This is a genomic window from Acinetobacter sp. NIOH-H-8 (assembly GCF_046635365.1).
In the GTDB taxonomy this organism is placed as follows: domain Bacteria; phylum Pseudomonadota; class Gammaproteobacteria; order Pseudomonadales; family Moraxellaceae; genus Acinetobacter.
Map to the genome: position 1 here is coordinate 1 of NZ_JBHDVN010000017.1, position 57,671 is coordinate 57,671.

Sequence of the window (57,671 nt, forward strand, 5' to 3'; positions counted from 1 at the left end):
TAGCAAGAGTGAACCACCTGATCCCTTCCCGAACTCAGAAGTGAAACCTCTTAGCGCTGATGGTAGTGTGGGGTCTCCCATGTGAGAGTAAGTCATCGCCAGCTCATTATTCCAAAAGCCCTCTGCTAGCGCAGAGGGCTTTTTTTATGCGTGAGATTTCTAGGAAAAGAAGTAAATATACTCCTAATTGTGCCTAAATAATAAAAATATAAATAACGTGAAAAGTATAATTAATCAACTTCGTCTTATTTTCTTATTGGTCTGTATAAAAAATATTCGATCTACGACTTTAGCCTAAATTTTATTAAAAAAATCTAACTTGGTAAGTTTTGCAGTAGACAAGGTTTAAAGAATCATCCATTTTATATACAAAAGTGAATGAACGTTCATTTTTTCATAGAATAAAAAAGCTCACAATTGGAGGTGAGGAAAAATGACAGCAACAACAGTGAATGTGAATGCTGTAGTGGATGAAGCAAAGTTTAAACCTTTTCATTTGAAGATCGTACTTTGGTGCGTATTTGTCGTTATTTTTGACGGTTATGATCTGGCAATCAACGGTGTTGCTTTACCCCTACTGATGCAAGAATGGAATATGACGGCAGTTCAGGCCGGAATGCTTGCAAGTACTGCTCTGGCGGGCATGATGTTTGGTGCCATGCTCTTCGGTATGCTGGCAGATAAAATTGGACGAAAAAATGTCATCTTGATTTGTGTGACCTTATTCAGTGGATTTACGTTCTGGGGCGGGTTTGCCTCTGGTCCAACTGAATTTGGCATCCTGCGTTTTATTGCGGGCTTAGGTATTGGCGGTGTATTGCCGAATCTGGTTGCGCTCACTTCTGAATATGCGCCACAAAAAATGCGCAGTACTTTAGTGACTACCATGTTTAGTGGCTATGCAGTCGGTGGGATTATGGCGGCGTTATTAGGTGCCTGGTTTACCCCAAGTTTTGGTTGGGAAATCATGTTCTATATCGCAGGTATTCCATTATTGATGCTGCCTATCCTGTATTTGTATTTACCGGAATCTTTAACTTTCCTGGTAAAGAAACAGCAAAATGAAAAGGCCAGCAAAATTGTTCAACAGATCAGTCCTGAGCAAAATGTCACTGCAAGTACCCAGTTTGTACTGAATGAAGTGCATGCGCCAGATGCTTCAATTGCTGCTTTATTTAAGCAGGGCCGTAGTATGAGTACCTTATTATTCTGGTGCTGCTTCTTTATGTGTCTGCTTATGGTCTACGCATTGGGTAGCTGGTTACCAAAACTGATGATGGCAGCGGGTTATTCTCTGGGTAACAGCTTGATGTTCCTGATGGCCATGAATATTGGTGCAGTGGTTGGAACCATTGGTGGCGGTATTCTGGCGGATCGTTTCCATCTGAAACCGGTCATTATTGGCATGTTCCTGCTAGGTGCTGTATCCCTAGTGGGATTAGGCTTTAACTCTCCACAGGCTGTAATTTATCTGTTAGTCGCTGCTGCGGGTGCTTCGGCAATTGGTAGTAGTATTCTGCTCTATAGTTTCGTGGCTCAGTACTATCCATTGGCAATCCGCTCTACTGGTATTGGTTGCGCGTCTGCAGTTGGTCGGGTGGGGGCAATCGTTGGTCCAATTATTATTGGATTCCTGTTGGGTATGGAGCTGCCACATAAAATGAACTTCCTGGCAGTTGCGATTCCAGCCATTATTGGCGCGATTTCAGTGGCTATGATTGTACGTAAAGATCTGAATGCAGAACGAAATGCTGAGACCTTACTGGCGAAACAGAAGCTGAATTCTATTAAAACCTAGTCACTTTTTGCCAATCAACTTGCTATAAATCTGAATTGAGTCAAAAGATCCCTTTCATAAGAAAGGGATTTTTTGTTTCAAGTGTAAAAATCATTCATAAAAAATCGAATAAATCAAAAAATCATTGGTCTATAGACTATTTATATAGGCATTTTAATGAGAATAATAAATGTCTAAATATTCAATTATTTAGCTTTATAAAAATGTGATAAATCACACAAATAGCCGCTATTTTATAGCTGAAATAGCTCCATCATTTGGTCTTATTGTGCGCTAAATCTCACTTACGTATATTGCTAAAACTTGAATATTCCCTCGGATATTCATAAGGATTTTATGGACAAGTACTCATGGGAGATGAGAACGATGACAACGGAAACAGTAGATATAAATTCTGTAGTCGATAATGCGAAATTTACGCCTTTTCACTTCAATGTAGTTGCTTGGTGTTTACTCATTATCTTGTTTGACGGCTACGATCTAGCAATCAATGGTGTTGTTTTACCTTTATTAATGCAGGACTGGGGCTTAAGTGCCGTTCAAGCGGGAATGCTTGCCAGTACTGCGCTTGCCGGCATGATGTTTGGCGCGATGATCTTTGGTTCTCTGGCAGATAAAATTGGCCGTAAAAAAGTCATCATGATCTGTATCGTATTATTCAGTGGCCTGACCTTTGCTGGCGGTTTTGCTTCAAACCCGACTGAGTTTGGTATTTTACGCTTCCTTGCCGGCCTGGGCATTGGTGGTGTAATGCCAAACCTGGTGGCACTGACCTCTGAATATGCACCACAAAAAATGCGTAGTACTCTAGTGACGACCATGTTTAGTGGTTATGCGGTAGGTGGTGTAATGGCTGCCTTATTAGGTTCATGGTTTACCCCAAGTTTTGGTTGGCAAATCATGTTCTTTATCGCAGGTATTCCATTATTCTTATTACCAGTGATCTGGAAATTCCTGCCTGAATCTTTAGCCTTTATCGTCAAAGACAACAAACAGGAAAAAGCACGTCAAATTGTACGTCGTTTGGCTCCTAATCTAAGTGTTACAGAAACTACCACCTTTAAACTGCCACAGGAAAATGTACCTGAAGCAGCAAACGTGGTGAGCCTGTTCCGTCGTGGCCGTGCGGTAAATACGTTATTGTTCTGGGTAGCTTTCTTTACTTGCCTACTAACCATGTATGCACTGAGCAGCTGGTTACCGAAGCTGATGATGGCAGCAGGTTACTCAATGGATAACAGCCTGATGTTCATGATGGCGATGAACGTGGGTGCAGTGGTTGGTATTGTGGGCGGTGGTATTTTAGCTGACCGTTTCCACCTGAAACCGGTATTGATGTTCCTCGGTATGATGGGGGCGATTGTGATGAGCTCAATGGGCTTTGCATCTAACCAGTTCCTGCTTTACATCCTGGTGTTCCTGGCAGGTGCAGCATCAATTGGTTCGCAAATGTTGCTATACAGTTATGTTGCACAATTCTACCCGTTGGCAGTACGTTCAACAGGTATTGGCTGGTCATCTGCGATTGGTCGTATGGGCGCGATTGTTGGCCCGATCCTGATTGGTGGCTTACTGGGTATGAACCTGCCTGCACACTTTAACTTTATGGCAGTGGGTTTACCGGTACTGATTACAGCGATTGCAGTTGCTCTGATCATGCATGATGATGAATCTGAAAAGATTGGTTCAGCAGATACCGTTCCTGCAAAAGCTTAAAACCTAGCTTGAAATAAAAAAGCCCCCGAAAGGGGACTTTTTTATTGTTAAATTAGTAATATCAAATTATTAAATTTATAAAGATGACTAATTTTTTAAGAGAGAGAGAAAATTGACAAATCATATTTCAGAACTTCAAAAATTATTACCTAATTTCCCGACTGATATTTTAGAACAGTGGTTTTTACCTTATGTAGAAAGTGATGGTATGCCTTGGGATAAGGAAGGAAATGCTATTGGACGTTGGAAATACCTACTACAAAATAAGCCATTACATTACTGGAAAAATATTCTATGGGATCAAATAGAAGCTTATATTCCAATAGATGAATATTGTGATGAATGGAAATCAGTCTTACTTAATATGGTAGAAGGCGCTGTTTTAGGGAAAACTAATGTTTATTCAATATCAATTAATAATTTAAAAGAAAGGTTTGATTCGGTTTTAGAATATTTAGAAGCAAAGAAAGTATTTCCTAAGCCTCCAATTTTACTTCTAGAAAAGGATAAAGGTATAACGGTTTTAGATGGTAATCACCGAATTTCGGCATTTTTATATTCTTTATCACAAAATTATAGGGATAAAAAAGATGGAAAAATTGATACTCTACCTATGTTAAAACAAAGATATTGGATAGGTATTAATAGAGAGAATAAATAATTATTTATAAGTTACCAATTTTATTTAGATAATTAATTTTTAAAAAGATATATTCACAATTTATATGAAGAGAGTGTTTTTGATAACATCTATCATATTTTTATATAAAAGAACTAAGGAGTTTAATTTTGAAACTCAACTCATTCTCCCCAATCCCTGAAGATGATGAAGAACTTCATCTTCCTGAACTGGTGTACTGGGCCTCAATCGGTGATGTTGAACAGGTTGAGAACGGCCTACAAGAAGGTCTGGACGTCAACTCTGCCGATGAAGAAGGCTATAGTGCTTTACAGGCGGCTGCTGAAAATGATCATCTCGAAGTAGTCAAACTCTTGGTCAGCAAAGGCGCAGATGTCGATCATCGCAGTACCTATACCGCTTTGGAACTGGCAGAAATGGCCGGTAATAAAGATGTAGTGGCTTATCTAAAAAGCCTGAAAGGCGGCATTTAAATAAAATAAGATCAAGAAAATAAAAAAGCCTCCAGATGGAGGCTTTTTATGGTTTGAACTTAGGCAGCATCGCCCTCCAGTTCTTTTAAGATAGCGTCATTGAAAGCAGGAATGTCATCCGGATTACGTGAAGTAATCAGTACCCAGTCGCCAGTATTGCAGCGGTGAACCTGTTCATCGACCCATTTACCACCGGCATTTTCCAGATCCAGTTTGAGGCTCTTGTACGAAGTCAGGTTTTTATCCTTAATTCGCTGTGCATCAATCAGAACCCATGGCGCATGACAGATTGCGGCAATTGGTTTTTGCTGATCAGCAAAATGCTGCACGATTTTCTGGGCAGATTCATTGATTCTTAGCGTATCTGCATTCACAGTGCCACCAGGAACAACCAAGAGATCATAATCATCCAGCGTGACGTGATCAAAACTGGTATCAGGCGTATATGAGGTAGCAGCTTTGGTATCGCCTTTTACAGTCGCCACCTCTTCATTTTTTTCTGCCGCATGAATCACTTCAAATCCTTTGGATTTTAGAAAATTTAAAGGCTCGACCAGTTCATCATGTTCAACGCCTTGGTTTGAAGTAATAAAGAGGACCTTTTTTACCATGATTGCTGTTCCCAAAAAATGTGAGGATTTTCAGATTAACAACAAAGCGATTCTTACAATGTTGGATTTTTAGCTCGGAACTGTTAAACAATGCTAAGAATTTATAGATAAAAAAAGCCTCAACATCCTGTTGGGGCTTTTTTCGTATCTCGTGTTTAGGTATAACTCCTGTCGTACCTCACGTCCTGGTGCACTGCTTTATTCTTCTTGTTTTTAGGTATTTGAGCTTCCTGCTCTGTATGTTTGTAGAATAGTCTAAACCTGAAAGCTGGCATAGACGTCGATGACATCTATCATTGTACGTCTGGGCTTACAGGGTAAGGACCGATTTCCATAACTCATTATATTACTTAAAAGTGTATATCTAAGCCGACATAAGGACCTTTAAATTCCAGTTCCAAGTCTGGCGCATTATTTTGTTCGGCATCGATATTCATGATGCGATAGCCGACTTTAGCCCCTACATCAACCAGCAGGTTATCAATAAAGTCATATTGCAGTTCAGCCTGAACATCAGTCTTTTTGATATCGCTACCGTGACTGTAAACCGCTTCAGCTTTAGCACTCATGCCAGTAAATGGCAGTTTTACCCCAGCTGTAGCATAGAGTAATGGACTGTATTCATCTAGATCGTACTGAGTCAGGGCACCTGCATTCAGATTTCTGACTGTACCATCCAGATTAGTCAGACCAGCACCGATATCAGCATGCACAATGGTATCCAGCAGTTCATAATACAGAATATAGTCGATATTATTAAGTTCGATATCGGCAGCATTCAGCGGGGTGCTTTGTTCGCTATTGCTGTCCAGATTCACATATTTGATTTTGGCATTTGGCAGTAGTGGTACTGGATGTTCAAATGCGACAGAGAGTTGTGCCGTGCCTTGGCGATCCAGGTCCTGTTTGCTGGCATTTGCAGACTGGCTATAACCGTCAAAATTCCAGTAGCTGGCATCTGTTTTAAGACCAATCACATCGGCATGGCCTATGCTGCTCAGTCCTAATCCTAGTAATAATGCAGTGAATAATTGTGTACGCATTTCTAATTTTCCTTACGCTTTCTTTAAATTGAGCGATTTTGTTACCTAAATACATCTTCTTAAACGTAATCAGTAAGTGCATGATATAGGTAATTTCTAAAATGTATATGTTAATGTGAAGGGCAGAATAATGGGATCGACAGCAGCACAACATTATCAAGACTATCCATTATATGTGGCAGGACAGCCGGTACAAACGGGTGAATGGCTGGAGGTCAAACATAAATATAGTCAGGAGCTTTATGCACGTGTCGCGCTGGCAGATGCTGAAACTTTAGAAAAGGCAATTCAGTCTGCGACTCAGGCAGAAGCAGAAATGGCAGCATTGGAACCTTTCCAGAAACAGAAAATTCTGTTGCATTGTGTGAAGCGGTTTAATGAAATCCGTGAAGAACTGACTGAAATCCTGATTGCCGAAGGTGGCAAACCACGTAAAGCAGCTGGCGCAGAAGTAGAACGTCTGATCAATACTTTCCAGATTGCAGCAGATGCGGTCACCCAAATGGATCAGGGGCGTATTTTACCTCTGGCAGTCACCGCCGCAGCTTCCGGTTATCAGGGCATGGTGAAACAGGTACCGATTGGCGCTGTTTCCCTGATTAGTCCGTTTAACTTTCCATTAAATCTGACTGCACATAAAATTGCGCCGGCAATTGCTGCAGGTTGTCCATTCGTGTTGAAACCGGCGAGTCTGACTCCAGTTTCAGCCTTAAAAATTGCCGAGATTCTGGCAGAAACTGATTTACCGAAGAATGCGTTTTCGATTCTGCCGTGTCCACGTGATCTGGCAGATGTACTGGTCACAGATGACCGTTTTAAACTATTGAGCTTTACTGGTTCTGATGTCGTAGGTTGGGATATGAAAGCCCGTGCCGGCCGCAAAAAAGTTACTCTGGAACTCGGTGGGAATGCCGCAGTAATGATTGAGCCAGATACTGAACTCAGCGAACAGCTGATTGACCGTCTGATTGGTGGCGCTTATGGTCATGCAGGGCAGGTGTGTATCAGTGTGCAACGTATTCTGGTGCATCAGGATATTTTTGAAGAACTGAAAGACAAGCTGGTTCAGAAACTGCAACATCTGAAAGCCGGTGATCCGGATCTGGAAACGACTTTGCTGGGGCCAATGATCAAGGAAGCTGAAGCTAAACGTTTGCATCGCTGGATGGAAGATGCCGTAGCGCAAGGTGCCCATGTACTGACCGGTGGTGAAGTGAAAGGTGTGATGTTTGAACCGATCCTGTTGGAAAAGGTAGATCATCAACTGGAAATTTACCGTAATGAAGTGTTTGGTCCGGTCGCCATTATTGAAGCGTATAGTGATTTTGAATCAGGAATTGCCTGTATTAATAGCAGTCGCTTTGGTCTGCAAGCCGGTATCTATACCCAGAATCTGCAGAAGATGATGTATGCCTGGGATCATCTGCATGTCGGTGGTGTGATTATCAATGATATTCCGTCATTCCGTGTTGATAATATGCCTTATGGCGGTGTCAAGGATTCCGGTCTGGGTCGTGAAGGTATTCAGTCTGCGATTCGTGATATGCAGGAAGAGCGTATGCTTGTCATCAAATGTTAAGCTGACCGAATCAATCAGTACAGTTCCACAATCGGCATAATTAAGGCCGGTTGTGGAATTTTGCTTTTTATTGCTTAAAAAGGTAGCAGGATAGGCAAAAATATAGACTGAATGAATTAAGACATAGCTCTGTTTTTATTCAGAAGAAAATGAAGAAGATTAAAAAAATACTTTTTCAATTTCTATTTAATACTTGATGAGTTAAGAGCGAAAAATTGCTTGAAAACTGTAGTAAAACTTAAAAACAATATATTCCAAAAAGTTTGTATACATATAACCAATAAAATCAAGAGCTCAGCGTAGAATTATTGAGCATTTGATAAGAATAGATTATAAAAAAAGAATGTTTTAAGCAGAAATTACAGAAAAAATTTGCAAAAGTCAGTATTGTTGAACCATCTACAAGGTCGGCTTTCTGCTCAGACTTTAAGCAAGCTGTCCGGCTAGCTGACCTGTTTGTATATTAGAATTCGATGCCCAAAAGGTATAACTCTAATTCAAACACCCGAAATAATTGAAATGCTTCTTCAGTGCTCGCGACATAACCATAACAAGCAGTATTGAATGAAGTTTAAAGTTTAGGTGTTCTATGACAGATACTCGAGAGAATTGGTCGGCACGATCAGGATTTATTATTGCAGCCATTGGCTCTGCCGTTGGCTTGGGGAATATTTGGCGCTTTCCATACGTTGCCTATGAAAACGGCGGCGGGGCATTCCTGATTCCTTATCTGATTGCGATTTTTGCAGCAGGTTTACCTCTATTATTTTTAGATTATGCAGTCGGACATAAGTTCCGCAAAGCACCACCGATGGCCTATAAAAAACTCATGAATGCAGAATCTCTGGGTTGGTGGCAGGTCATGGTGACCCTGATTATCGGGATTTATTATGCCAGCGTCCTGTCTTGGGCCGGCAGCTATATGATTTATTCCTTTGGACAGCAATGGGGCACAGATACACAAGCCTTTTTCTTCAATAGCTACCTGCAAAATGGTGAGGGCTTAACTTTCGGTTTCGTCCCTGTGCTGTTCTTTGGTCTGGTGATCGTTTGGGCAGCTGTGATGCTGATTCTTTACGGTGGGGTACGCCGTGGGGTGGAACTGGCGAATAAAATCTTCATGCCATTACTGGTAATTTTATTCACGATTCTGGTGATTCAGGCGGTACGTTTACCAGGTGCAGTCGATGGCTTAAATGCCTTCTTTACCCCAAACTGGGAAGCCATGACCAATTATAAAGTCTGGCTGGCTGCATTTGGTCACATCTTCTTCTCACTTTCAGTGGGTTTCGGGATTATGTTGACCTATGCCTCTTACCTGAAACGTAAAACTAACCTGACCGGTTCAGGTGTCGTGGTGGCATTGGCTAACTCGTCTTTTGAAATCCTGGCAGGTATTGGGGTTTTTGCAGCGCTTGGTTTTATGGCGTTCAGTTCAGGTGCGAAAGTTGAAGATGTGGTATCTGGTGGTATCGGTCTGGCCTTTATTGCCTTCCCGAAAATCATTTCCAGCTTAGGTGCAGGCGGTGACCTGTTCGGCTTCCTGTTCTTCGGTTCATTAACAGTGGCAGGTATTACCTCCATGGTCAGTATTCTGCAGGTGCCAATTGCGGCATTCCAGGACAAACTTGGCTGGTCGAAGAACAAGTCAGTGACGATTATTGCGGGTGGTTCAGCAGTTGTATCTACCTTGATGTTCTCGACTCATAGTGCCATTACCTTTGTCGATATCATTGACTACTTCGCTAACAACATTGGTATTGTGGGTGGTGGTCTGTTCTCGATCATTTTATTGTCCTGGTTCCGTCGTCCATTGATGAAACAGCTAGAAACACATGTGAACGAGTTTGCCAGTCTGAAACTGGGTGGCAGCTGGAAATTCATGCTGACTGTAATCACGCCGTTATCTTTACTATCGGCATTGGGTTTAACCCTAAAATCAATCATGGCAGAAGGTTATGGTGATTATCCTGCAAGTACGCTATGGATGATTGGTGGGGGCACGATTGCATTCTTTATTCTGGGTGCCATTCTGTTCAGTCTAGTGAAAGATCGTCATAGTTAGGAGAACGAATATGAATACATCTGCATTGATTATGATGATTTTCTCCATGGTTTTATTATGGGGTGGTCTGGCACTGGCTGTCATGCATCTGGCAAAAAATCCAGAAGAACCAGAAGACTAAAAATCTTCACATAAACACATTGTTGCTGTAAATGAAAGTCATTATCATCTTTGGTGATAATGACTTTTTTAATGGGCAGACTTATGGGAATTGCTCCCGTTACCGATGCACAAGTCTATACCGCTTTTGCAGTGACATTTTTGGCAGGTCTGGCTACCCTCGTGGGTGGGGGATTGGTGCTGTTCTTGAAAAAACCGAATTACCGGGTTTTAGCCTTCGGACTGGCCTTTGCTGCGGGAGCAATGATCTATGTCTCGCTCACAGAAATTTTAAATAAATCTATTAGTTCTTTTAGCCTGGCTTTTGATGAAAAATCCGGTTTTGCTTATGGTACTTTTGCCTTTTTATTGGGTGTGGTACTGGTCTTATTGCTGGATCGATTCGTTCCTAATCCGCATGAAACCATTGAGGCACAATCGAAACAGGATCTGAGTCAGCCGCAATTACTAAGAACAGGACTACTGACGTTATTTGCGATTAGTGCACATAACCTGCCAGAAGGATTGGCGACTTTTTTTGCGACGCTGGAAAGTCCTGCACTGGGTGCACCATTGGCGGTTGCCATTGCGATTCATAATGTGCCTGAAGGTGTTGCGATTGCATTACCGGTCTATGGTGCAACAGGCCGTAAAGACTATGCACTTGTGGCCAGTCTGCTTTCAGGCTTTGCTGAACCTCTGGGCGCTGCATTGGGCTATTTCATTCTGGCGCCGTATATGAGTCATACCATTTATGGCATGGTGTTTGGGATTATCGGTGGGGTGATGGTTTATCTGGCACTAGATGAACTCTTACCGACTGCAAAACGTTTTTCTAAAGGTCATGAAACCGTTTATGGTCTGGTCAGCGGTATGGCGGCACTGGCGACCAGTCTAGTGATTTTTAAATTTGTACAATAATAATCTCAAATCAAAACAATAAAAAAGGCAGCCAAAGCTACCTTTTCTTTTAGCAATATCATTTAAGCAGTTTTTTCAATCCGGCAATAGAAGAAGCCATCGCCTTGACCGGTTTTAGGTAGCAGCTGACGGCCATGGATCTGTTCAATGCCCCAATCTGCTTCGATCTTGATTTCCTTAGCATCTGCATGTTTGCTAAAGAATTCGACCATCTGCTGTTCATTTTCCGCTTTGAGAATTGAACAGGTGATATAGAGCAGGGTACCACCGACTTTCAGTTGCTGCCACATATTTTCCAGAATCTGCTTTTGCAGCTCTACCGTCTGGGTAATATCGGTTGAATGACGTAACAGACGAATATCTGGATGGCGACGCATTACACCGATGGCTGAACATGGCGCATCCAGCACGATACAGTCCGGCTGTTCCGGTGCCTGCCAAGTGATGGCATCTGCGGCTTTAATTTCAACGTGTTCGCCTTCCAGTAACAGGCGTTCAAGATTCTCAGTGACACGAGTTAAACGCTTGGCATCCTGATCAAGAGCGATCAGTTTACGCGGCTGATATTTTTCTAGAATATGCGCCGTTTTACCACCCGGTGCTGCACAGGCATCAATAACATACTTGTCATCCAGATCTGGCAACAAGGTAGCGCAAAGCTGGGCATGTTCATCCTGTACCGAAAAACCACCGACATCAAAACCAGGTAAATCAGGTACCTGTACATTGGCATCGAGAATAATCCCGACCTTGGAAACAGTACAGGCATGGGCAGGAATTTCGTGCTCGTCCAGAATTTCCAGATAGTCTGCGCGGCTAACCTGACGTTCATTTACGCGCAGGGTCAGTGGAGCAATCTGCTTTAACTCATGACTCAGCTCAGTAAGCTGCTCTGGCCAGTCTTTTTTCAGGCGTTTAAATAGCCAGCTTGGCAGGCCATGAGCCTGATCCAGTGCTGCCTGAAATTCCGATGTTTCACGTGAAACACGGCGCAGGATGGCATTCACTACGCCACTTAAAGCCTGATAACCAAGTTGCTTTACTGCAGTCACGGTTTCAGAAATGGCAGCGTGTGGCGCGATTCGGGTTTCCAGTAACTGGTATAGGCCGACATAGAGACAGGTTTCGACCGTGTCATTATTTAAAGGCTTCACCAGCAGAGGCAAGGTAATACTTTTAAGTGCATACCATTGACGTAAAGTACCCAATACCAGTTCATGGAACAGAGCACGGTCACGGTCTGCCACTTTCTTTAAATGCAGCGGCAAGATGCTGGCCAGAGACTGTCCTTGCTGTACAGCAAGTAAGGTACGAATCACTTGGGCACGCAAGTTAAGGTGAGATGTGCCTGATTCAGAATGACTCATGCCAATAATTGTCCTACATGTAATTTTTGGGTCTGGTTAATTTGTACCGGATTGAGCGGTTTACCGCCCGGCCATTGCAGTGAAGTGAGACACACTGCTTTTTCATCACCACAGGCTACATGCACACCCTGTTTATCAATCGCCAGAATCGTGCCGGCGGCATGACAGTGTGCATTTTTTTCTGAGAGTACCGAACCCCAAACCCGCAGGTTGTTATTTTCATCCAGAGGGATAAAAGCCACCGGCCAAGGATTAAAGGCACGGATATTACGGTCAATATTAGAGGCAGTACAGCTCCAGTCAATTCGGGCTTCTGCCTTAGACAGCTTATGAGCATAGACGGTAAGTTCTTCGTCCTGCACTTCCCGGGCAGCCAAATACTGTTGTAATTTTTCTTCAGATTCCAGTACCGCTACAATCGCTTCTGCACCTTGGGCAGCCAGTTTATCGTGCAGGCTGGCTGAGGTATCTTCTGCAGTGATAGGACATAAGGTTTTATACATCATGTCACCGGTATCCAGCCCGGCAGCCATTTTCATAATGGTTACGCCAGTTTCGTGATCACCCGTCGCAATTGCACGTTGGATCGGCGCAGCACCGCGCCAGCGTGGCAGCAGTGAACCATGAATATTCAGGCAACCATATTTAGGCGTATCCAGAACCACTTGCGGCAAAATCAGACCATAGGCAGCTACAACCATCACATCAGCATCCAAGGCTTTTAACTCAGCCTGAGCTGCCAGACCTTCTTCTGTTGAAGACTTGAAATGAAGTGGCTGATATACCGGAATATCATGTTCAAGCGCCAGCTGTTTCACAGCAGAAGCGGTAAGTTTCTGACCACGGCCTGCTTTACGGTCCGGCTGGGTATAGACCGCCACAATTTCATGATCGGTTTTGAGAAGCGCAGCCAATGCAGTTGCTGCAAATTCTGGTGTGCCTGCAAATATGATTTTCACACATGAAATTCCAAATAAACTTGGCAGCTATTATAAGCTAAAAGCCAAATGGCCGCCTAATCTACAATGCACTTAACTGTTACAGCGATTATAGATTCCTACTTTTAATTAAATTTTATATAAAAAAAACTCATGCAAATTCTAAAAATTATTCATGAAAGTTTTGTATTGTCCGATCCATGATGGCGGTATAGTAGCTTTATTAAGAGATTTTTATTGTCAGCTCACCGAGACCTCTCTATAGACATTTTTGTCTGCATCTACAACGAATAGGTCATCTTGTAAAACAATGGCTTGTAGTATGATAGGTCTAACATTCGACTGATTTAAGCTCATTGTCAGTATGATCTAGCCAGAGTGAACCTTTTTCGGTTCATTTCAAGCTCAAACTTTGTTGGAAATATAAAATGCCTGACTATCGTTCAAAAACATCGACACACGGAAGAAACATGGCGGGTGCGCGTGGCTTATGGCGCGCAACTGGGATGAAGGATGAAGACTTCGGTAAACCGATTATTGCAGTGGTGAACTCATTCACCCAGTTTGTACCGGGTCATGTTCACCTTAAAGATCTAGGCCAGCTCGTGGCACGTCAGATTGAACAGGCAGGCGGTGTAGCAAAAGAATTCAATACCATTGCTGTTGATGACGGCATTGCGATGGGTCATGACGGTATGTTGTATTCACTGCCTTCACGCGACCTGATTGCTGACTCGGTAGAATATATGGTCAGCGCACACTGTGCCGATGCCATGGTGTGTATCTCGAACTGTGACAAGATTACTCCGGGGATGTTAATGGCAGCAATGCGTCTGAACATTCCAGTGGTATTCGTGTCTGGCGGTCCGATGGAAGCGGGTAAAGTGAAAATCCGTGGTAATGACAAAGCCATCGACCTGATCGATGCGATGATCGTCGCTGCAGATGATAACTATACTGACGAAGAAGTGGCTGAATACGAACGTTCAGCATGCCCGACCTGTGGTTCATGTTCAGGCATGTTTACTGCGAACTCAATGAACTGTTTGACTGAAGCATTGGGTCTATCACTTCCAGGTAACGGTTCAACTCTGGCAACGCATGCGAACCGTAAAAAACTGTTCGAACGTGCAGGTTCTCTCATTGTTGAACTGGCAAAACGCCATTATGAACAGGATGACTACAGCGTATTGCCACGTTCAATGGTGACCAAAGCATCGTATGAAAATGCCATGACTTTGGATATTGCAATGGGTGGTTCAACCAATACCGTTCTGCATTTATTGGCTGCTGCAAACGAAGCAGGTGTAGACTTTACGATGGATGATATCGACCGTCTGTCTCGTAAAGTACCAGTGCTTTGTAAGGTCGCTCCTGCGAAGAATGACGTACATATGGAAGACGTGCACCGTGCCGGCGGTATCATGTCGATCCTCGGTGAACTGGATCGTGCAGGCCTGTTAGATACCTCTGTAGGTACGGTTCACGAAGCAACCCTCAAAGATGCTTTGGATAAATGGGACATCATCCGTACTGAAGATGAAGAAGTATATAAATTCTTTAAATCAGCACCAGGCGGTGTACCGACTCAAACTGCATTCTCACAAGACCGTTACTACTCACGTCTGGACGGCGACCGTGAAAATGGTGTGATTCGTAATGCAGAACATGCTTTCTCTAAAGACGGTGGTCTGGCTGTACTTTATGGCAACATCGCACTTGATGGCTGTATCGTCAAAACTGCCGGTGTAGATGAATCAATCCTGAAATTTAACGGGACTGCACGTGTATTTGAAAGCCAGGATTCTGCTGTAGATGCGATTCTGGGTGGCAAAATCACAGCAGGTGATGTGGTTGTGATTCGTTACGAAGGCCCACGTGGTGGCCCTGGTATGCAGGAAATGCTGTACCCAACCAGCTACCTGAAATCTAAAGGTCTTGGTAAAGAGTGCGCACTTCTGACTGACGGCCGTTTCTCTGGTGGTTCTTCAGGTCTGTCGATTGGTCACGTATCTCCAGAAGCGGCTGAAGGTGGTGCAATTGGTCTGGTTGAAGATGGCGACCGCATCGAAATCGATATTCCAAACCGTACTATTCATCTGGCTGTGGATGATGCGACCATGGCGGCTCGTCGTGCAGCGCAGGATGAAAAAGGTTGGCATCCAGTTGAAGAACGTCCACGTAAGATTTCTAAAGCTTTGAAAGCGTATGCGATGCACACTACAAGTGCTGCAAAAGGTGCGGTACGTGAAATCTAAGCTGTAAATTTTATAGCGCAAAAAAGCACTCCAGAGGGGTGCTTTTTTATTTTTGGTAATCGCACTACCTCAAATAACTGAATCAGATACACAGAGTCTTACTTTTATCTAAAGATCGCTTTCTATACAATCGAATAAAACCTAGACAGCTTTTAAGCTTCACAAGAATTACATCCAGGACGAATAAAATGAGTAAAGACAATATCCGAGAACATTCTGCTCCCGTTTATGAAGGCATCGAAAATGCACCGGCCCGTTCCATGATGCGTGCCACCGGTTTTCAGGATGAAGACTTTACTCGTCCGTTTATCGGGATCGCATCGACCTGGGCCAATGTCACTCCCTGTAATATGCATATTGATGGCCTGGCACGTACAGTCGAGCAGGGTGTGAATGCTGCCGGTGGTAAGGGCATTATCTTCAATACCATCACTATTTCCGACGGGATCTCGAACGGTACTGAAGGCATGAAATATTCCTTATTGTCCCGGGAAATTATTGCTGATTCGATTGAAGCGGTGGTCGGCTGTCAGGCCTATGATGGCGTGATTGCCATTGGCGGTTGTGACAAAAACATGCCGGGCTGCATCATGGGCTTGGCACGCTTAAACCGTCCAGGTCTGTTTATTTATGGTGGCACCATCAAGCCGGGTGAAGGGCATACCGACATGATTTCGGTATTTGAAGCGGTGGGTCAGCATGCCAAAGGCGAAATTAGTGCGATTCAGGTGAAACATATTGAAGAAGTGTCTTTGCCAGGGCCGGGTTCTTGTGGCGGGATGTACACCGCCAATTCTATGGCCTCTGCGATTGAAGCTCTCGGCATGAGCCTGCCAGGCTCATCCGCACAGGAAGCGGTGTCTGAAGACAAACAGATCGATTGTGCCCGTGCCGGTGAAGCTGTGATGAATCTACTGCGTCTGGATATCAAGCCACGTGACATCATGACCAAAGCGGCTTTTGAAAATTCAATTAAAGTATTGATTGCATTGGGTGGATCAACCAATGGAGTGCTGCATCTGTTAGCCATGGCGCATACAGCGGGTGTTGAGCTGAGCCTAGATGACTTTGTACGAATTGGTAAAGAAATTCCTGTCGTGGCCGATGTCCGTCCATCCGGTAAATATCTAATGTCGGAACTGATTGCCATTGGTGGGATCCAGCCATTGATGAAACGCATGCTGGATGCTGGCATGCTAGATGGTTCCTGCCTGACTGTGACCGGAAAAACACTGGCAGAAAACCTGGCAGATGTAGAAGATTATCCTGAAGGTCAGCAGATTATTTTGCCATTCGACAAGCCGGTGAAAAAAGATTCGCATCTGATCATTATGAAAGGTAACCTGTCACCAAATGGCGCAGTCGCCAAAATTACCGGTAAGGAAGGCTTATATTTCAAAGGACCGGCACGAGTGTTTGAAGGCGAACAGGGCGCGATGCGCGGGATTCTGGATGGCGAAGTTCAGCCAGGTGAAGTAGTTGTCATTCGCGGTGTAGGTCCTAAAGGTGGGCCGGGTATGCCGGAAATGCTGAAACCGACTTCTGCCATTATTGGTAAAGGTCTGGGGGATTCAGTCGCACTGATTACTGATGGCCGTTTCTCAGGCGGAAGTCATGGTTTTGTGATTGGTCATGTCACACCGGAAGCCTATGAGGGTGGCCCGATCGGCCTAGTGCAAAATGGCGATGAAATTTCTATCAATGCAGAAACCCGTGAAATGACCTGGCATATTTCGGATGAAGAGCTTACTGCACGTCAGGCCGCCTGGATAAAACCAAAACCGAATTATACCCACGGGGCACTGGCGAAATTTGCCAAACTGACTTCTGGGGCGGAGACCGGGGCTGTGACTGACCTAAATCTTGAAATCTAAAGTCTTAGAAAACATTGAACATTTGTTGCTGACTTGATATAAGTTTTGCACAAGACTTATATCAGGTCATAAACATCCTCATAATAGGATGTTGAATAAAACGATCCTGCTGGCAAGGGCTGGCATGACAAAATCTTTTCGAGGCACCTCTCATGTCCCTGCTACGCCGTTGGTTTGATCCAATCCGATCGAGTTGGTTTTACCAGAAACCAGTTCGTCAAACGGTGTTATCTATTGAAGATGGCTTGAGCATCCATTTAAGACTGGATGATGTTTATAGTTATCTGGCGGTACAACAGTTACCGCAACTGGAAGAAATTCTCAGTCCGGAACTGAAGCCACTCAAAGTCATCATTTCAGATCAGCGGGCTGAGCCGCCTAATCAGATGTCTTTTGATGAATGGCAGCACTATTGCCTGAATGATGCCAAAATTTTATCTAAACAGCATCGTTTCAGCTTTCATGAGACCCCAGAATTACCGACAGCTGAAGCCTTAAAGCAGGCAGAAACTATCCTGAGAAATACACCGTTACGCGGACAGGATTTTCTGTATTTATTGGAAGATGTCTTTCATATGCTCTGGCAAAAACAGAACGGAAAATTACGCACCTTATATGCGATGGCTAGCCGTCATCATGCGCCGCAGAATTTTCCGGAACGGATTTTTGAGCATAGTCCGATTCTGGCCAGCTATTTCCAGTTTGGCGGACGCCAGTATCAGGCGGTAGATGACTTGTTACGTCTGACCCGTCGCCTGAAACAGCAGAGATTACTGACCGGCAACCCGATTTTCCTGATCAATCATATTGAATGGCGCGAGCATCTGATCAGTGATGCCGAAGAACTGAATGAAATCCAGTCTATGGATCCTGAATTGGATTTGTATATCGCTCTGGAAGATCCGATTTCCTGGTTGTTACTGGCTTATATCAAGGAAGAGCTGGCTGATTTTTATAATATCCAGTTGAATGTCTATCCGTTGTCTTATCAGGGACGGGACTGGTTTGACTGGAGTCTGGCGACGCGCTTATCCAAGCGGACTGAAGTTAAATTTACCCCATTCTGCCGGCCAACCGAGCAGGCCGTGATGCCGATGGCGCAATTGTTTTATAGCTGTCCGGAAGAGCAGCGGATTGAAGCCATGTACCAGATTCTGGAAGCGGTCTGGACTCGTGGTTATGATCTGTCTTATGCAGCGCATTTCAAGCGTATGCAGCAGGAACTGAATATTACTGAACTGACCCAGGAAGACGTTCTGGCCAAGTTGCAGGAAAATGACACCTTATGTGAAATGAAGTCCCAGCCGAATCTACCGGTCCTAGAACTGCGTATTGATGGGCAAAGTTATACATTTAATAGCTTATATCGTGTCTGGATGATTGAAAGTATTTTCAGTAATGTGTTAGAAGAAAAGTATAAGAGTGATAACTAAACTGAAAGTGACTGAATAAACATGGAAAAAATCAAAGCTGAATCATTACAACATGCACGTCAACAGATCGATGCCATTGATACAGCTTTAGTCGAGCTGATCGCTGCGCGTCAATTTTATGTTGATCAAACCACCCGTTTTAAAAAAACTGAAACTGATCTGCAATCACCGGAGCGTATGGAGCAGATCGTCGAAAATGTCAAAGTCTTGGCACAACAGCAGGGTGTGGATCAGGCGTTTATTGAACATTTGTACCGGGAAATGTTCCAGTATTTCATTCAGCGTGAACTGAAAGAATTCCGTCCTTAAATAATTTTCAAATCCGATTTTTGTTGATTAATCTGATGAGTTTCAGCACATCCATCTGAAGCCTCAACATTTGCTTGAGGCTTCCTTCTTAAAACCCTGATTTTACTCTATTCGTGATTTCTATAGCATGGGCTTAAATCAATTTAGGGTCATCAGATGACTGCTTTTGTTATTGCTATTTTTGCTCTGGCTGGTCTGATTAAAGGCACCATTGGATTAGGTTTGCCGGCTGTGTCCATGGGTTTGCTGACCATATTTATGAGCCCATTCCAGGCAGCAACTTTACTGATTGTGCCTTCGATGCTGACCAATTTCTGGCAACTCTTTGCCGAAGGTCATGTGCTGAAACTGATTCGCCGTTTCTGGCTATTGCTGGCAGGCATTATCGTGGGTTCAGTCTGGAGTATTTTCCCGACCTTAGGTCATTCTGAATTTCATAGTGAAGCCTTACTGGGGGGGATGCTTGCCCTGTATGGCCTATATGGTTTACTGGCGAAACGGATGCCAGATTTAAGCCAGCATGAAAATTGGCTTTCTCCGATTATGGGATATCTCGGCGGGGCCTTGACCGTGGCAACTGGGGTAGTCGTGATTCCCGTGGTGCCTTATTTGCAAACCCTGCATTTAAAACGTGATGATCTGGTTCAGGCCTTAGGGTTGGTATTTACCACCTCAACGGTGTGTTTGGCAATTTTCCTGCACCAAAACCCGGTGGAAGATATGCCGATTGATTATGCCATGTCGGCGATTGCACTGACTCCGGCCTTGATCGGGATGTGGTGCGGCAAGAAAATCCGTTCCCGTATCCCTGAACAGAAATTCCGGACAGTATTTTTTATCGGCCTGATCGCCTTAGGCAGCTATATGATGCTGCATCAATTCGGCTGGATTTAATTCAGGATTTTTTGTACATCCGCAGAAATGAGGAACTGGCTAAAGTGCTGATAGGCGGTGCTCAGTTCATCAAAGTTCTTCGCAGCTAACAATAACTTGCGGTTGGCCCAATCTCCTGTCAGCTGGATTTGCTGAAATGCATAGAGCTTCGACAAACGTTGTGCAGCACGTTTTGGCATGATCGCGATACCTACACCATTGGCCACAACTTGGGCAATGGCGGCAAAATTTGGTAAGCGTAAGCGGTATTGAATTTCACAGTTCAGCAAGCGAGCCTGGGTTTCAATCGACTGCTGCAAAGAGTGATATTGCATCAGACCAACAAAGGGATAACTCAGACAGTCTGCTAATGTTAATGCCTGATTAGCTGCCAGATCATGCTGTTCAGGGCAGATCAGCACCAAAGGATCATCTGAAAATTCCAAAGTCTGTAATTGTGGTGCAGGAAAAAAGCTGGAAATAAGTCCTAGCTTGGCAGTACCACTCGCCAAAGCCGCAATGATGTCATTGCTCTCTGCTTCTTTGAGGTCGATCTGGATATTTGGGTTATTCACCAGATACTGGGGCAATAATAGGGGAAGGTACTCACTTTGTGCTGAAGAGTTACACCATAAGCTGATATTGGAATTGAGTCCTTCACTAAAGCCGGCCATGGCTTGAGACAACTGTTGTCCCTGTTGCAACAGGGCTTGGGCATGTTCAGCAAAGACCTGTCCCGCAAAAGTCATTTTTACCCCAGCAGAATGGCGGCTGAACAGACTGACCTGATATTGCTGTTCCAGCTTTTTAATCCGCTCACTGGCTGCCTGTAAGGAAATGGCAGAGCGTTCAGCACCTTTGGTCAGACTACCTGTGTCGACTATATTGAGAAAAAGACGTAAATCAAAAAAATCCAGACGCATCGGCAGGATGCTCATATAAAAGATCAGGCCTATTTAAACAATTCTTGCGATATAAAAAAAGCAGCCTGGAGGCTGCTTGAAAATTTAAGTCTTCACATTATTTTTTATCGACCAGGCTAAAGAACCAGTTCAGGAATAGCGCAGCAAAGGTCGCTGTACCAATTCCGCCTAGGTTAAAGTTACCGAAGGTCAGGGCAAAGTCACCTGTACCCAGAATAATGGTCACAGCTGCTACCATCAGGTTTTTATTCTGTGAAAAATCGACTTTATTTTCGATCCAGATTTTCGCACCGGCAATAGTAATAAGACCAAAGACCACAATTGAGGCGCCGGTTAAAATCGCCGTTGGAATGGTATGAATAATCGCACCAAACTTCGGTGATAAACCGAGGAATACTGCAAACACACCGGCAACAGCAAAGATAATCGTTGAGTAAACCCGAGTAACTGCCATCACACCGATGTTCTCACCATAGGTGGTCATACCCGGTGCGCCCACACCACCTGCCAAGGTAGTTGCAATACCGTCCGCTACAAAGGCTTTACCGATATGCGGATCCAGATTTTCCCCGGTCATGGCACCCACCGCTTTAATATGTCCCAGGTTTTCTGCAATCAGAATCAAGGCAATTGGCGCAATGATCAGCATGGCATTGGTATCAAATACAGGTGCATGGAAGCTCGGAACACCAAACCAGCCAGCTTGCTGAATTGGCGCAAAATCAATCGCAGTACCATAGCCCATCACATTACTTAAAATGTAGTAAATGAAGTAAGCCAGCAATAAACCGATCAAGAGCAATAGACGCTGTACCAGACCTTTGGTAAACACCGCAATAGAACCCATACACAGTACGGTCACCAGTGACATCCACATATTAAAGGTATTGCCCATGACGTTTTTCACAGTCACAGGGGCCAGGTTCAGACCGATAATCATTACCACCGCACCGGTCACCACCGGCGGCATCAGTTTTTCAATCCAGCGGGTTCCTGTTGCCATCACCAGAATACCCATCAAGGCATAAAGCACACCACAGGCAATAATCCCGCCAGCGGCGACACCAATATTTGGATTCAGTCCGCCAGCACCTGCATAACCGGTTGCCGCAATTACCACCCCAATGAACGCAAAGCTTGAACCCAGATAACTTGGTACACGACCACCCGTGATCAGGAAGAACAGGATGGTACAAATCCCCGACATTAAAATGGCCAGATTGGGATCAAAACCCATTAGAAATGGCGCCAGTACCGTCGCACCGAACATGGCAAAGGCATGTTGTACTCCCAAGATCAGGGTCTGGGCAGGCGGTAAATACTCTGCGGTACCTACTGGTCGTGCATCGATACTACCCTCATAAGGGCGCCACTTGGGAAACCAATTGGACATAAAATGAGCACTCAAAAGATAAATTGTGCACATCATACTCTTGTTTTTTAGAAGATTTAATCACTGAAACAAAATTTTTGTTCAAATTAATTCTATGACTTTATTTGATATTTTACCGTGCGGTAAAAGTTTTTTAAATCAAAACTAAAGTTAAATCAGTGGATTAATTCCCGGACAATTCATATTCAACTTCTATAAGTAATTTTAGTTTGATATATAAATAAAGCTTTTTTTGGCTATTGACTGATCAATAAAAAAGCACATCGTGTAGATGTGCTTTAAATGGAAGGGAAAAAATCAACCGGTATTTCGTAAACCGGCGGCAATGCCGGCAATACTCACCATCAGGGCATGATCGACCGGAGTGTGTTCAGCCTGCTGCTGTTCCAAATATAACCGACGACGTTTCATCAGTTCGGCTTGTAGTAAATGGAGCGGCAACAGATAAGGTTTACGCACCGTCATGGACTGGTCCAAGACGCCATTACTGCTGAGCAGTTTTGACTCACCTTTTAAAGTGAGTAGGGTCTGGATTGCATCCTGTAAACGTTGACGCAATTCCGTACCAAGCTCTTTCAGGTCTTCATCCTGAGTCAGATGCGATTCGTAATAGAGCGCGACATTGCTGTCTGCTTTGGACAGCACCATTTCCAACATATCAATCAGGGTCTGGAAATACGGCCATTCGGTTAGCATCTCATCCAGAATCGTACGTTGCCCTTGATCCAGTACCTCATTTAATGCGGCACCGGTACCCAGCCAGGCCGGTAACATCAAACGAATTTGAGTCCAGGCAAAAACCCAGGGAATGGCACGCAAGGATTCAATCCCGCCGCTGACCTTACGTTTGGCAGGACGTGAACCAAGCGGCAACATTTGCAGTTCCAGTTCTGGGGTCACGGTACGCAGGTATTTCACAAAATGCGGATTTTCACGTACTGTCTGACGATAGACCTGTACTGACAGATCGGTCATTTTATGCATCAGATCACGCCATTCCGGTTTCGGTTCGGGGGGCGGTAATAAAGTCGCTTCCAGCGTCGCCGCTGTATAAATTTCCAGATTTTGTAGCGCGATTTCTTCCAGACTAAATTTAAAGCGAATCATTTCACCTTGTTCAGTCACCCGAATGGCCCCTGAAATAGAGCCTGGTGGTTGCGAGAACAAGGCTTGCTGGGTGGGTGCACCACCACGGCTGATCGAGCCGCCACGACCATGGAACAGGGTCAGCTGGATATCATGCTGTTTAGCAACTGCGGTCAGTTCTTCCTGCGCACGGTACTGTGCCCAGTTGGCTGACATAAAGCCGGCATCTTTGGCTGAATCCGAATAACCAATCATGACCTCATGCTTACCCTGAATATGCTGCTTGTACCAATGCATATTAAAGAGTGTCGACATGGTGTCAGCAGCGCCGTCGAGATCTTTTAAGGTTTCAAATAAAGGTACTACCCGTAAAGGCTGTTTAATCCCGGCTTCTTTTTGCAGCAGCAAGACAGCCAGCACATCACTTGGGTATTCGGCCATGGAAATAATATAGGCACCCAGAGATTCACTTGGCTGTTCAGCCAATGTGCGCATGGTGGTAAACACTTCCTGCACATCCGGATGTTCAATCAGGCTAGCCGCTGGTTCATTCAGGTGTTTAGGTAGTAGAGGCCGTTTACTTTGCAGTTCCTGCAACAGGAAGTTTTGACGGGCCTGTTCAGTCCAAGTTTCGAAATTACCCAGACCCAGATATTCAGTAATGGCTGAAATGGCCTGACGATGACGACCGGATTCCTGACGGATATCCAGTTTGAGGAGTTCAATTCCGAAACAGTTGACCCGGTAAATCAGGTCCAGCAGACTGCTATTGGCAAGTTCTGCCAGATTGCACGCCATCAATGAGCGATAACAGGTCAGTAACGGTTTTAATAACTCATCTTTACTTTTAATCACCCGACTATCATCCGCATCTTTGCCATGCAGTTTTTCAGCCAGCCAGGCACGGGTAATTTTTAGACGTTCACGTATATCGCGTAAATATTCACGGTACGGTTCAGGATGTTGGTGGCCTAACGCCTGTGTAATTTCATCACTGCATTGCTGAGTAGAAAGTTCCCAGCGCAGGTTTTCAATATCACGCAAATACAGGTCGGCTGCTTGCCAGCGCGACAACCACAATACTTCCTGGGTCACATTATGCGTCACATTCGGATTGCCATCCCGGTCGCCACCCATCCAGGAAGCGAAACGTACCGGAGCAACATCTAGCGGCAAAGTCTGGCCACATTGTTCCTCAACCATGCCGTTCAGTTCACGGATGAATTTGGGTACAGCATTCCAGAGGGTTTGTTCAATTGTCGTAAAGCCCCATTTGGCTTCATCCACCGGGGTTGGACGATGTTGACGGATTTCATCAGTTTGCCAGGCAGAACTGATGAGCTGTTTTAAGTCAGCCAAAACTGCCTGACGTTCACGCGGGGTTAGCTTCTGCTGGTCAAATTTGGACAGGGCATTATTGATGCCATCATATTTTTGGATCAGGGTGCGTCGGCTGACTTCTGTTGGATGTGCGGTCAGCACCAGTTCAATCTTTAATTCACAGATTTGCTGATATAAGGTTTCTGCAGAAATTTCTTGCTGTTTGAATTTTTCAAATAAAGGAACCAGAGGATTTGGAGATTCTGTGCTTTCCTCAAATTCGCTTTGACGGCGACGACGTACCACATGGTACTGTTCGGCAATATTGGCAAAGTTTAAGAAATGGGTGAAGGCACGGGTCAATGGCAGGATTTCATGATCTTCTAAAGTCAGGAATAATTGTTCCAGCTGTTTTTCTGCTTCCACCTGTCCATCGCGAGCGCCTTTCGATAAGGCCCGAATTTGCTCGACCTGATTAAACAAATCTTGCCCCGCATGTAACTTCAGGGTTTCTCCCAGCAAATTACCCAGTAAACGTACGTCTTCGCGTAGAGGTGCATCAATCTGTTGAACCATTTTTTATATCCCTCCGATTCTTCCTTTGACTATACCCCGACTGCATGACAATCCAAGTCTTTTGCAGACAAAAGTTGAATATCATTTGTTGATAATTGGATGAATTTTAGTCCTTACGCTGTTGCAAGGATCAGGCCAGATAGAAGAAATTTAACGGGAAATTGCATATTTCAGCATAAAGATCTCGATGGCCTGCTGAATGATCTGATGGCGTTGCTGCATGTCAGGTAACGGGCTTAAATCCAGTAAGACTTTGTGATGTCGCATACCTAAAAGTAAGGACACCATCAGTTCGGTCTGATGCTGCGGATCATCAGTCTGGATAAATTGATGTTGCTGCGCCTGCTCAAAGAAATCATGCCAGGCCTGATTCAGCTTGATATGTGAGGCTGTATAAAAACGTTCCGCCAACGGATTTTTTTCATAGGCCAGTTGCATGATGAGCAGGTCCAGTTTGAGAGCTTCCGGCAGATTGGCAATATTGAATGAGCGCAGACAGATCTGATACAGCTCCTGCTTGAAATCACTATCAGGCTGCAGAACTTTAGGAGATTCCTGCAGAATTGCCTCACAGGTTTCTTCAACCGCACAGCTAAACAGCGTGGCCTTATCCTGAAAATGATTATAGACAGTGAGTTTGGTCACACCGGCTTCCAGCGCAATCTGGTTCATGCTGGAACCATGATAACCATGCTGTAAAAACAGCTGTTTCGCTGCGTTCAGAATACGCTGGCGTTTTTCCAGATCCTTGGGCCGTCCAACCGGTATTTGCACAATTTCATCCAAAAAAAATCAATATGGTCATTGTTTTAACTGCAGAATCCTAATTAGTGTACCGGGTGGTATATTAATTAAAAAATAAGCAATTTATATATCTACCTATTTTGCCCTAAAAATGATGATTAGATAAGAGCGAACAATAATGAGCACGATACAGAGCGCACTGGCTGGCATGATCGTCCTATGCAGTATTGCCTTCTCAGGATGTAGCAAGGACAGCGCTGCAGCAGAACAGGAAGTTCCATTTGTCATGGTGACCACACCGAAAACTTCACATCAGGAATTGAAAAGCTATGCCGGTGATGTCCAGGCACGTCAGCAAACGGCACTGGCGTTCCGGGTAGGCGGACAAGTCACCCAGCGTTTTGTCGATGTCGGTGATCAGGTAAAAGTCGGGCAGGTCTTGGCGACCCTAGATGTGAAAGATGCTCAACTTCAATTAAATGCAGCACGTGCCCAGCTGGAAAGTGCTCAATCGGCCAGTAAAATTGCTCAGGATGAATTACAGCGCTTCAAGCAGCTGTTACCGACCAATGCTGTGAGCCGCTCGCAATATGATGCGATTGAAAATCAATATAAGGCAGCTGCGTCAAATCTGAAACAGGCTCAGTCCAATTATGATACGGCCAAAAACCAGACCGCTTATAACCAGCTCATTGCCAATAAAAATGGGGTGATTACTGCACGCAATATCGAAATTGGTCAGGTCGTTGCAGCAGGGCAGGCCGCCTTTGAACTGGCAATTGCCGGTGAGCGTGAAGTCGTGATTGGGGTTCCTGAACAGGCAATTTCCGAAATTAAAACCGGTCAGCCAGCCTGGGTGACTTTATGGTCCAAACCGAATGAAAAATTTGCTGCCTTTGTTCGTGAGATTTCACCTGCAGCAGATCAATCGCGTACCTTCCGGGTGAAAGTGGCTTTACGCGAAGGTAATAGCCAGATTCAGCTCGGTCAGAGTGCCCGGGTGTTCTTTCAGAATAGTCAGGACAATATCCTTAGCGTTCCTTTATCCAGCGTTTCAGCGACCGATCAGCAGGCTTATGTGATGATAGTCAAGCCGGATCATACCATTCGTAAAGTGCCGGTTCAGCTCGGCGCTTATGGCCGTGATTCTGTGCCAGTCCTCAGTGGGTTAAAGGCTAATGACTATGTGGTGATTGGTGGGGTGCATCTTCTGCGTGATCAGCAAAAAATCAATCCGATTGACCGTGAAAACCGTAGTGTGAAAATTCAGGCAGGGAGTTAAACATGAACTTTAACCTGTCTGAATGGGCCTTAAAGAATAAAGGTCTGGTACTGTATTTCATGATCCTGCTCGGTTTGGTAGGTATCGTGTCCTATTCCAAACTGTCACAAAGTGAGGATCCGCCGTTTACCTTTAAGGTGATGGTAATCCAGACCTACTGGCCGGGTGCCAGTGCTAAAGAAATGTCCTTACAGGTCACCGACCGGATTGAAAAAGAGTTGATGACTACCGGACAGTATGACCGGATCATGGCCTATTCCCGTCCGGGGGAATCCATGGTGACTTTTATTGCCAAGGATTCTTTGGCTTCCAAGGATGTCGCAGATGTCTGGTATAACGTTCGTAAGAAAATCAATGATATTCGCCATGAATTACCGCAAGGCGTACAAGGTCCATTCTTCAATGATGAGTTTGGCGATACCTTTGGCAACATCTATGTCATCAAGGGTAATGACTTCGATTATGCCACGCTTAAAGAATATGCCGACCGTTTGCAATTGCAGCTACAGCGGGTCAAGGATGTCGCCAAAGTTGAACTGATTGGACTCCAAGACCAGAAAATCTGGATCGAAATCTCCAACACCAAAGCTACCCAGCTCGGTATTCCGATCACTGCCATTCAGCAGGCACTGCAGCAGCAAAATGCCATGACTCAGGCGGGCTTTTTTGAAACCGGTTCTGACCGGATTCAGGTGCGGGTCAGTGGTGCGCTGAATAATGTCGAAGAACTGCAGCAGCTACCTTTACTGGTGAATGGCAAGACCATCCAGCTTGGCGATGTGGCGGAGGTTTATCGTGGCTTTACTGATCCAGCACAACCGCGTATGCGCTTTATGGGCGAAAATGGCATCGGTATTGCCGTATCGATGCGTAAAGGCGGCGACATCATTGCCTTGGGTAAAAATCTGGAACAGGAATTTGCCCGGTTGCAGAAAACTTTGCCTCTGGGGATGGATCTGCAAAAAGTTTCAGATCAGCCGGTAGCGGTGAAACGCAGTATTAATGAATTTATGAAAGTTCTGGCCGAGGCCGTGATTATTGTTCTCTTGGTGAGTTTTTTCTCACTCGGTTTTCGTACCGGTCTGGTGGTGGCGTTCTCGATTCCACTGGTACTGGCGATGACCTTTGCCGGGATGCAACTGTTTGATGTTGGCCTGCATAAAATTTCTCTGGGCGCCCTGATTCTGGCACTTGGCCTTCTGGTGGATGACGCGATTATTGCCATTGAAATGATGGCAATCAAAATGGAGCAGGGCTTTAGCCGCTTACAGGCGGCCGGTCATGCCTGGCGGACGACTGCTTTTCCAATGCTGACCGGAACCCTGATTACTGCTGCCGGTTTCCTGCCGATTGCGACAGCAGCATCCAGTACCGGGGAATATACCCGCTCGATTTTCCAGGTGGTGACGCTGGCGTTATTAGTATCTTGGATCGCAGCCGTCCTATTTGTGCCTTATCTGGGTGACAAGCTCCTGCCAGATTTCAATAAAGATCTGGTGCAGAGAGCACCATGGTATCAACGTCTCTGGGCGCGTTTAGGCAAACGCCCTGAACCGGAGCCGCTGGTGCATCATGCCGGTGAACATCATGATCCTTATCAAACCAAGTTCTATCAGGGCTTTCGCCGTTGGGTGAATATCTGTGTTACCTACCGTAAAACGGTCATCGCGGCGACTGTCGGGATTTTTGTGCTATCCATTTTGATGTTTAATCTGGTGCCAAAACAATTCTTCCCGCCATCGAACCGTGCCGAAATTCTGGTAGATCTGAAACTGGAAGAGGGCGCTTCATTAAAAGCGACTGAAGCGGCAGTGAAAAAAGTTGAAAACTTCCTGTCCAAACAGGAGGGGATTGATAACTATGTGGTCTATGTTGGTACCGGTTCACCGCGTTTCTATTTGCCATTAGACCAGCAATTGCCGCAAGCCAGCTTTGCCCAGTTTGTGGTATTGGCTTCATCACTTGAAGACCGCAATGAAATCCGTAAATCCTTAAGCGACCAGATTCGGGTGCTGTTACCAGAAGCCCGTACCCGGGTGTCTCTGCTGGAAAATGGCCCACCCGTGGGCTATCCATTACAGTTCCGTGTATCGGGTGAAGACCTGGGATTAGTCCGTCAATGGGCACAGAAAGTTGCAGCAACGGTCGGAGACAATCCGAATACCACCAATGTGCATCTGGACTGGGGCGAGCCAAGTAAAGTGATTAAACTGGATATCGATCAGGACCGCGCCCGTCAGCTTGGCGTGAGCAGTAGCGATTTGGCCAATTTCCTGAATAGCTCGATTTCTGGAACAGCGATTGATCAGTACCGTGAGAAACGTGAGCTGATTGAAATCCGCTTACGGGGTGATCAGGCTGAACGTGTCGATGTCGGTTCACTGAGTAGTCTGGCAGTACCGACTACGAATGGGAGTTCAGTTCCTCTGGCCCAGATTGCCAAGATCGAATACAGCTTTGAAGAAGGCCTGATCTGGCATCGGAACCGCTTGCCGACCATTACGGTACGGGCTGATATCCGGACGCAACTGCAACCGGCAACCGTGGTGAATGAGTTGAAAGATCAACTTGAGCGGCTCAGATCAGAAATGCCAAGTGGCTATCTGATTGAAGTAGGCGGGACAGTCGAAGAATCTGCGCGAGGGCAGAATTCAGTGAATGCGGGTATGCCATTGTTCCTGGCAGTGGTGATGACTTTGCTGATGATTCAGCTCCGAAGTATCTCACGTGCCTTCATTGTCTTCCTGACAGCGCCATTGGGTATTATTGGCGTGGTCTTATTCCTGTTAATTTTCAATAAACCTTTTGGCTTTGTGGCCATGCTGGGCACGATTGCTTTGTCAGGAATGATCATGCGTAACTCGTTGATTCTCATTGACCAGATTGAACAGGATATTCAGGCAGGTGAATCGCAATGGAATGCCATTATCAATGCCACAGTGCGCCGTTGCCGTCCGATTGTCCTGACTGCACTGGCTGCCGTTCTGGCCATGATTCCTTTATCCAGAAGCATTTTCTTCGGACCAATGGCGGTTGCCATTATGGGAGGATTGATCGTTGCAACGCTATTAACGCTGTTTTTCCTGCCAGCCTTATATGCACAATGGTTTAAAGTGAAAAAAAGTTTAAATTCTGTTTAAATTTGTCATAATTTCAGGTGCGAAATATTGAAAATTTCAATATAGTAGTGCCTGATTTTTTAATAATTCAAAAAAGACATACTGCTGCGGAACTTGCTTGTGCTGGGCCGCACACTAAGGTTGACTAAACATGACTCAAGACACACTCACCAAGATGCGACGCTCCGTGGCGATGGCTTATGTCTTCATGTTTTTTGCTTTGTTTACAGTGGTGAGCGGCATATTCGCCTACTGGTATGCACGTAAGGTGACCCAGATTGATTATGCCGAAGTCTGGTTACAGGCACAGGCACTCTGGATCATGCGTAATATTGTAATTTATTCAGTACTCGCGATTTTTGCAGCGCTCTGGTTCATTCCATTATTTTTCTTCGCCTGGGATAGCCAGCTTTGGGTGAAAGCCTGCACAGTCGCAGGTGTAGTATTCAGCTTTATTGCCATTATTTTCCTCATTAATGCCTGGTTCAAAGGCATCTTCAAATTTTCTCAAAACAAAGCCGTATTCTAAGCTTTCAATTTTTTTTCAGAATTCCCCTTGTAAAGCTGGGTTTAACCCCAATTTTAGACCACAGTCAATATTAAATAGAATTCCGTGAGGAGCATCGCCAGACATGGCTAAACGTGATTATTATGAGGTTTTGGGCGTCTCTAAAACCGCTAGTGATGATGAAATTAAAAAAGCCTACCGTAAGTTGGCGATGAAATATCATCCAGACCGTAACCCGGACAATCCTGAAGCTGAAGAGAAGTTTAAAGAAGCTTCAGAAGCGTATGAAGTTCTGTCAGACAGCGAAAAACGCAGCATGTACGACCGCATGGGCCATCAAGCCTTTGAAGGTGGTATGGGCGGTGGTGCTGGCGGCTTCGGTGGTTTCAGTGCGGAAGATATTTTCAGCCAGTTTGGGGATATTTTCGGTGGAGCCTTTGGTGGGGGGGGCCGTGGCCAGCAACGTCAACGCCGTGGTTCAGACTTACGCTATGTGATGGAATTGACGCTTGAAGAAGCAGTCAAAGGCGTTAAGAAAACCATTACTTTTACTGCACCAGCACCATGTGACGCCTGTGATGGTAAAGGTTCTAAAAATCCGAACGATGTTGAAACCTGTCCAACCTGTCATGGTGCCGGCCAGGTACGTATGCAGCAAGGTTTCTTCTCGGTACAGCAAACCTGTAGTACCTGTCGTGGCCAGGGCAAGATCATCAAGAATCCATGTAATAAATGTCATGGTTCAGGTGTATCTGACCGTCAGCAAACTTTGGAAGTTACTATTCCAGCCGGTGTGGACAATGGCGACCGCGTACGTTTGACTGGTAAAGGTGAAGCGATTCGTGATGGCCAATCAGGTGATCTATACGTTGAAGTCGTGGTACGTGAACACGAAATCTTCCAGCGTGACGGTGCAGATCTGTATATGGATGTGCCAATTTCAATTGCGGATGCAGCTTTGGGTAAAGAAGTTCAGATTCCGACATTAGATGGTCGTGTCAGCCTGAAAATTCCTGAAGGTACGCAAACCGGTAAACTGTTCCGCCTACGTGGTAAGGGCGTGAAACCAGTACGTTCAACCATGCAAGGTGATCTGCTTTGCCGTGTTGTTGTAGAAACACCAGTGAACCTGACTGCACGTCAACGTGAACTGTTGAAAGAGTTGCAAGCGACCATGGAAGATGAGGGCAGCCAGTCTTCTCCAAAGAAAAAATCTTTCTTTGATCGGTTGTTTGACTGATCTGGATAGATAAAAAAGGACGCTCAGGCGTCCTTTTTTATAGCTTAAATTCGGAAAAGATGTATAAGTTAATTATTAGATAAAAATAATGAGAAAATTATTCTTTTAATAGTATTGGCTTTTTAAGAAGGATTTATATCCCTCACGCAGAGAAATATAAATCCTGTCATATTATTGCGCTTCAGTTGCTTGAGCTTCTGATGCTGGAGCTTCGCTTGCAGGTGCTTCAGCAGCTTGAACTTCAGATGCAGCTGTTTCAGTTGCAGCAGGAGCTGTTTGTGCTACTTCTTCAGCAGCAAAAGTTTGTGATGCAGCAATTAACGCTATCCCGGCAAAAGTTAATTGAACTAATTTCATATAAATTTCCTTGTATTAAAAATAGTGTACTACTCAGTACACTTGGCAAAAATGTTGACATAAAATGTAGATATTGATGTTTTTTTGTGTGTAATTATGTTTGGTAATGTAATTTGATGTTATTTAAATAATTGAAATATAAGATTAATCATTAATCTCATAAAATTGAGCAAGTGGCAAAATATATAAGAAAATGGATTTTTTAATGTGATGTATGTCACATATTTGCACATCTAAAGAATGAAATTTAATTTAAATTCTAAAAGAAAAACCCCAGCGTCCTGCTGGGGTTTTTCGTATGGGTTCGCTCGGTATAACTCCTGTCGTACCTTACTGTCCTTGTGCTGATCTATTGTTATTCTTGTTTGGAACTTCCTGTTCCTGATGAGTTCATCATAGGAAACTTCCAGTATTCTGGATAGCAGCAAAAGGCCGAGATTGATGTGAGCCAAAGCGTACAAAGAGTCCGATTACTACTTTTGCCAGACAGGGAAAATACTTTGTCACCTCATCATCAGGATATGAAAATCCTGAATTAATGATCTCTCTATTCATTTGACTAATAAAATATTATGAATAATCTGAAATATTAAAAGAATTGTTACAAAAACTGGTTCCTATTAAATTTTTAGCAAACATGAGATTATTAAGAAATTGATATATAAAATTAATTTTTAGGCCGACAATCTTGCTAAATAGGAATGATTTAGACGGTTATTTAATCTATCAATTCCTCAAAACTTGCAGAACTTTTTCTCATTTGTAATCCTTGCGACCAAGGGTGTCTAGCTGAGCTAAGGCAGGTATTTGTTGTAGTCGGGCCGCTACAACTGATAACAGGTGCCTGTATGTTTAATTTAAAGATTTTTAATAAGATCTCTACCGAAGTTTTGACCTTGAAAAATGACCTTGAGCTGAATTCCGAGATTCAACTCATCACTAAATATAAAACATCTATTTGTGAAGATTATAAAAAAGCGATTGTGTTGATCTTTAAAGAACGTGGATATACCAGCTTGGAAGTCGGTCAACTACTTGATGCTTGATCCTTAAACATTCCTAAATTTAAAAAAGTATGGATTTATACTTTCATTTACCCAAGCAATCCATCGCGCTTCATCGAAAATAATGCCATGCGCTAAAGGCATATGCTTCAGTACACGATAATGGGTATTTAGTTCAATAATATCAGTAATACTTATATTGCTGAGGCGGTCAAGTTGGAGTTTCAATATATTTCCCTTAAATGCAAATGATCTGAATATGAAAAATCAAGATAATACGTAGTATGGGAAAATATTTTTTATTTTATTAAATTCAATTATTTAAAATTAAAATTTAATTCTTATTAACTAGAATTCTTCTTTAAATAAGTTTATCTCTGACTAACCATTTAATCATTATTCCTCCAATGGAAATATTTTTCTTTTTACTCGTCCATAAACTATTGTTGATATGGACTGCATATCAAAATCCCTCATGACCTTCTTTAATTCTTTTCATTGATTTTTATGCGATCAATCTTAGTGTTATGAGCGAGTTTTGCTATAGTAAGAGCAATTTCGAATCAACATCAGGACTATGTTATGTCAGCGACACCACGCATTGGGATTTTAGGTGCAGGCGGCCGTATGGGACGCATCCTTATTCAGGCGGTGAAAGAAGCCGGTTACCAATTGGCAGCAGCTGTTGAGCGCCCTGAAAGCTCATTGATTGGCGCAGATGCCGGTGAACTGGCTGGTGTAGGGAGCTTGGGTGTAAAGGTTGTCGGCCATCTTGAAGAAGTAGTTAAAGACTGTGACGTAGTGATCGACTTTACTGCGCCTGCTGCGACGGTGAATCATCTTAAAATCTGCCGTGAAAATGGCGTTGCGATCGTGATTGGTACTACTGGTATGAATGACGAACAAAAAGCTTATCTGGATGAATCTGCAAAAGAAACTCCAGTGGTCTATGCAGCGAACTATTCGGTTGGTGTGAACGTTTCGATCAAACTGCTAGAACTTGCCTCTAAAGTCTTTGGTGATACGGTTGATATTGAAGTGATCGAAGCACATCACCGTCATAAGGTAGATGCGCCATCAGGTACAGCTTTAATGATGGGTGAAGCAATTGCCGGTGCTTTAGGCCGTGATCTGAAAAAAGATGCGGTATATCACCGTGAAGGGCATACAGGTCCTCGTGAGCGTAAAAGCATTGGTTTTCAGACCATTCGTGGCGGTGATATTGTCGGTGAACATACTGCAATGTTTATTGGCGAAGGCGAGCGTGTTGAAATTACGCATAAAGCAACCAACCGTATGAACTTTGCAGCGGGTGCCGTACGTGCCGCAGCTTGGGTTGTTGGCCGTGATGCACGTAAATATGACATGAAAGACGTACTTGGTTTTAACGATATTCAAGTATAAATTTTCGTCAAAATCCTATATAAAAATAACTTAAAACTAAAATAAGATGACAATGGAATGAAGAAATTAATATTAATGGCGTGTGCTGTAGCCTTTGCCGCTACAGCACAGTCGACCTCTGTGCAGAATGCCAAGCTCAGCATTAATAAAAATAATATTAAAGTCTGGACCTATCAGGATGAACGTAATCCCGTTTTTCTCTATAAAGCCGAAACCACCTACAATGTCCCGATTGAGAATGCCGTTTCTCTGATTCTGGATGTTGATCATGCGGTGAAATGGGTGCCTTATATGGGCAGTATCAAGGTGCTGTCGCGTGATGATAAAAAAGGCGATTTCACCTTGTATATGGTGCTGGATTTTCCATTTCCTTTAAAAGATCGTGATCTGATCGTGCAAGGCAAAATGATCAAGGATGCCAATGGTCAGATCATCATCAAGAATAAAGCAATTCAGACTGGGTATGCCCTAAATCCGAATTATGTACGTTTGACTGATTATCAGGGAGACTGGACCTTCCAGAAACTGGCGAATAACAAGGTTAAGGTATCGACTTATGGCTATGCCAATCCTGAAGGTTCGATTCCTTTAACCTTTGTGAATATGTTTGTGCAACAGCAGCCTTATCAGATGCTGCAAAAGATGAAAACCGAACTGGCTAAACCTGTGACAACGCCTGTTTTACCTGAAGCTTTACGCTAAATAGCTAATATAAAAAAGTCCGCATCAGGCGGACTTTTTTTATGAAGGAAATTTTAAGAGTATTGCTGCGCAGTCATATCTTGCTGTGGAGCCAGTTTCATTTGAATTAAAACCAGAAGCAAAGCAACAGCACTCAGACTAGCACCGGCAAATGAAACCGCACTATAGCTAAGTCCCAAATTCAGCACACTGGCACCTGCAATTGCACCCAAAGCATTCCCAAGATTGAAAGCACCAATATTTACTGAAGAGGCCAGTCCAGGCGCATCATAAGCCACGGACATGACTCGCATCTGTAAAGGCGGAACTACAGCAAAGGCAGCAGCACCCCAGATGATTAATGCCAGACCTGCGCCAAGAGCTGTGCTTGCCAGAATCGGGAAAAGCAGCATCATCAGCATAAGCAAGATTAAAAAGCCGATCAGGGTTTTATTTAAGGATAAATCTGCAAACTTGCCACCTAGATGATTACCAATCGAGAAACCTACCCCGATCAACACCAGCATCAAAGTAATCAATGCAGGGGAAGCCTGAGTAAAACTTTGCAGACTCGGGGCAATATAAGTGTATAGGGCAAACATGGCCCCCGCACTCATCACGGTAGTCAATAAAGCTAAAACAACAGGCAGGCGGGTCAGGACTTGCAGCTCCTGCCTTACATCCGGTTTCTGACTGCTTTGGCCTTCTGATAAGGCTTTCCATAGGGAGAACATGGTCAGCACACCAAGCAGGGAAATACCCAGAAAAGCCATACGCCAGCCGATATGTTGTCCTATCCAGGTTGCTAGTGGCACCCCGCCAATATTGGCAATGGTCAGGCCCATAAACATCATGGCTACGGCACTGGCCTGTTTATCTTTCGGAACGACACTGGCAGCGACAACTGAACCAATCCCAAAGAAAGCACCATGGTTCAAGCTGGTGATGATCCGTGCCCCCATCAGCCCCAGATAATTAGGCGCTAATGTCGCCAGAATATTACCAATCGTAAAAATCGCCATCAGTAAAATGAGAGACTTACGTTTGGAATAACGGCTTAACCAGAGGGTCATTAGCGGTGCACCCAACATCACACCTAAAGCATAGGCACTGATTAGCATCCCGGCACGAGGAATCGAAATCTCCAGATCACGGGCGATTTCTGGCAGAAAACCCATTGGAGAAAATTCAGTGGTACCAATTGCAAAGGCGCCAACCGCCAGTGCAAGCAAAGGAAAATTAACTTTCATGGTTTCTACTTAGTCCCAGAGGGGTGCCAGTTGTTCCGGATCAACTTCGCGGCCATTGCGCTCCAGGGTGCTGATCAAGGCCATTTCTTCCTGGGTCAGCTGTATCTCCTGCGCTGCCAGATTGGCAAGCAGATGTTCACGTTTGGTTGAAGAAGGAATCACCGCAAAGCCTTTTTGTAAGGCCCAAGCCAATGCAATTTGTGCTGTCGAAGCCTGATGCTGGGCAGCAATTCCTTGCAGGATGGGATCATTCAGCACTTTGCCATAAGCCAGTGTCATATAAGAAGTGACATCAATCTTCTGAGATTGTAGGAAACTGACCAGACGCTGATTTTGCAGATAAGGACTGAGTTCAATCTGGTTGGTTACGATATGCTCTAGACCAATCGTATCAATGGCTTGTTGGGTCAGCTCAATATTGAAATTGGACACACCGATATGCTCAGTCAGACCTTGCTGTTTGGCTTCTAATAAAGTCTGCATCAGCTCAGGAATTTGAACGCCTAAACGAGGTGCAGGCCAGTGAATGAGCGTTAGATTGACTGCATCGGTACGTAGTTTATGCAGGCTTTCTTTGAGGCTTGGAATTAATTTGTCTGGTGCGTAATGATCTGTCCAGATTTTGGTGGTAATGAATAGCTCGTTACGATTAACTTGGCTTTCTGCAATAGCCTGACCCACTTCCGCTTCATTGGCATAAATCTGTGCCGTATCTACGGCGCGATAACCGACTTCCAGGGCTGTTTTGACTGAATCAATGACGGTCTGTCCAGACAGGCGAAAGGTACCGACACCAAATTGAGGAACAATATTCATAGCTTTAATCTTTAAGTATTTTCGATGTTGAGTATTTTGTGCTTTTTATTGTTGCGAAAAAATAGCTGAATTTGCAAAATATTATTGACCGAAAATCAATAAAAGAGTGACAAATGAAATCGACGATTGAAGAATTACAGGCTTTTGTCACTATTGTGGATAGTGGTTCTATTGTCATGGCGGCAGAGCGTTTGGGACAAACCACTTCGGGTGTCAGTCGGGCATTGCAACGTCTGGAAAATAAGTTAAATGTTACTCTTTTAGAAAGAACCACACGTAAGCTGAAACTGACTCAAGAAGGCCAGCTATTTCTAGAAAAGGCGCGCAAAATTCTCAATGATCTGGCAGAAGCTGAAGATGCCTTACTGAAATCAGATAGTGATACTTCAGGATTGATTCGGGTCGATTCAGCGACACCTTTTGTACTGCATGTAATCGTGCCGCTAATTCAGGAATTTATGCAGCGTTATCCCCACATCGAAATTGAACTAAATAATCATGATCAGGTGATTGATCTGCTGGAACATAAAACCGATGTCGCGATCCGCTTTGGAGAACTGCATGATTCCAGCCTGCATGCCAGATTATTATGCCGCAGCCGTTTGTATATTGTGGCCAGCCCTGAATATTTACAGCAAAAGGGCAGACCGCAATCAGTGGCAGATTTATCGGAGCACACTTTGCTGGGATTTAGTCAGCCTACGCATTTGAACACCTGGCCGATTCGGCTGGATGGCGAACCTATCATTGTAAAGCCAAAGATTAGAGCACCCAATGGGGAAACGGTTCGTCAATTGGCTTTATATGGGGTGGGTATTACTTGTCTGTCACGCTTTCTGGTCGAGGACGATTTGCAGGCGGGTCGTTTAGAGGCGCTATTTGAAGAGCAGATTGAGCTAGATTATCAAAAAATTCATGCGGTCTATTACCGTCAGGAGCATTTGCCTAAACGGGTACATCTATTTATTGAATTTCTGGCTCAGAAGCTGGCTAAATATTTATAAACCAATTATTTGCAAATACAGCCATAAAAAAATCTGCCCTAACATGAGGCTAGGGCAGATCTAGATTTACTGATAATTAGTACAAATTAGAAATCGGCTTTCAGTACGATCCGGTAACGGGCTTTGCCTGAGTGCAGACGTTCAATCGCAGCATTAATTTCCGACATGGGGAATAGCTCAATTTGTGGTGCAATATTTTTACGTGCCGCAAATTTTAATAATTGACGTAAAGCTGCTGGTGAACCTGTCGGCGAGCCAGTCACTGATTTAGCACCACCAATCAGTGAACCTGCAGAAATTTGCATGGGTTCCAGTGGTAAGCCCAGCATATGTACAGTGCCATTTGGTGCCAGTGTTGATAGATAAGCCTGCCAGTCCAATGTGACATTTACAGTACTCATTAATAGATCAAATTTACCACGGAGCGTTTTAATCGCTGCTGGGTCACGACTATTCACTACATGGTCTGCACCCATGGCTTTCAGCTCATCGGTTTTATCCAGATTTGAAGTAAAGGCGGTAATTTCACAACCCCAAGCTTTCAGCAGCTTGATCGCCATGTGTCCCAAACCACCAATACCAATCACACCGACGTGATGAATGGCCTGAATCTGGTGATTCAGAATCGGATCAAATACGGTAATCCCGCCACAGAGCAGGGGGCCGGCACTTTCCGGGTCGAGATCCTCAGGTAAGGGAATTACCCATTGCCAGCCAGCACGGACTTTATCTGCAAAACCGCCTGCATGACCGACGATGGTTGCAACCTGACCACCGGTACACAGCACTTGCTGGCCTGAAATACAAGGATCGCAATGTTGGCAGCTTTCCGCAGTCCAGCCAATACCGACACGTTGACCTACTTTTAGACCTTTGGCTTCAGAACCCAGTTGTGTAATGGTTCCAATGACTTCATGTCCGGCCACCACAGGATATACTGAAGATCCCCAATCATTATTGAGTACTGAAATATCAGAATGGCATAGGCCGCAGTATTCAACTTTCACTTCGACCTGATGCGGCTGAAGTTCACCTGCATCAAATTGATAAGGTTCCAGAGCAGCACCGGCAGACATTGCGGCATAGGCTTGAATAGTATTAGTGGACATAGATTCAGCTCTTATTTGAATGGGAGGATATTGTTTTAAAGTGACAGTGATTTTCATGGTCATCGACCATGCCAACTGCCTGCATAAAGGCATAACAGATCGTAGGACCGACAAACTTAAAGCCTGCTTTTTTTAAGGCTTTGGACATGTTCTGGCTTTCAATGGTTTGTGCTGGAGCCTGACGATAATCTGCAACATCATTATTTAACCGGGGCTGATGGGCAAAGGACCACAACCATGTGACCACATCAATTTCTTGAGATTTAAGCTGTTGCCAGGTCCGGGCATTATCACGAATCGCAGTTAGTTTACCGATATGCCGAATTAGACTAGCATCTTGCAGTTTTGCGGTGAGTTGCTCATCTGTAAAAGAAGCAATCGTTTCAATCGAATATTGAAAGAAATGTTTGCGATAAGATTCACGTTTTCTGAGTACGGTAATCCAGGCTAAACCGGCCTGTTGGCCTTCCAGACACAGCATTTCAAATAGGCGTTTTTCATCATGCAGCGCCTGTCCCCATTCCTGATCATGGTAAGCAGTATACAGAGAATCATCAGAGCACCAGCCACAGCGTTGGATCGTCAAGGGATGCTCCTTTTTTGATTATCTTATAATTTAAATGTCGTCCACTGATCTTGCTGATTGTCCCAGTAGGAGAGTTCTGCCTGCTGCAGATCACTGAACTGGATCCACATATCCTTACCACTTTTATCGGCATAACCAGTACTGATCAGAAGCGCCTCTTCGGTAATTTCCATGATCCAGCCCTGATAGGTCTGGCCATTGAGCACGATTTTCTGTTGATTACCTGATTCAGCAAATTCGACCAGACGGTTGATCAACGCTTCTGACATGTAAACTTCCTAAAATTAACGTAAATATGGATAAGGGTTAACAACACCACGGCCCTTACCATTTAAATAGAGACCATAATGCAGATGTGGCGCAGTATGCCGGGCATTGCCAGTATTACCGACATAACCAATGACATCGCCCTTTTTGACATAGTCACCAACTTTCAGGCCACGCTTATGACCATCCAGATGTGCATAATAATGCCAGGCACCACCTGGACCCAGAATCCAGACTACTTTACCACCCAAATTGTTATTCCGTAAATCCGCGATCAGACCAGGCGTCGCACTGCGAACCTTGGTTCCACGTGGAGCCAGAATATCAATGCCCTCATGCAAACGGCCACTACTACGCGAAGCTCCCCAAGTATCTTTCAATTCACGAGCCTGGACCCGATCTACCGGAATCGGCAGAGAAGAGGGCATACGCATATGATTCAGTTTTTTGACCAGTGCCGGATTAAGCTGAACCGCAGAAGGATGTTTCGGTGCGCTACTACACGCCACCAGAAATAACATCACCAAAGAAAGCCCGACAAACGCAAGAGAATGGCGCAAAATATTTATCCTTAAATGAGGCCAATATGATTCTTCTTGTCCCAGACTATGTCATAAATTTACGGTAGAAATCAATTTTTTCATGGCGGTTGGAATACCTGCATTGACTGCAGTTTCCGGGTTCATCCAGAAGCCTTGTAACTCAATCGCCAGATGTTCCTGCTGATCTGCATCGACTGCAAAAACCATGGCTTCAAGCTGCCAGGTAAAATGGGTGAAACTGTGGCTGATCTGGATCTTTTGTACGAGATTTTTCAGACCCAGTTGCTGGCACAGTTGTTCAAATGTATGAGTGTCTTCAATAATTGGCAGACACCAAAGCCCGCCCCAAAGACCACTATTAGGACGTTGCTGCCATAGCCATTCATCACCTGACTGGATCAACAGCACTTGAGCTGCTTTGACCGGTACCGGCTTTTTGGCTTTTTTAAAGGGCAATTCATTTTCCAGACCCTGTTGATGTGCCTTGCAATGTTGCTGCATTGGACAATACAGGCATAAAGGCTTTTTCGGAGTACAGACGGTCGCACCGAGATCCATAATCGCCTGGGTATAGTCATGATTCCGTTCAACTGGGCAAAGCTGTTCAGCAAGCTCCCACAAGGCACGTTCATGAACCGGTTTAGACAGATCATCTTCGATCGCAAAAAATCGTGCCAGCACCCGTTTGACATTACCATCCATGATCACGCCGTACTGACGTAAACCCAAAGACATTAAGGCTCCCGCGGTTGAGCGGCCAATGCCGGGCAGGGCGATCCATTCTTCTAGGCTCGTCGGGAAATGCCCCTGCCTTGCTACAATACCGGCTGCCTTATGCAAATTGCGGGCACGAGCATAATAGCCCAGCCCAGCCCAATAGGGTGCGACTTCATCCCAAGAAGCTGTACCTAAGTCCTGTACTGTCGGAAAACGTTGAATAAACCGCTCAAAATATTGCAGCACGGTTTTGACCTGAGTCTGCTGTAGCATGATTTCAGAGACCCAGACCTTATAGGGATCATCAGCCACTTGCCACGGCAAATCATGACGGCCATGCACATCAAACCATTCTAAAAGGGCATCTGAAAATACAAACATGAAGATAGAACAAACTGGAAAACGAGGCCTAGTATAACTGAAGAGACCCAGCTAAAAGATGAAAAGTCTGCTAAAACAGCAAGACTGAAAAAGAGTAAAAATGAATAAATGGAAGGGACAAGTGAACACTTCGAAAAGCATTCACTCGGGAAAAAAATTTAAATTCTTATTCTTCAATGCCCCAGCGTGCATCCAGCTTTAATACCTTGCCTTCATAACGTGGGATAATATGAATGTGTAAATGTTCTGATTTTTCCTGAAATACTTCGCCATCATTAAACCCGACATGAAAACCGGAAGGCTGATAGCGTAATTGCAATTCATTACGAGCCTGTTCAAGTAAGGACATCATGCTCTTACGTTCTTTATCTGTGATTTCAAAAAATGACGCCACATGACGTAATGGAGTAACTACATAATGTCCTTTGGACAGGGAGTTGGGTTCAGGTAACACGACAGCAAAATCATTTTTAGCCAGAATATCGTATTCGTCAAAATTACAGTACGGGCAGTTATTTTCAGTCATGATATTGGCTCCTTTCATTGAATTTATTTTTTTCATGTATGACCCAGCTCGATCATGAGCCGGATCAATTTATCTGTTATCAAGCGAGTCGTCGTGCCAGTAATTCATACATGGCAGCCAAGCTTTGTTTCTCTGCTTCAGCATTGTAGCCCAGATCGACACCATTGGCCTTGGCGCGCTCATCCGCAAGCGGGTTGCTAAATCCATGCTTGGCATTTTCAAATACAATTATATTATGCTCGACCTTAGCCGCCTGCATTTCTTCTTTAAAGCTGGCGACATCATCCAGGCTCACCATACTGTCCTTTTCACCATGTAGAACCAGAATTTCTGCCTGTACCTGGCCTTCTTGTGCAGGTGCTTTAGGAGACAGGTTGGCATGGAAAGTAGCCACAGCTTTTAAAGGCGCATTTGAGCGAGCCAGATCCAGAGCCACTTTACCGCCGTAACAGAAACCAATTGCCGCCAGTTTTTCCGGATTGACTTCATCCTGTGCCGCCAAAGTATCTAAAGCAGCTTTCGCACGGTTCACGATAGTGTCCGGATCTTCGAAAGTCTGCATCATCCATTGATAGGCCTGATCAGAGCTGGTGGTTACTTTCTTATCACCATACATATCAATTGCCAGCGCGGCATACCCATGTTCCGCCAGTTCACGGGCACGCTGTTCAGTATAGTCATTGCGGCCCCACCATTCGGGTGCCACGATAACACCGGCTACAGGTGCATCAGTTTCCGGTGCGGCAAAATAACCAATCAAAGTGCTGCCATCCTGCGCAGTATATTGAATTTCGCGGGTCTTGATTGCTGCCATGCTGAAGTCCTCTATTGTTGTTGAATATTTTGATTAAACTATAAAATAGCAAAACTGCTATGAATATACATGAAAAGCTCCAACTAATTCGTTTCTCATCAGTACAAAAAAAGAGAGGCAAATAATTTGCCTCTCTTTTTAACTTTTACAATTAAAGGAATTTTTATTTAATAATTTCCAGTAATTCGATATCAAAAATCAGGGTACTATTTGGTTCAATGATATCTCCCGAACCAATCTGTCCATAGGCCAGATCAGCGGGGATAAAGAAGCGGTATTTAGCACCGACTTTCATGAGCTGTAAGCCTTCTGTCCAGCCAGTAATCACTTGGGTGGTACGGAAATCGACTGGCTGCTGGCGGGCAATCGAACTGTCAAAAACGGTACCATCAATCAGGCGACCTTCATAATGCACACGGACATTACTATTAGCACTTGGTGATTTCCCTTTACCTTCTTTCAGTACCAGGTATTGCAGACCAGATTTGGTAGTTTTAACGCCTGGCTTTTTCGCATTTTCCTGCAAGAATGCTTTGCCAGCTTTGGCATTTTCTTCAGCTTTCTGTTTCAGCACAATCAGTTCTTTGGCATCACTTTGACGTTTATACTGAGTCAGCACTTGGGTCATTTCTTCATCGCTTAAACTGGATTTTTGTCCAGCAGCGGCTGTCTTTAAGCCCTGGCTAAATGCATCTAAATCAAGATCCTTTAAAGTGTCTGCATTACTGCGACCCATCAGATAACCAAAGCTGTAACCAATCTTCTCAGCTTCACTACTTGTATTATTGATCTCTTTAGCAAAAAGGCTGCCTGAACTGAGCAGCAAAACCATTAAACTGATTTGTATTTTCATTATCAATTCTCAAAAATAAAGGAGAGCTGGTCGCTCTCCCTATTTGTATTATTTTACTTCGATTAATTCCACATCAAAAATCAAAGTGCTATGCGGAGGAATCGTACCAGGAACGCCCTGTTCACCATAACCCAGATTTGACGGAATATATAGAGTTGCTTTACCGCCTTCTTTCATCAGCTGCAGACCTTCAGTCCAGCCTGGAATGACCTGATTTAAAGGAAACTCGATCGGTTCACCGCGTTCTACTGAACTGTCAAATACAGTGCCATCTACCAGCTTACCGGTGTAATGTACTTTCACAATTGAAGAGGCTTTTGGCTGTTTACCTGTACCTTCTTTCGTGACTTGGTACTGTAAACCGGAAGCAGTTGTTTTAATACCGGATTTTTTCGCATTTTCGGTCAGGAAAGTATCACTTGAAGCTTGAGCCTGTTTTGCGCTATCAAGCTGCTTTTGCTGCATTTCTTTCTGGAACTGCTCATAAGCTGCCTGTAATTCTTCTTCAGTGTAGGCAGGTGCAGAACGCGCATGTCCTTCACGTACACCGGTCACAAAACTGTTAATGTCCAGCTCAGGAGGAGTCTGATGCGCCACTTCATAACCGAGTGCATAGCTGATTTTAGAGACAGCAGAGGCATCTTTAGATGCTTTTGTAGTTTGAGTAGCAGGGTTTTGAGTTGCATAGTAAACAGGTACTAGCGCGGCACCGCCTAAAAGAACAGCGACGGCAATCGGTAAGGCCTTACTCATGTATTTGTCCAATCTAATGTTATCGTTGAGGTTCAGTCCATCTTAGCAGAAAATTTTAAGAAATCTTGTAGAACGGGTGGTTTTTTAGCAAGTGAATCCCTGCATTTGGTACGGTACAAAAAAGAAAAAACCAGCAATGATTGCTGGTTTTTTTTGGGAGCTATCAGATTAGCTGGTTTTGGCTTTCGGTTTATAACTATATGTATAATCATAGCTATAGCTGCCACCGGCTGAACGCTGGATATCGTTCAGGATCAGACCATTGACAGTACTGCCAGCCTGTTTAAAGCGGTTTACTGTAAGTGCCAGTTCCTTCATCTGGGTTTTTGCATAGCGTGCTACAACCAGATTAAGTCCGACGTATCGGGAAACAATGATCGCATCCGTAACAGCCAGTACCGGTGGAGTATCAATAATAATATGGTCATAGTGTGGAATCAGTTTTTGCAACAACTCCTGGAAGCGTTCTGAATTCAGAAGCTCAGCTGGATTAGTTGCATTTTCACCACAGCTAATGACATTTAAGTTTGGCACATTGGTGGTTTGTACCACTTTATCCAAAGACACGTGTTCATTGAGATATTCAGTTAATCCATACTGGTTATCCAGATTAAAATATTTGTGTATATGACCACGGCGTAAATCTGCATCAATGATCAGTACACGCTTATTTTTCTCGGCCATGATGACGGCCAGATTGCTGGCAACAAAAGATTTTCCAACTTTTGGTGCTGGCCCTGAAATCATCATAATATTGTTTTTGGCCTGGGTCAGGGCAAAATGGCTTGCTGTACGAATGCTTCTTAAGCTTTCAACTGCCATATCATCACTGTGTTTCAGTGCCAATAAGAAAGGCATTTTTTTCTTTTTCAGTAATTTCAGGCCGGGCTTCTGAACAGTAGAGTGCGCGATATTGGCATAGACTGGAAGATCCAGCTGGTATTCGATCTGACTGCTATCTTTCACACCAGAACGTAGCATATTACGGAACAACGCCACCAAGATGCCCAGAAAAATACCAAAACAGAAGGTTAAAAATAAAATCAGAGGCTGTTTCTGTTGAATCTGGTCAACTGGTTCAAGTGCGGTATCAATAATATGAACATTACCGCTTTCACCTGCTTTAGCAACACGCAGTTGCTGATAAGAATTTACCAGATTGGTGTACAGTTGCTGTTTCACTTCAACGTCACGAGACAGTTGTAAATATTGGCGTTGAATCTCTGGAATATTTTTAAGTGTTGAATTCAATTCACGAATCTTGCCATTCACTACGCGAAGTTGGGCGGTAATTTCACGCATGGCTGGATGGGCAGCTGCATACTTGGCACCTATTTCCGCCTGTCGCTGTTCAAGTAGGGCTCTTTGTGATTCTAAATTCACGCTCTGATTTAAATATAATTCCGATTCTCTGGTGATATCAACAGTATTATATTTTTGGCGGAAGCGATTGAAGGCAAACTCTGCATCATCAAGCTGTTTTCTTAAATCCGGCAATTGTTCATCCAGGAAAGCCAGTGTTCGTGCAGTGTCTGTCGAACGGCGTGTAATATTATGCTGGCTGTAAACTGCTAAAATCGTATTCAGGACTTTAGTGATGTGCTGTTTATCTTGACCCTGATAGCGAAGTTGCAAAACGCCGCTCAGATCACCTTTTTCTGTAATCGTATAATTGGCAAGAATAGAATCGATCGCTGCAGGCAATGAGAGCTTTTTCACCTGATAACTGTTATCAAGATTATCTTGAGTAAAGATGGCAATTTTCCAGTCGCCCTGTGCAGCTTTAGCCTCAACCGGCTGGTTTAGTGCGCCTTGAAAGACGATTTCTTCGGTCAGTGGATTGATCAGGCTAAAGCTCTGTTGTTGAAATTTCAGCAGCAGATTTTTATCCAGATAGGATACAGGGACGTCAAACTGACGGATATCAAAACTTTTTTGACCATCCTTAAAGCGTACGGTTTCGGTCTGATATTCAGTTTGAGAAGTTCTGCCTTGAATCAAACGGTTAATAAAAGAGTCTTCAGTGCTGGCAATATGCAGATCCAGATTTAAACGGTCAATTACGGATTCGAGAATCGTACGTGATTTTAAAACCTCAATCTCGGCATTGGATGAAGACATCTGACTCACAATGCTGGATAGGCTACCAAGTAAAGCAGCTGATGAGCCTCTACTTTCTTCGACCTGGACGATTGCATCAACCTTATAGTTAATTGCTGCGGTACGTATGTAAAGCAGCACTACAATCAGGCTGAGCAAACCACATAGCAGGATGAGCTTCCATTGCGCGAGCAGGGAAAAGAACACCCCTTTTAGGTCAATCATATTATCGGTATTGTTATTTTTGTTCATAATTTTACTATCTAAAAGTTTAAAAGTGATTTTTCCAGTCGCTGATGCCATTTTGAATTAACTCAAAAAAGACTGCATCAATGACTTGCTGCCCTGCGAGAAAGGATTCTCAATATTCTGTTTTTTATCCTCTCTGGGTATGTCGAGTCCGCTAAAGACCAGACATTCTGATTCTGATCAGAATAATGTTGTCTTTCATCTAATCTGTTTCATATCTGGTTTTCGGGCACCATGGAGTTACAGGTGAAGTCCATGGAGGAATTAAAAATAGTGTTTTTATTAGTACTAACAGTCATTATTTAGTTGATCCAGCCTTATAGATTTAATCTGAAAGTACGGATAGATCTTATAAATAAATGTTTATTCACTAATTGATGATTAACATGTCCAAAACAGATTGCTAAAAGATTTTTAATTTTCATACTTTCACCTATCGTATAGCTGAACCAGCGACATATGAAAATGGAAGAATCTGGCTCACTACGCGTTCCCAACGGGTCAGACCAGTAGCATCAACATAGACAATATCGTTACTATTCATCTTGAACTGTTTAGCCAGACCAAAATCTCCCAGATTTTTTAGACTTAAGTGATAGATTTCAGTCATCTTGTTGTCAGAATTGCCACGCAAGACATAAATTCGACTCGGATTGGCAGAATATGGATTAATACCTTCGCTTTCACCCAGTACATCAGCGAGCGTCATGCCCTGATCACGAATGGGTAATGGTTTATTGGTGCCGGCTTCACCCATGACATAGATTTTCTGGTTTTCCCGAGGACTGATATACAGGGTGTCATTGGGTTGAATCAGTAGCTTGTGTAAGGAATAACCCGCTTTTTCCAAAGCAATTGTGTTCAGATCATAGGTCACACCTTGGCGTACGAGCTGGATTGAAGTGGAATCACCTTGTTCATTAATCCCACCGGCTAGGCCCAGCGCCGTATACACACTTACCGGCTGATCAGTCAGATAAAATTGTCCAGCTGATTTTACATTCCCCACTACTGAATAACGCTGTCCCTGATAGGAAATTACTCTCACGACCACATCTGGATTATTCAAATAAGGAATTAACAGACGTCGTACTTCCTGATTCACTTGTGGAAGGGTTTTTCCGGCTGCTTTATAACGATTGATGAATGGAAACTGGATATAACCATTCCGGTCAATCTGATAACCATTGTTATTGTCACTTGCTGTAGGAACGGCACTAATTTCGGGATAAGCCCATAGCTGGAAAGATAAAATATCTCCTGGATTCAAGCGGTAATCCTGCACCTCAGTCTGAAATAGAGGAGCATAATGACTGAGATTATGCGTTTGCGCAGACTGTACTACAGGTAATGTATCCTGAGTCAGTTTCACCAGATTGACTGGAGTTCCCAGTTCAGTTTGATAGATTCCTTCTGTCGGTAAATCATACGTTTGAAAGCCGGATGTTGCTGCACATCCAACCAGAGATAGGCTTAAGGTAAAAGTACCTAAAAGGTGTCTATAGTTCACTTGAAACCCCTTTATTTTTATATGTTCAGAATTGGTATTTATTAATAATTATTAATTTTTTTGAATTCGGTTTATGTGATTAACGTCTAAAAAATATAATAGATCACATACCTTGTCTATAGCTATTCTTAAGTCAATTTAACAAGTTTGAGCTGAAATTTAACTGTAAGATTGACGAAAATGGACGTGAAACCGTGATTAAATAAGCTGTAGAGATATAGTGAATTGCTTAAGTTAGCATTAGAATATTAATTGTTTCCAATTGTTATTTTTTAAATAAGTCCTGTTCTTCACTGATAGAAGGAATTAAGCCCTAAAATTAAAATAGAAAAGTATTTTCATATAATTTTTATCTAATCTAGAGGTTTTTTAGATCATTGATTTTTCTTAATATTCAATTATATTTTAATAGAATTTAAAATGCTTTATCTTTATAGTAATCAAAATAATGTGTTGTTAATTAAAATAATATTTAATTAGTTTTGATGATTGTTAAATTAATATTAGTGGAAAATTATCTAAAAAACTTGGAGCCTATATAAGATGGACTAAGTTTAAAAAACATTATCCGGATTTGCAAAATGTAACTACATTTGATGATTAGCTGTTCTATGGGTAGTTTGTGTAATAAAATTAATATATCTTATAGACAAATCAATAAAAACAGACGTGCCTAGACGGCACCAATACATTAAAAATAATTTGTGAAAAGTAAAATAAAAAATATTAAAGGATAATCAAAATGGTGATGAATATATTGGTAACCGGTGGGGCCGGTTTTATTGGATCTGCCGTCATTCGGCATCTCATTAACGAGACTGAACATCATGTATTAAATGTTGATAAGTTAACTTATGCAGGTAATCTGGAGTCACTTATTTCTGTATCGGATCATCCCCGTTATCAATTTGCGCAAACTGATATTTGCGACCATGTATCTTTAACCCGATTATTTTTAGAGTTTCAGCCAGATATCGTTATGCATCTGGCTGCAGAGTCTCATGTGGACCGTTCGATTGATGGTCCGGCAGAATTTATTAATACAAACATTGTGGGAACTTACACCTTATTAGAAGTAGCCCGAAAGTATTGGCAAAATCTATCTACGATTAAAAAGTCTAAATTCAAGTTCCATCATATTTCAACGGATGAAGTATATGGAGACTTAGAAGGTACAACAGACTTATTTACTGAAACTACGCCTTATTTACCAAGCTCACCTTATTCAGCGAGTAAAGCCAGTTCGGATCATTTGGTTCGGGCCTGGCATAGAACCTACGGTTTGCCAGTCGTAATCACGAACTGTTCAAATAATTATGGTCCTTATCACTTTCCTGAAAAATTGATTCCTTTAATGATCTTAAATGCCCTGGATGGTAAGCCATTGCCAGTTTATGGCAATGGTCAACAGATCCGGGACTGGCTTTTCGTAGAAGATCATGCGCGCGCTTTATATCAGGTTGCCACCGAAGGCATCGTGGGGGAAAACTACAATATCGGGGGGCATAATGAAAAACAGAATATTGAAGTAGTTAAAACCATTTGTAAAATTCTGGATGAGCTCAAACCCTGTCCGGAGGGAAAAATTTATGAAAGTCTCATCACTTTTGTTAACGATCGGCCAGGGCATGATTTGCGTTATGCGATTGATGCTTCAAAAATCGAGCGCGAACTAGGCTGGAAGCCACAAGAGTCCTTTGAAACAGGTATCCGGAAAACGGTGCAATGGTATCTGAATAATCTGGAATGGTGTCAGCGTGTTCAGGATGGTTCTTATCAGCGTGAACGTTTAGGGGAGGCAGTATAATGTTAAGAACAACAAAAGGGATTATCTTGGCAGGTGGCTCAGGTACACGTTTGCATCCTATTACCAAAGGAATCTCAAAACAGTTACTTCCGATTTATGATAAACCAATGGTTTATTACCCCTTATCTGTATTAATGTTGGCTGGTATTCGTGAAGTCCTAGTGATTAGTACACCAGAAGATATTGAGGGGTTTAAGCGCTTATTAGGGGATGGTTCGCAATTTGGCATGGAGCTGAGTTATGCGATCCAGCCTCGTCCTGATGGTCTGGCACAAGCCTTTATCCTGGGTGAAAAATTTATCGGTCAAAGCAATGTATGTCTGGTACTAGGCGATAATATTTTTTATGGCCAAGGTTTTACACCGATGTTACGTCAGGCCGCAGCACGACAAAAAGGTGCAACAGTATTTGGCTATCAGGTGAAAGATCCTGAACGCTTTGGTGTCGTAGAGTTCGATGAACAGCAACGGGTAATCTCAATCGAAGAAAAGCCCCAAAATCCAAAATCTAACTTTGCGGTGACAGGTTTATATTTTTATGACAATGATGTCATCCAGATTGCCAAACAGGTCAAACCCTCAGAACGGGGTGAGCTGGAAATTACCTCAATTAACCAGGCTTATCTGGAACGTGGTGACCTAAATGTTGAACTTCTGGGACGTGGATTTGCCTGGTTAGATACAGGTACCCAGGGTAGTTTGCTTGAAGCGGCTCAATTTGTTGAAACCCTCGAAAGACGTCAAGGTTATAAAGTTGCTTGTCTAGAAGAAATCGCCTTGAACAATGGCTGGTTGAGTAAAGAGCAAGTTTTAGCGATTGGTCATACCATGCATAAGAATGGCTACGGTCAATATCTGATTTCTTTGGTGGGGTAATGAGCATGAACTTAATTAAGTGGATTGAATTACCTAACCTGGGAGATCACCGCGGCAGTCTGGTCGTCGCAGAAGCCAATCGGAATATACCCTTCAGTATACAGCGACTTTATTATATTGCTGGTGCTCAACCTGATGTTCCACGCGGATTCCATGCACACAAGCAACTTCGACAGATTGCTTTTGGAATTCAAGGTAGCTGTAAAATGCTGATGGATAATGGCAGAGAAAAACAGGAAGTTTTAATTGCTCAATCTAATAAGGGATTATTGATCCCACCTATGGTTTGGCATGAGATGCATGATTTTTCAGAAGATTGCATCCTATTGGTACTGGCAAGTGATTACTATGATGAAAGTGATTACATTCGTAATTACGACCAGTTCCTAAAAGAAGTAGATCAGACTTTGATTGAGCAGATCACTAAATAATAAAATTAATTCATTAGAATGAAGGCCTTGCAAAAGAAGAAGCTTCAGAAGATAGAATTGTAAAAATAATAATAAATATTAAGGAGATATATGACGTGATTAAGCCGCTTACATCATTGCGTATGTTTTTCGCACTTTTTGTTTTTCTGAGTCATTTGGCTTTTCTAAAAGAAACCAATTATGCCAATATTTTTAATAGTATTTTTGACGAAGGCTTTTTAGGGGTCAGCTTTTTCTTCATTTTGAGTGGATTTATCTTAGCCTACAATTATAAAGAAAAGTTTTTAATCGGAAATATTTCAAAAAGAGAATTTTATATTTCTCGTTTAGCCAGAATATATCCCGTACATATTGCCACAACAGCACTGGTATTTTTATTAACTTTTGCTCAGTCTGGCAAGGGTTGGGAATATTTAATACAGCATGTTTTTCTGATACAAAGCTTTTTTACTTCAGAAGAGATCCATTTCTCATTGAATTCTCCTTCCTGGAGCATCTCGGATGAAATGTTCTTCTACCTGCTGTTTCCATTTGCATTTTTGATTTCTGAAAAAATCAGAAGTTATATTTTTATATTCTATCTTATAGGTATTTTGATTCTAAATATTCAGCTTGATAAAAATCAGGATCACTATTGGTTATATATTTCACCATATGTGCGTTTTTCTGACTTTTTGTTGGGTATTATCCTGTTTGATATTTTTGAAAAATTAAAAGTGGGCTATTCCAAAATTAAGCAACCTGTAGTTATATTTGAATTAGGAGCTATTTTACTTTTTATTTTATTCTTTGTATTTCATAATAAAATAGATATAAGTTACAGGTATTCAATTTACTATTGGTTGCCTATGGCAGCAATTATTTTAATTTTTGCACTGTCTCATGTTATTCAGAAAAAAAGTATAATTACCCAGTTTTTGTCAAATAAATACATGGTGTTAGCAGGGGAAATCAGTTTTTCTTTTTACTTGCTGCATGTTTTGGAAATACAAATTTTAAATTATATAAGAAAAATATTTTCATTGAATATGGACTTAATGCTGTTTTCCTTTTTTATATTTATTGTCACTCTAATCGCTAGCTTTTTAATGTATAGGTTTATTGAAAAACCATTAAATAAGAAAGTAAAACAATTTTTATTGGAGCCAAGATTTAAATCTAAAGGTTACGAACTAAATAAATAGGATTATATTTAAATACTATAGGTATATTAATTTTAATTAATATGAGATTAAAAAATAAATATAAATTTTTATATGAGATTGATAAAAATGATTCCTTTTCTTGATCTGAAAGCGATAAATACTCAATACCGTGATCAACTGATTGCAGCTTGCACTCAGGTAATTGACTCTGGTTGGTATATCTGTGGCAAAGAATTAGAAGAATTTGAGCATAATTTTGCAAATTATTGTGGAACACGATATGCCATAGGTGTTGCTAATGGCTTGGATGCGCTTATTTTAACGCTACGCGCATGGAAAGAATTAGGAAAACTCAATGAAGGAGATGAGGTCATTGTCCCGTCAAATACCTATATTGCAAGTATCTTAGCAATTTCACAGAATAATCTGAAACCGGTACTGGTTGAACCGGATATAACGACTTTTAATATTGATACCAAGAAAATTGAGACAGCCATAACTCCAAAAACAAAGGTAATTTTGCCTGTGCATTTATATGGACAGCTCGCTGCAATGCCAGAAATTATGACCATTGCCAAAAAATATAACTTGCTGGTTTTAGAAGATTCAGCCCAAAGTCATGGTGCTGAAATAAATGGTCAAAAAGCAGGAAATTGGGGCAATGCTGCAGGTTTCAGTTTTTATCCTGGTAAAAACTTAGGCGCACTCGGTGATGGAGGAGCAATTACCACCAACGATGCTGAGTTAGCGCAGATGCTTAAAGCTATACGTAATTATGGTTCACATGAAAAATATAAAAATCTGGTACCGGGTGTAAATAGTCGTCTTGATGAAATTCAGGCTGCAATCCTGAATGTGAAACTTAAATTTTTAGATCAGGAGAATCAGCATCGTCGGCATATTGCAGATCTGTATTTAAAAGAAATTCATAATCCCGCAATTGAGCTCCCATGCAAAAATATAGATACCGAGACTTATGCTCAACATGTCTGGCATTTATTTGTGATCAGAACAAAATATCGGGAAAAATTACAACAATATTTAGCAGAAAACGGAGTACAGACACTCATTCATTATCCAATTCCACCTCATCAGCAGCAGGCTTATCAGGAATGGAATGGCTTAAGTTTTCCAGTTTCAGAACAGATTCATGCGGAGGTCCTAAGCTTACCGATTGGACCAACTTTATCTATGGATGAAGCAAAGCAGGTTGTTCAGTTATGTAATGGTTTTCAGGCATAGATGAATCTATTTAGGACCAGTGTACTGAATGGTGTAGCCGTTTTGATTAAGACCATCACCATGTTTGTACTGAATAAAATTCTGGCTGTATATCTAGGACCTACCGGATATGCAGCGATTGGCCAATTCCAGAATTTTATTCAAATGGTGACGACTTTCGCTGGCAGTGCCATTAATACCGCTGTAGTTAAATATACGGCTGAATATCATGAAGATGAGACTAAACAACGAGCAGTCTGGAAAACAGCAGGAAGTATTGTTTTTCTATTTAGTTTCGTTTTTGCGATTCTCATACTTATTTTTCAAAAGCAGCTGGCATTATATATATTTCAATCACTTAAGTACCAAACGATTTTTATATGGTTTGCTATTTTTTTAATATTTTTCAATTTTAATACGCTATTTTTAGCCATATTGAATGGGAAAAAAGAAATTTTAAAGCTGGTGCTTGCAAATATTGCCGGTAGTTTATTTGCACTTGTGATCACTGGGGTTTTGGCAATCAAGCTGCAGTTATATGGGGCTTTAATTGCATTATCCATTTATCAATCGATTGCATTTATAGTGACATTAATACTCTGTCATAGAGCAGACTGGTTTGAGTTTTCTTCACTATTAGGAAAAATAGACCTAGGAATTACCAAAAAATTTGCCTCATTTATTCTCATGGCATTAGTCAGTGCGATCTGTGTGCCGCTATCGCAAATGTTAATTCGGGCTTACTTAACCCAAGAATTTAGCCTGGCTTATGCGGGCTATTGGGAGGCGATGATCCGTCTAAGCACAGTATATCTTTTGCTTGTAACCACTACATTAGGTGTGTATTACTTGCCGCGCTTATCAGAACTCAATGCAATTGATGAAATTAAGAAAGAGGTCTATTTAGGCTATAAGTTTATTTTTCCACTTGCTGTTGTAGGTGGAATTTGTGTTTTCATACTACGTGATTGGATTATCAAATTATTATTTAGTCCATCTTTTGCCCCTATGCAGGATTTATTTCTTTGGCAAATGATGGGAGATGCCTTGAAGATAGGAAGCTGGATACTGGCTTATTTAATGCTCAGCAAAGCAATGACTAAACTCTATATTTGTACAGAGATTATATTTACAGTGTCACTCATTGCTTTAACTTATATATGTACTCAAGTATTTGGTTTCGAAGGTGTTTCTATTGCCCATCTCATAAATTATGGGCTGTATTGGATCGTAATCAGTTTATTTATATTTAAACAATTAAAATAAAGAGGGAATAATATGATGATAAGTGAACAACCCTTAGTCTCTATAGTTATACCAAGTTATAATCATGAAAGGTTTATACGTGATAGCATCAAGAGTGTCATTGACCAGTCTTATCAGAATATTGAGTTAATTATTATTGATGATGGATCTACAGATGCTTCAGTAGAAAAAATACAAGAATTAATTCCATTATGTGAAAAACGGTTTACCCGATTTGAGTTTAGACATCGTCCAAATAAGGGCTTAAGCGCAACTCTAAATGAAGCATTAGAATGGGCACAGGGGGAATATTTTTCCTCCCTTGCTTCTGATGATATAATCTTAAAAGATAAAATAAAAATACAAACCAAATTTCTAAGCCAGAATAAGAACTGTATAGCTGTATTTGGAGGAGTATCAATTATTGATAATGATTCTAATCTTGTGAAAAATAGAGTTAAAAAAAGAAAAAGTTATACCTTCGACCAGATTTTATTGTTAGAACATGATTTGCCCGCTACTACACAACTTATTCGTACTCAAGCTTTAAAAAAAATAGGTGGCTACAATGCAGAAGTACAAATAGAAGACTGGTATATGTGGCTGCTTTTAGCGCAAGCAGGGGAGTTATGCTATCTTCCTGTGCTTTTTGCAAAATATAGGTTGCATGACAATAATATGCATAAGCAAACGACTCTTATGCACGATTCAAGAATGATGATTCTAAGTGAATATCAGAATCATATTTTATTTAATAAGGCAAAAAAGAGAGCTTTGTGGATTAATGCATTTGAATTAGGGCTATTATCTAAAAAGAAATCATTAGAAAAGATGATAAAAATTTTAAAAGAATATCCTACAGAAATTTTAACATATGATTTTTTTAGATTTTTTTATTGGCTCTTAATAAAAAAAGATTTTTAATAATTAAAAAATTTTATATAAATAATTATATTTTAACTATGTTTAATAAAATAATTTAGTTAGTAATATAAAAATATTAATCATTTCTTTTGCTGATTCTAGGCATTAGATAATAATAAAAGGAATGGATAATGATTATTTTAAATGAAAGTAATTCAAAAAATAATATTATTTTTTTAGATGATATTAATTTAAAAGATAAAGTGGTTATATACTTTATCTTGCTGTCATTTTTCTTATCTCAGTTTTATTTTTGGTCTAGTGGGGTTCCACAATTTAGTCACCTTTTTATTATGGCGGCTATATTTTTATTATTCAGCCGTAGCTCAAAAATAACCATCGAATACTCAAGTGTAGCCTTAATCTTTGTCGCATATACAGTTTGTGTAAATTTTGCTTGGTATTTGATCGTTCTAGATCCCAGTTATATGGTTTCTACCATTTACTGGATCTTTAACTTGTTGTTTTTTTTATTATTAATGAATTTGAGTTCCTCTCAAGTTAACTTTTTTTATGAAAAAATACTGTTTCTTATTCCATTTTCCTATGTAATAGAAATTGCAATCTGGGCAAGTGGATTAGGTCGTTACAATTTTGAACCACGATACAATGGTCTTTTTAATGATCCCAATCAGATGGCATTTTGGGTTTTAACTACCTGTGCTATCTTTTTATATATTTCTGAAAGTAATTTAAAAAAGATAATCGTTTATTTTTTAGCTTTATTCTTAATTCTATTGACCATGTCAAGGTCTGCTTCAATTGGCTTCTTAATGCTGACTTTAGGATTTATATTTAGTCAAAAAGGGGATCTGAATAAAAGAATATTTGTATTTTTTGGCATATTAGTCATTTTTAGTACCCTCAGTTACTTTTTATATCATTTAGGGGCTTTTGATAGTGTGGTTCTGC

51 protein-coding genes and 1 rRNA gene (1 of these 52 running past the window's edge) are annotated in these 57,671 nt (G+C 42.6%); 30 read left to right on the top strand and 22 right to left on the bottom strand.

Going from position 1 to position 57,671, the window contains the following annotated elements; all coding sequences use genetic code 11:
* From rrf to ACEWB7_RS08675, 5 genes are all read left to right on the top strand, one after another.
* Positions 1-104 (top strand): 5S ribosomal RNA (rrf, locus tag ACEWB7_RS08655); the annotation flags it as partial.
* A 329-nt stretch (positions 105-433) separates the two neighbouring features.
* Positions 434-1,798, top strand: coding sequence for an MFS transporter (locus tag ACEWB7_RS08660; RefSeq protein WP_034171560.1), 1,365 nt, complete (start codon positions 434-436; stop codon positions 1,796-1,798).
* A 366-nt stretch (positions 1,799-2,164) separates the two neighbouring features.
* The gene (locus tag ACEWB7_RS08665; protein ID WP_180105310.1) at positions 2,165-3,514 is read left to right on the top strand and encodes an aromatic acid/H+ symport family MFS transporter; all 1,350 of its coding nucleotides are present in this window, start codon (positions 2,165-2,167) and stop codon (positions 3,512-3,514) included.
* Between the two features lie 112 nt (positions 3,515-3,626).
* Positions 3,627-4,175, top strand: coding sequence for a hypothetical protein (locus ACEWB7_RS08670; protein WP_411580621.1), 549 nt, complete (start codon positions 3,627-3,629; stop codon positions 4,173-4,175).
* Between the two features lie 128 nt (positions 4,176-4,303).
* Positions 4,304-4,627, top strand: coding sequence for an ankyrin repeat domain-containing protein (locus ACEWB7_RS08675; RefSeq protein WP_411580622.1), 324 nt, complete (start codon positions 4,304-4,306; stop codon positions 4,625-4,627).
* Between the two features lie 59 nt (positions 4,628-4,686).
* On the opposite strand, the gene ACEWB7_RS08680 is transcribed toward ACEWB7_RS08675, so the two are convergent.
* Together ACEWB7_RS08680 and ACEWB7_RS08685 are read right to left on the bottom strand one after the other, a co-directional pair.
* Positions 4,687-5,238 (bottom strand): type 1 glutamine amidotransferase domain-containing protein, encoded by a 552-nt coding sequence (locus ACEWB7_RS08680; protein ID WP_004780385.1) that lies wholly within the window; start codon positions 5,236-5,238, stop codon positions 4,687-4,689.
* A gap of 350 nt (positions 5,239-5,588) precedes the next feature.
* Entirely contained in the window at positions 5,589-6,281 is a 693-nt protein-coding gene (locus ACEWB7_RS08685; protein WP_411580623.1) for a TIGR04219 family outer membrane beta-barrel protein, read from the bottom strand.
* Positions 6,282-6,411: 130 nt separating this feature from the next.
* On the opposite strand from ACEWB7_RS08685, the gene ACEWB7_RS08690 reads away from it, so the two are divergent.
* The 4 genes from ACEWB7_RS08690 to zupT all read left to right on the top strand — a co-directional run bounded on the left by ACEWB7_RS08690 (position 6,412) and on the right by zupT (position 10,945).
* Positions 6,412-7,860 carry an aldehyde dehydrogenase family protein gene (locus tag ACEWB7_RS08690; RefSeq protein ID WP_411580624.1) on the top strand — a complete coding sequence of 483 codons (1,449 nt, stop codon included), beginning with the start codon at positions 6,412-6,414 and terminating at the stop codon, positions 7,858-7,860.
* Positions 7,861-8,449: 589 nt separating this feature from the next.
* Complete coding sequence (locus tag ACEWB7_RS08695) at positions 8,450-9,925, top strand: sodium-dependent transporter (RefSeq protein WP_125279821.1); 1,476 nt, start codon at positions 8,450-8,452, stop codon at positions 9,923-9,925.
* 10 nt (positions 9,926-9,935) lie between these two features.
* The gene (locus tag ACEWB7_RS08700) at positions 9,936-10,046 is read left to right on the top strand and encodes a methionine/alanine import family NSS transporter small subunit (RefSeq protein ID WP_004780392.1); all 111 of its coding nucleotides are present in this window, start codon (positions 9,936-9,938) and stop codon (positions 10,044-10,046) included.
* An 83-nt stretch (positions 10,047-10,129) separates the two neighbouring features.
* Entirely contained in the window at positions 10,130-10,945 is an 816-nt protein-coding gene (zupT, locus tag ACEWB7_RS08705; protein ID WP_411580626.1) for a zinc transporter ZupT, read from the top strand.
* Between the two features lie 62 nt (positions 10,946-11,007).
* On the opposite strand, the gene rsmB is transcribed toward zupT, so the two are convergent.
* A complete protein-coding gene (gene rsmB, locus ACEWB7_RS08710) occupies positions 11,008-12,312 on the bottom strand; it encodes a 16S rRNA (cytosine(967)-C(5))-methyltransferase RsmB (protein ID WP_411580627.1) in 1,305 nt (434 codons plus the stop codon).
* On the bottom strand, positions 12,309-13,271 hold the full coding sequence (fmt, locus tag ACEWB7_RS08715) for a methionyl-tRNA formyltransferase (RefSeq protein ID WP_180014507.1): 963 nt from the start codon (positions 13,269-13,271) through the stop codon (positions 12,309-12,311). The genes rsmB and fmt overlap by 4 nt, the downstream gene beginning before the upstream one ends.
* Positions 13,272-13,678: 407 nt before the next feature.
* On the opposite strand from fmt, the gene ilvD (ACEWB7_RS08720) reads away from it, so the two are divergent.
* The 5 genes from ilvD (ACEWB7_RS08720) to ACEWB7_RS08740 all read left to right on the top strand — a co-directional run bounded on the left by ilvD (ACEWB7_RS08720) (position 13,679) and on the right by ACEWB7_RS08740 (position 20,018).
* Complete coding sequence (gene ilvD, locus ACEWB7_RS08720; protein ID WP_341121024.1) at positions 13,679-15,508, top strand: dihydroxy-acid dehydratase; 1,830 nt, start codon at positions 13,679-13,681, stop codon at positions 15,506-15,508.
* 188 nt (positions 15,509-15,696) lie between these two features.
* On the top strand, positions 15,697-17,382 hold the full coding sequence (ilvD, locus tag ACEWB7_RS08725) for a dihydroxy-acid dehydratase (protein ID WP_411580629.1): 1,686 nt from the start codon (positions 15,697-15,699) through the stop codon (positions 17,380-17,382).
* Positions 17,383-17,534: 152 nt separating this feature from the next.
* The gene (locus tag ACEWB7_RS08730) at positions 17,535-18,815 is read left to right on the top strand and encodes a hypothetical protein (RefSeq protein ID WP_179992899.1); all 1,281 of its coding nucleotides are present in this window, start codon (positions 17,535-17,537) and stop codon (positions 18,813-18,815) included.
* Positions 18,816-18,836: 21 nt separating this feature from the next.
* The gene (locus ACEWB7_RS08735; RefSeq protein WP_411580631.1) at positions 18,837-19,124 is read left to right on the top strand and encodes a chorismate mutase; all 288 of its coding nucleotides are present in this window, start codon (positions 18,837-18,839) and stop codon (positions 19,122-19,124) included.
* 156 nt (positions 19,125-19,280) lie between these two features.
* A complete protein-coding gene (locus ACEWB7_RS08740) occupies positions 19,281-20,018 on the top strand; it encodes a sulfite exporter TauE/SafE family protein (protein WP_411580632.1) in 738 nt (245 codons plus the stop codon).
* On the opposite strand, the gene ACEWB7_RS08745 is transcribed toward ACEWB7_RS08740, so the two are convergent.
* The 4 genes from ACEWB7_RS08745 to ACEWB7_RS08760 all read right to left on the bottom strand — a co-directional run bounded on the left by ACEWB7_RS08745 (position 20,015) and on the right by ACEWB7_RS08760 (position 26,069).
* Complete coding sequence (locus tag ACEWB7_RS08745; protein WP_302700641.1) at positions 20,015-20,920, bottom strand: LysR family transcriptional regulator; 906 nt, start codon at positions 20,918-20,920, stop codon at positions 20,015-20,017. The genes ACEWB7_RS08740 and ACEWB7_RS08745 overlap by 4 nt on opposite strands.
* Positions 20,921-21,017: 97 nt before the next feature.
* On the bottom strand, positions 21,018-22,313 hold the full coding sequence (locus ACEWB7_RS08750) for a solute carrier family 23 protein (protein ID WP_200229399.1): 1,296 nt from the start codon (positions 22,311-22,313) through the stop codon (positions 21,018-21,020).
* 297 nt (positions 22,314-22,610) lie between these two features.
* Entirely contained in the window at positions 22,611-25,295 is a 2,685-nt protein-coding gene (gene ppc / locus ACEWB7_RS08755) for a phosphoenolpyruvate carboxylase (RefSeq protein ID WP_411580634.1), read from the bottom strand.
* Positions 25,296-25,445: 150 nt separating this feature from the next.
* Positions 25,446-26,069 (bottom strand): TetR/AcrR family transcriptional regulator, encoded by a 624-nt coding sequence (locus ACEWB7_RS08760; RefSeq protein ID WP_262738197.1) that lies wholly within the window; start codon positions 26,067-26,069, stop codon positions 25,446-25,448.
* Positions 26,070-26,217: 148 nt separating this feature from the next.
* Between ACEWB7_RS08760 and ACEWB7_RS08765 the strand changes: the two genes are divergently transcribed.
* The 4 genes from ACEWB7_RS08765 (at position 26,218) to dnaJ (ending at position 32,188) form a co-directional block, all read left to right on the top strand.
* A complete protein-coding gene (locus ACEWB7_RS08765; protein WP_411580636.1) occupies positions 26,218-27,321 on the top strand; it encodes an efflux RND transporter periplasmic adaptor subunit in 1,104 nt (367 codons plus the stop codon).
* Positions 27,322-27,323: 2 nt separating this feature from the next.
* Positions 27,324-30,461 (top strand): efflux RND transporter permease subunit, encoded by a 3,138-nt coding sequence (locus ACEWB7_RS08770; RefSeq protein ID WP_411580637.1) that lies wholly within the window; start codon positions 27,324-27,326, stop codon positions 30,459-30,461.
* Between the two features lie 130 nt (positions 30,462-30,591).
* Positions 30,592-30,969 (top strand): hypothetical protein, encoded by a 378-nt coding sequence (locus ACEWB7_RS08775; protein WP_104426832.1) that lies wholly within the window; start codon positions 30,592-30,594, stop codon positions 30,967-30,969.
* Positions 30,970-31,072: 103 nt separating this feature from the next.
* Positions 31,073-32,188: a molecular chaperone DnaJ gene (gene dnaJ / locus ACEWB7_RS08780; protein ID WP_034703346.1), complete on the top strand. Its 1,116-nt coding sequence runs from the start codon at positions 31,073-31,075 to the stop codon at positions 32,186-32,188.
* A gap of 171 nt (positions 32,189-32,359) precedes the next feature.
* Here dnaJ and ACEWB7_RS08785 read toward each other — a convergent pair whose 3' ends face one another.
* On the bottom strand, positions 32,360-32,545 hold the full coding sequence (locus ACEWB7_RS08785; RefSeq protein WP_005233192.1) for a hypothetical protein: 186 nt from the start codon (positions 32,543-32,545) through the stop codon (positions 32,360-32,362).
* A gap of 848 nt (positions 32,546-33,393) precedes the next feature.
* Between ACEWB7_RS08785 and ACEWB7_RS08790 the strand changes: the two genes are divergently transcribed.
* The 3 genes from ACEWB7_RS08790 to ACEWB7_RS08800 all read left to right on the top strand — a co-directional run bounded on the left by ACEWB7_RS08790 (position 33,394) and on the right by ACEWB7_RS08800 (position 35,655).
* On the top strand, positions 33,394-33,591 hold the full coding sequence (locus ACEWB7_RS08790; RefSeq protein ID WP_004780426.1) for a hypothetical protein: 198 nt from the start codon (positions 33,394-33,396) through the stop codon (positions 33,589-33,591).
* 540 nt (positions 33,592-34,131) lie between these two features.
* Positions 34,132-34,953, top strand: a complete 822-nt coding sequence (gene dapB, locus ACEWB7_RS08795; RefSeq protein WP_034704877.1) for a 4-hydroxy-tetrahydrodipicolinate reductase — start codon at positions 34,132-34,134, stop codon at positions 34,951-34,953.
* Positions 34,954-35,010: 57 nt separating this feature from the next.
* Positions 35,011-35,655 carry an START domain-containing protein gene (locus ACEWB7_RS08800; protein WP_175966481.1) on the top strand — a complete coding sequence of 215 codons (645 nt, stop codon included), beginning with the start codon at positions 35,011-35,013 and terminating at the stop codon, positions 35,653-35,655.
* A 53-nt stretch (positions 35,656-35,708) separates the two neighbouring features.
* Here ACEWB7_RS08800 and ACEWB7_RS08805 read toward each other — a convergent pair whose 3' ends face one another.
* Entirely contained in the window at positions 35,709-36,884 is a 1,176-nt protein-coding gene (locus ACEWB7_RS08805; RefSeq protein ID WP_411580638.1) for an MFS transporter, read from the bottom strand.
* 9 nt (positions 36,885-36,893) lie between these two features.
* Entirely contained in the window at positions 36,894-37,700 is an 807-nt protein-coding gene (dkgB, locus tag ACEWB7_RS08810) for a 2,5-didehydrogluconate reductase DkgB (protein ID WP_312209136.1), read from the bottom strand.
* Between the two features lie 113 nt (positions 37,701-37,813).
* On the opposite strand from dkgB, the gene ACEWB7_RS08815 reads away from it, so the two are divergent.
* Positions 37,814-38,704 carry a LysR family transcriptional regulator gene (locus tag ACEWB7_RS08815; RefSeq protein WP_284879658.1) on the top strand — a complete coding sequence of 297 codons (891 nt, stop codon included), beginning with the start codon at positions 37,814-37,816 and terminating at the stop codon, positions 38,702-38,704.
* 86 nt (positions 38,705-38,790) lie between these two features.
* Here the strand turns inward: ACEWB7_RS08815 and ahr are convergent, their stop codons facing one another.
* The 11 genes from ahr to ACEWB7_RS08870 form a co-directional block, all read right to left on the bottom strand.
* Positions 38,791-39,813, bottom strand: a complete 1,023-nt coding sequence (gene ahr / locus ACEWB7_RS08820) for an NADPH-dependent aldehyde reductase Ahr (protein WP_411580639.1) — start codon at positions 39,811-39,813, stop codon at positions 38,791-38,793.
* A 4-nt stretch (positions 39,814-39,817) separates the two neighbouring features.
* Complete coding sequence (locus ACEWB7_RS08825) at positions 39,818-40,399, bottom strand: DNA-3-methyladenine glycosylase I (protein WP_179992911.1); 582 nt, start codon at positions 40,397-40,399, stop codon at positions 39,818-39,820.
* Positions 40,400-40,422: 23 nt separating this feature from the next.
* A complete protein-coding gene (locus tag ACEWB7_RS08830; protein ID WP_004780440.1) occupies positions 40,423-40,668 on the bottom strand; it encodes a hypothetical protein in 246 nt (81 codons plus the stop codon).
* A 15-nt stretch (positions 40,669-40,683) separates the two neighbouring features.
* Positions 40,684-41,187, bottom strand: coding sequence for a M23 family metallopeptidase (locus ACEWB7_RS08835; protein ID WP_171431287.1), 504 nt, complete (start codon positions 41,185-41,187; stop codon positions 40,684-40,686).
* 90 nt (positions 41,188-41,277) lie between these two features.
* Complete coding sequence (gene mutY / locus ACEWB7_RS08840; protein ID WP_125279707.1) at positions 41,278-42,306, bottom strand: A/G-specific adenine glycosylase; 1,029 nt, start codon at positions 42,304-42,306, stop codon at positions 41,278-41,280.
* 166 nt (positions 42,307-42,472) lie between these two features.
* Entirely contained in the window at positions 42,473-42,832 is a 360-nt protein-coding gene (locus tag ACEWB7_RS08845; RefSeq protein WP_005233203.1) for an HIT family protein, read from the bottom strand.
* 79 nt (positions 42,833-42,911) lie between these two features.
* The gene (locus ACEWB7_RS08850) at positions 42,912-43,646 is read right to left on the bottom strand and encodes a dienelactone hydrolase family protein (protein WP_411580641.1); all 735 of its coding nucleotides are present in this window, start codon (positions 43,644-43,646) and stop codon (positions 42,912-42,914) included.
* 163 nt (positions 43,647-43,809) lie between these two features.
* Complete coding sequence (locus ACEWB7_RS08855; RefSeq protein WP_005233205.1) at positions 43,810-44,499, bottom strand: FKBP-type peptidyl-prolyl cis-trans isomerase; 690 nt, start codon at positions 44,497-44,499, stop codon at positions 43,810-43,812.
* 48 nt (positions 44,500-44,547) lie between these two features.
* The gene (locus ACEWB7_RS08860) at positions 44,548-45,252 is read right to left on the bottom strand and encodes an FKBP-type peptidyl-prolyl cis-trans isomerase (protein ID WP_323713627.1); all 705 of its coding nucleotides are present in this window, start codon (positions 45,250-45,252) and stop codon (positions 44,548-44,550) included.
* Between the two features lie 168 nt (positions 45,253-45,420).
* Positions 45,421-47,604: a polysaccharide biosynthesis tyrosine autokinase gene (locus ACEWB7_RS08865; protein WP_411580642.1), complete on the bottom strand. Its 2,184-nt coding sequence runs from the start codon at positions 47,602-47,604 to the stop codon at positions 45,421-45,423.
* Positions 47,605-48,034: 430 nt separating this feature from the next.
* Positions 48,035-49,111, bottom strand: a complete 1,077-nt coding sequence (locus tag ACEWB7_RS08870) for a polysaccharide biosynthesis/export family protein (RefSeq protein WP_034170758.1) — start codon at positions 49,109-49,111, stop codon at positions 48,035-48,037.
* Positions 49,112-49,859: 748 nt separating this feature from the next.
* Between ACEWB7_RS08870 and rfbB the strand changes: the two genes are divergently transcribed.
* From rfbB to ACEWB7_RS08910, 8 genes are all read left to right on the top strand, one after another.
* Positions 49,860-50,918, top strand: a complete 1,059-nt coding sequence (gene rfbB / locus ACEWB7_RS08875) for a dTDP-glucose 4,6-dehydratase (protein WP_411580647.1) — start codon at positions 49,860-49,862, stop codon at positions 50,916-50,918.
* Complete coding sequence (gene rfbA / locus ACEWB7_RS08880) at positions 50,918-51,793, top strand: glucose-1-phosphate thymidylyltransferase RfbA (protein ID WP_104426847.1); 876 nt, start codon at positions 50,918-50,920, stop codon at positions 51,791-51,793. The genes rfbB and rfbA overlap by 1 nt, the downstream gene beginning before the upstream one ends.
* A 5-nt stretch (positions 51,794-51,798) precedes the next feature.
* Positions 51,799-52,224, top strand: a complete 426-nt coding sequence (locus tag ACEWB7_RS08885) for a sugar 3,4-ketoisomerase (RefSeq protein WP_180012109.1) — start codon at positions 51,799-51,801, stop codon at positions 52,222-52,224.
* Between the two features lie 95 nt (positions 52,225-52,319).
* A complete protein-coding gene (locus ACEWB7_RS08890) occupies positions 52,320-53,408 on the top strand; it encodes an acyltransferase family protein (RefSeq protein WP_411580643.1) in 1,089 nt (362 codons plus the stop codon).
* 87 nt (positions 53,409-53,495) lie between these two features.
* On the top strand, positions 53,496-54,611 hold the full coding sequence (locus ACEWB7_RS08895) for a DegT/DnrJ/EryC1/StrS family aminotransferase (RefSeq protein WP_180131029.1): 1,116 nt from the start codon (positions 53,496-53,498) through the stop codon (positions 54,609-54,611).
* Entirely contained in the window at positions 54,612-55,856 is a 1,245-nt protein-coding gene (locus ACEWB7_RS08900; protein WP_180002622.1) for an O-antigen translocase, read from the top strand.
* A gap of 15 nt (positions 55,857-55,871) precedes the next feature.
* On the top strand, positions 55,872-56,759 hold the full coding sequence (locus ACEWB7_RS08905) for a glycosyltransferase family 2 protein (protein WP_180012101.1): 888 nt from the start codon (positions 55,872-55,874) through the stop codon (positions 56,757-56,759).
* Between the two features lie 131 nt (positions 56,760-56,890).
* On the top strand, positions 56,891-57,671 hold the 5' portion of the coding sequence (locus ACEWB7_RS08910) for an O-antigen ligase family protein (protein WP_180002623.1). 362 nt of this gene lie beyond the right edge of the window; the window shows 781 of its 1,143 coding nt (coding positions 1-781); it begins with the start codon at positions 56,891-56,893; its stop codon lies off the right edge, out of view.

What these genes read in the sequence shown, in the direction of transcription:
- ACEWB7_RS08665 (WP_180105310.1), top strand. Translation starts at nt 2,165, where the DNA reads ATGACAACGGAAACAGTAGATATAAATTCTGTAGTCGATAATGCGAAA.
- ACEWB7_RS08835 (WP_171431287.1), bottom strand. Translation starts at nt 41,187, where the DNA reads ATGTTATTTCTGGTGGCGTGTAGTAGCGCACCGAAACATCCTTCTGCG.
- ahr (WP_411580639.1), bottom strand. Translation starts at nt 39,813, where the DNA reads ATGTCCACTAATACTATTCAAGCCTATGCCGCAATGTCTGCCGGTGCT.
- ACEWB7_RS08845 (WP_005233203.1), bottom strand. Translation starts at nt 42,832, where the DNA reads ATGACTGAAAATAACTGCCCGTACTGTAATTTTGACGAATACGATATT.
- ACEWB7_RS08685 (WP_411580623.1), bottom strand. Translation starts at nt 6,281, where the DNA reads ATGCGTACACAATTATTCACTGCATTATTACTAGGATTAGGACTGAGC.
- ACEWB7_RS08885 (WP_180012109.1), top strand. Translation starts at nt 51,799, where the DNA reads ATGAACTTAATTAAGTGGATTGAATTACCTAACCTGGGAGATCACCGC.
- ACEWB7_RS08800 (WP_175966481.1), top strand. Translation starts at nt 35,011, where the DNA reads ATGAAGAAATTAATATTAATGGCGTGTGCTGTAGCCTTTGCCGCTACA.
- rfbB (WP_411580647.1), top strand. Translation starts at nt 49,860, where the DNA reads ATGAATATATTGGTAACCGGTGGGGCCGGTTTTATTGGATCTGCCGTC.
- ACEWB7_RS08660 (WP_034171560.1), top strand. Translation starts at nt 434, where the DNA reads ATGACAGCAACAACAGTGAATGTGAATGCTGTAGTGGATGAAGCAAAG.
- ACEWB7_RS08895 (WP_180131029.1), top strand. Translation starts at nt 53,496, where the DNA reads ATGATTCCTTTTCTTGATCTGAAAGCGATAAATACTCAATACCGTGAT.
- ACEWB7_RS08830 (WP_004780440.1), bottom strand. Translation starts at nt 40,668, where the DNA reads ATGTCAGAAGCGTTGATCAACCGTCTGGTCGAATTTGCTGAATCAGGT.
- ACEWB7_RS08855 (WP_005233205.1), bottom strand. Translation starts at nt 44,499, where the DNA reads ATGAAAATACAAATCAGTTTAATGGTTTTGCTGCTCAGTTCAGGCAGC.
- ppc (WP_411580634.1), bottom strand. Translation starts at nt 25,295, where the DNA reads ATGGTTCAACAGATTGATGCACCTCTACGCGAAGACGTACGTTTACTG.
- ACEWB7_RS08785 (WP_005233192.1), bottom strand. Translation starts at nt 32,545, where the DNA reads ATGAAATTAGTTCAATTAACTTTTGCCGGGATAGCGTTAATTGCTGCA.
- ACEWB7_RS08690 (WP_411580624.1), top strand. Translation starts at nt 6,412, where the DNA reads ATGGGATCGACAGCAGCACAACATTATCAAGACTATCCATTATATGTG.
- ACEWB7_RS08680 (WP_004780385.1), bottom strand. Translation starts at nt 5,238, where the DNA reads ATGGTAAAAAAGGTCCTCTTTATTACTTCAAACCAAGGCGTTGAACAT.
- ACEWB7_RS08750 (WP_200229399.1), bottom strand. Translation starts at nt 22,313, where the DNA reads ATGTCCAATTGGTTTCCCAAGTGGCGCCCTTATGAGGGTAGTATCGAT.
- ACEWB7_RS08740 (WP_411580632.1), top strand. Translation starts at nt 19,281, where the DNA reads ATGACTGCTTTTGTTATTGCTATTTTTGCTCTGGCTGGTCTGATTAAA.
- ACEWB7_RS08775 (WP_104426832.1), top strand. Translation starts at nt 30,592, where the DNA reads ATGACTCAAGACACACTCACCAAGATGCGACGCTCCGTGGCGATGGCT.
- ACEWB7_RS08860 (WP_323713627.1), bottom strand. Translation starts at nt 45,252, where the DNA reads ATGAGTAAGGCCTTACCGATTGCCGTCGCTGTTCTTTTAGGCGGTGCC.
- ACEWB7_RS08905 (WP_180012101.1), top strand. Translation starts at nt 55,872, where the DNA reads ATGATAAGTGAACAACCCTTAGTCTCTATAGTTATACCAAGTTATAAT.
- zupT (WP_411580626.1), top strand. Translation starts at nt 10,130, where the DNA reads ATGGGAATTGCTCCCGTTACCGATGCACAAGTCTATACCGCTTTTGCA.
- ACEWB7_RS08805 (WP_411580638.1), bottom strand. Translation starts at nt 36,884, where the DNA reads ATGAAAGTTAATTTTCCTTTGCTTGCACTGGCGGTTGGCGCCTTTGCA.
- ACEWB7_RS08770 (WP_411580637.1), top strand. Translation starts at nt 27,324, where the DNA reads ATGAACTTTAACCTGTCTGAATGGGCCTTAAAGAATAAAGGTCTGGTA.
- ACEWB7_RS08790 (WP_004780426.1), top strand. Translation starts at nt 33,394, where the DNA reads ATGTTTAATTTAAAGATTTTTAATAAGATCTCTACCGAAGTTTTGACC.
- ilvD (WP_411580629.1), top strand. Translation starts at nt 15,697, where the DNA reads ATGAGTAAAGACAATATCCGAGAACATTCTGCTCCCGTTTATGAAGGC.
- ACEWB7_RS08900 (WP_180002622.1), top strand. Translation starts at nt 54,612, where the DNA reads ATGAATCTATTTAGGACCAGTGTACTGAATGGTGTAGCCGTTTTGATT.
- ACEWB7_RS08865 (WP_411580642.1), bottom strand. Translation starts at nt 47,604, where the DNA reads ATGAACAAAAATAACAATACCGATAATATGATTGACCTAAAAGGGGTG.
- ACEWB7_RS08850 (WP_411580641.1), bottom strand. Translation starts at nt 43,646, where the DNA reads ATGGCAGCAATCAAGACCCGCGAAATTCAATATACTGCGCAGGATGGC.
- ACEWB7_RS08745 (WP_302700641.1), bottom strand. Translation starts at nt 20,920, where the DNA reads ATGCGTCTGGATTTTTTTGATTTACGTCTTTTTCTCAATATAGTCGAC.
- dapB (WP_034704877.1), top strand. Translation starts at nt 34,132, where the DNA reads ATGTCAGCGACACCACGCATTGGGATTTTAGGTGCAGGCGGCCGTATG.
- rfbA (WP_104426847.1), top strand. Translation starts at nt 50,918, where the DNA reads ATGTTAAGAACAACAAAAGGGATTATCTTGGCAGGTGGCTCAGGTACA.
- ilvD (WP_341121024.1), top strand. Translation starts at nt 13,679, where the DNA reads ATGCCTGACTATCGTTCAAAAACATCGACACACGGAAGAAACATGGCG.
- dkgB (WP_312209136.1), bottom strand. Translation starts at nt 37,700, where the DNA reads ATGAATATTGTTCCTCAATTTGGTGTCGGTACCTTTCGCCTGTCTGGA.
- ACEWB7_RS08730 (WP_179992899.1), top strand. Translation starts at nt 17,535, where the DNA reads ATGTCCCTGCTACGCCGTTGGTTTGATCCAATCCGATCGAGTTGGTTT.
- dnaJ (WP_034703346.1), top strand. Translation starts at nt 31,073, where the DNA reads ATGGCTAAACGTGATTATTATGAGGTTTTGGGCGTCTCTAAAACCGCT.
- ACEWB7_RS08735 (WP_411580631.1), top strand. Translation starts at nt 18,837, where the DNA reads ATGGAAAAAATCAAAGCTGAATCATTACAACATGCACGTCAACAGATC.
- mutY (WP_125279707.1), bottom strand. Translation starts at nt 42,306, where the DNA reads ATGTTTGTATTTTCAGATGCCCTTTTAGAATGGTTTGATGTGCATGGC.
- rsmB (WP_411580627.1), bottom strand. Translation starts at nt 12,312, where the DNA reads ATGAGTCATTCTGAATCAGGCACATCTCACCTTAACTTGCGTGCCCAA.
- ACEWB7_RS08765 (WP_411580636.1), top strand. Translation starts at nt 26,218, where the DNA reads ATGAGCACGATACAGAGCGCACTGGCTGGCATGATCGTCCTATGCAGT.
- ACEWB7_RS08695 (WP_125279821.1), top strand. Translation starts at nt 8,450, where the DNA reads ATGACAGATACTCGAGAGAATTGGTCGGCACGATCAGGATTTATTATT.
- ACEWB7_RS08815 (WP_284879658.1), top strand. Translation starts at nt 37,814, where the DNA reads ATGAAATCGACGATTGAAGAATTACAGGCTTTTGTCACTATTGTGGAT.
- ACEWB7_RS08700 (WP_004780392.1), top strand. Translation starts at nt 9,936, where the DNA reads ATGAATACATCTGCATTGATTATGATGATTTTCTCCATGGTTTTATTA.